Annotated in this window: 58 protein-coding genes and 1 tRNA gene (2 of these 59 running past the window's edge); 26 read left to right on the forward strand and 33 right to left on the reverse strand. The window is 68.6% G+C overall.

Annotated elements, in window-relative coordinates; all coding sequences use genetic code 11:
• The 3 genes in view from DMH03_RS02955 to DMH03_RS02965 are tightly spaced (each overlapping or abutting the next) and all read left to right on the forward strand, a layout consistent with a single transcriptional unit that may run on beyond the window.
• Positions 1-380: the 3' portion of a hypothetical protein gene (locus DMH03_RS02955; RefSeq protein WP_125790450.1), read on the forward strand. 1,588 nt of this gene lie to the left of the window's left edge; the window shows 380 of its 1,968 coding nt (coding positions 1,589-1,968); the start codon falls outside the window, past its left edge; the stop codon is at positions 378-380.
• Entirely contained in the window at positions 377-706 is a 330-nt protein-coding gene (locus tag DMH03_RS02960) for a type VII secretion target (protein WP_125790451.1), read from the forward strand. Before DMH03_RS02955 ends, DMH03_RS02960 begins: the two co-directional genes overlap by 4 nt.
• Positions 703-1,227, forward strand: a complete 525-nt coding sequence (locus DMH03_RS02965; RefSeq protein ID WP_125790452.1) for a YbaB/EbfC family nucleoid-associated protein — start codon at positions 703-705, stop codon at positions 1,225-1,227. Before DMH03_RS02960 ends, DMH03_RS02965 begins: the two co-directional genes overlap by 4 nt.
• Before the next feature lie 767 nt (positions 1,228-1,994).
• Here DMH03_RS02965 and DMH03_RS02970 read toward each other — a convergent pair.
• The 3 genes from DMH03_RS02970 to DMH03_RS02980 form a co-directional block, all read right to left on the reverse strand.
• Complete coding sequence (locus DMH03_RS02970) at positions 1,995-3,170, reverse strand: diguanylate cyclase (RefSeq protein WP_125790453.1); 1,176 nt, start codon at positions 3,168-3,170, stop codon at positions 1,995-1,997.
• A gap of 254 nt (positions 3,171-3,424) precedes the next feature.
• Positions 3,425-4,687 carry an MFS transporter gene (locus DMH03_RS02975; protein WP_125790454.1) on the reverse strand — a complete coding sequence of 421 codons (1,263 nt, stop codon included), beginning with the start codon at positions 4,685-4,687 and terminating at the stop codon, positions 3,425-3,427.
• A gap of 72 nt (positions 4,688-4,759) precedes the next feature.
• Positions 4,760-5,476 carry a hypothetical protein gene (locus tag DMH03_RS02980; protein WP_125790455.1) on the reverse strand — a complete coding sequence of 239 codons (717 nt, stop codon included), beginning with the start codon at positions 5,474-5,476 and terminating at the stop codon, positions 4,760-4,762.
• Between the two features lie 77 nt (positions 5,477-5,553).
• On the opposite strand from DMH03_RS02980, the gene DMH03_RS02985 reads away from it, so the two are divergent.
• On the forward strand, positions 5,554-6,402 hold the full coding sequence (locus tag DMH03_RS02985; protein ID WP_125790456.1) for a LysR family transcriptional regulator: 849 nt from the start codon (positions 5,554-5,556) through the stop codon (positions 6,400-6,402).
• Here DMH03_RS02985 and DMH03_RS02990 read toward each other — a convergent pair.
• Both DMH03_RS02990 and DMH03_RS02995 read right to left on the reverse strand, forming a co-directional pair.
• Positions 6,390-7,022 carry a hypothetical protein gene (locus tag DMH03_RS02990; protein WP_233611255.1) on the reverse strand — a complete coding sequence of 211 codons (633 nt, stop codon included), beginning with the start codon at positions 7,020-7,022 and terminating at the stop codon, positions 6,390-6,392. The two genes, DMH03_RS02985 and DMH03_RS02990, sit on opposite strands and share 13 nt — an antisense overlap.
• Positions 7,023-7,160: 138 nt before the next feature.
• Positions 7,161-7,985, reverse strand: coding sequence for an SDR family oxidoreductase (locus tag DMH03_RS02995; protein ID WP_125780637.1), 825 nt, complete (start codon positions 7,983-7,985; stop codon positions 7,161-7,163).
• Positions 7,986-8,131: 146 nt separating this feature from the next.
• On the opposite strand from DMH03_RS02995, the gene DMH03_RS03000 reads away from it, so the two are divergent.
• Both DMH03_RS03000 and DMH03_RS03005 read left to right on the forward strand, forming a co-directional pair.
• The gene (locus DMH03_RS03000; RefSeq protein WP_125790458.1) at positions 8,132-8,893 is read left to right on the forward strand and encodes a serine protease; all 762 of its coding nucleotides are present in this window, start codon (positions 8,132-8,134) and stop codon (positions 8,891-8,893) included.
• Between the two features lie 7 nt (positions 8,894-8,900).
• Complete coding sequence (locus DMH03_RS03005; protein WP_125790459.1) at positions 8,901-9,119, forward strand: RNA-binding S4 domain-containing protein; 219 nt, start codon at positions 8,901-8,903, stop codon at positions 9,117-9,119.
• A 114-nt stretch (positions 9,120-9,233) separates the two neighbouring features.
• On the opposite strand, the gene DMH03_RS03010 is transcribed toward DMH03_RS03005, so the two are convergent.
• A complete protein-coding gene (locus DMH03_RS03010) occupies positions 9,234-10,178 on the reverse strand; it encodes an Ldh family oxidoreductase (protein WP_233611256.1) in 945 nt (314 codons plus the stop codon).
• A gap of 113 nt (positions 10,179-10,291) precedes the next feature.
• Here DMH03_RS03010 and DMH03_RS03015 point away from each other — a divergent pair, with 113 nt between their 5' ends.
• From DMH03_RS03015 to DMH03_RS03025, 3 genes are all read left to right on the forward strand, one after another.
• Positions 10,292-10,579, forward strand: a complete 288-nt coding sequence (locus DMH03_RS03015; protein WP_125780632.1) for a DUF2277 domain-containing protein — start codon at positions 10,292-10,294, stop codon at positions 10,577-10,579.
• Between the two features lie 28 nt (positions 10,580-10,607).
• Complete coding sequence (locus DMH03_RS03020) at positions 10,608-10,970, forward strand: DUF4190 domain-containing protein (protein WP_125790461.1); 363 nt, start codon at positions 10,608-10,610, stop codon at positions 10,968-10,970.
• Between the two features lie 44 nt (positions 10,971-11,014).
• Positions 11,015-11,103 (forward strand) — tRNA-Ser (locus tag DMH03_RS03025).
• 59 nt (positions 11,104-11,162) lie between these two features.
• Here the strand turns inward: DMH03_RS03025 and DMH03_RS03030 are convergent.
• On the reverse strand, positions 11,163-12,953 hold the full coding sequence (locus DMH03_RS03030) for an RICIN domain-containing protein (protein ID WP_125790462.1): 1,791 nt from the start codon (positions 12,951-12,953) through the stop codon (positions 11,163-11,165).
• A 263-nt stretch (positions 12,954-13,216) separates the two neighbouring features.
• Between DMH03_RS03030 and DMH03_RS03035 the strand changes: the two genes are divergently transcribed.
• The gene (locus DMH03_RS03035; RefSeq protein ID WP_125790463.1) at positions 13,217-13,624 is read left to right on the forward strand and encodes a YciI family protein; all 408 of its coding nucleotides are present in this window, start codon (positions 13,217-13,219) and stop codon (positions 13,622-13,624) included.
• A gap of 8 nt (positions 13,625-13,632) precedes the next feature.
• The gene (locus DMH03_RS03040) at positions 13,633-14,775 is read left to right on the forward strand and encodes an RNA polymerase sigma factor (protein WP_125790464.1); all 1,143 of its coding nucleotides are present in this window, start codon (positions 13,633-13,635) and stop codon (positions 14,773-14,775) included.
• Here DMH03_RS03040 and DMH03_RS03045 read toward each other — a convergent pair.
• On the reverse strand, positions 14,765-15,268 hold the full coding sequence (locus DMH03_RS03045; protein WP_199748659.1) for a MarR family winged helix-turn-helix transcriptional regulator: 504 nt from the start codon (positions 15,266-15,268) through the stop codon (positions 14,765-14,767). The genes DMH03_RS03040 and DMH03_RS03045 overlap by 11 nt on opposite strands.
• Positions 15,269-15,806: 538 nt before the next feature.
• Here DMH03_RS03045 and DMH03_RS03050 point away from each other — a divergent pair.
• Entirely contained in the window at positions 15,807-16,724 is a 918-nt protein-coding gene (locus DMH03_RS03050) for a neutral zinc metallopeptidase (protein ID WP_125790465.1), read from the forward strand.
• 208 nt (positions 16,725-16,932) lie between these two features.
• Here DMH03_RS03050 and DMH03_RS03055 read toward each other — a convergent pair whose 3' ends face one another.
• A complete protein-coding gene (locus tag DMH03_RS03055) occupies positions 16,933-18,480 on the reverse strand; it encodes a M28 family metallopeptidase (protein WP_199748660.1) in 1,548 nt (515 codons plus the stop codon).
• 80 nt (positions 18,481-18,560) lie between these two features.
• Between DMH03_RS03055 and DMH03_RS03060 the strand changes: the two genes are divergently transcribed.
• Positions 18,561-19,538, forward strand: coding sequence for an NAD(P)H-quinone oxidoreductase (locus tag DMH03_RS03060; protein ID WP_125790466.1), 978 nt, complete (start codon positions 18,561-18,563; stop codon positions 19,536-19,538).
• Here DMH03_RS03060 and DMH03_RS03065 read toward each other — a convergent pair.
• A complete protein-coding gene (locus DMH03_RS03065; RefSeq protein WP_034309809.1) occupies positions 19,535-20,734 on the reverse strand; it encodes a cysteine desulfurase-like protein in 1,200 nt (399 codons plus the stop codon). The genes DMH03_RS03060 and DMH03_RS03065 overlap by 4 nt on opposite strands.
• A 134-nt stretch (positions 20,735-20,868) precedes the next feature.
• Between DMH03_RS03065 and DMH03_RS03070 the strand changes: the two genes are divergently transcribed.
• Positions 20,869-21,474: a bacterial proteasome activator family protein gene (locus DMH03_RS03070; RefSeq protein WP_125790467.1), complete on the forward strand. Its 606-nt coding sequence runs from the start codon at positions 20,869-20,871 to the stop codon at positions 21,472-21,474.
• A 69-nt stretch (positions 21,475-21,543) separates the two neighbouring features.
• Here DMH03_RS03070 and DMH03_RS03075 read toward each other — a convergent pair whose 3' ends face one another.
• Genes DMH03_RS03075 through DMH03_RS03090 form a run of 4 tightly spaced genes read right to left on the reverse strand, consistent with a single transcriptional unit; the run spans position 21,544 to position 26,026 of the window.
• A complete protein-coding gene (locus DMH03_RS03075; RefSeq protein ID WP_125790468.1) occupies positions 21,544-22,698 on the reverse strand; it encodes an epoxide hydrolase family protein in 1,155 nt (384 codons plus the stop codon).
• A 39-nt stretch (positions 22,699-22,737) separates the two neighbouring features.
• The gene (locus DMH03_RS03080) at positions 22,738-24,315 is read right to left on the reverse strand and encodes a hypothetical protein (protein ID WP_125790469.1); all 1,578 of its coding nucleotides are present in this window, start codon (positions 24,313-24,315) and stop codon (positions 22,738-22,740) included.
• The gene (locus DMH03_RS03085; protein ID WP_125790470.1) at positions 24,312-25,283 is read right to left on the reverse strand and encodes a spore coat protein; all 972 of its coding nucleotides are present in this window, start codon (positions 25,281-25,283) and stop codon (positions 24,312-24,314) included. Before DMH03_RS03085 ends, DMH03_RS03080 begins: the two co-directional genes overlap by 4 nt.
• A complete protein-coding gene (locus DMH03_RS03090; protein WP_125790471.1) occupies positions 25,280-26,026 on the reverse strand; it encodes a cytidylyltransferase domain-containing protein in 747 nt (248 codons plus the stop codon). Before DMH03_RS03090 ends, DMH03_RS03085 begins: the two co-directional genes overlap by 4 nt.
• Before the next feature lie 49 nt (positions 26,027-26,075).
• Between DMH03_RS03090 and pseB the strand changes: the two genes are divergently transcribed.
• Positions 26,076-27,059 carry a UDP-N-acetylglucosamine 4,6-dehydratase (inverting) gene (pseB, locus tag DMH03_RS03095; RefSeq protein ID WP_125790472.1) on the forward strand — a complete coding sequence of 328 codons (984 nt, stop codon included), beginning with the start codon at positions 26,076-26,078 and terminating at the stop codon, positions 27,057-27,059.
• On the forward strand, positions 27,052-28,191 hold the full coding sequence (locus DMH03_RS03100) for a DegT/DnrJ/EryC1/StrS aminotransferase family protein (protein WP_125790473.1): 1,140 nt from the start codon (positions 27,052-27,054) through the stop codon (positions 28,189-28,191). The genes pseB and DMH03_RS03100 overlap by 8 nt, the downstream gene beginning before the upstream one ends.
• Positions 28,192-28,551: 360 nt before the next feature.
• Here DMH03_RS03100 and pseI read toward each other — a convergent pair whose 3' ends face one another.
• The 4 genes from pseI to DMH03_RS03120 are packed head-to-tail and all read right to left on the reverse strand — an operon-like array spanning position 28,552 to position 31,200.
• Entirely contained in the window at positions 28,552-29,607 is a 1,056-nt protein-coding gene (gene pseI / locus DMH03_RS03105; protein ID WP_125790474.1) for a pseudaminic acid synthase, read from the reverse strand.
• A 30-nt stretch (positions 29,608-29,637) separates the two neighbouring features.
• Entirely contained in the window at positions 29,638-30,090 is a 453-nt protein-coding gene (locus DMH03_RS03110; protein WP_125790475.1) for a GNAT family N-acetyltransferase, read from the reverse strand.
• Between the two features lie 3 nt (positions 30,091-30,093).
• A complete protein-coding gene (locus tag DMH03_RS03115; protein WP_125790476.1) occupies positions 30,094-30,534 on the reverse strand; it encodes a hypothetical protein in 441 nt (146 codons plus the stop codon).
• 36 nt (positions 30,535-30,570) lie between these two features.
• On the reverse strand, positions 30,571-31,200 hold the full coding sequence (locus DMH03_RS03120) for a hypothetical protein (RefSeq protein ID WP_125791516.1): 630 nt from the start codon (positions 31,198-31,200) through the stop codon (positions 30,571-30,573).
• Between the two features lie 144 nt (positions 31,201-31,344).
• Between DMH03_RS03120 and DMH03_RS03125 the strand changes: the two genes are divergently transcribed.
• From DMH03_RS03125 to DMH03_RS03135, 3 genes are read left to right on the forward strand one after another with little or no spacing between them, the layout of a single operon-like run.
• The gene (locus tag DMH03_RS03125) at positions 31,345-32,289 is read left to right on the forward strand and encodes an ABC transporter permease (protein WP_199748661.1); all 945 of its coding nucleotides are present in this window, start codon (positions 31,345-31,347) and stop codon (positions 32,287-32,289) included.
• 3 nt (positions 32,290-32,292) lie between these two features.
• Complete coding sequence (locus DMH03_RS03130; RefSeq protein WP_125790477.1) at positions 32,293-33,123, forward strand: ABC transporter ATP-binding protein; 831 nt, start codon at positions 32,293-32,295, stop codon at positions 33,121-33,123.
• A complete protein-coding gene (locus tag DMH03_RS03135) occupies positions 33,120-34,028 on the forward strand; it encodes a glycosyltransferase (RefSeq protein WP_125790478.1) in 909 nt (302 codons plus the stop codon). Before DMH03_RS03130 ends, DMH03_RS03135 begins: the two co-directional genes overlap by 4 nt.
• A gap of 88 nt (positions 34,029-34,116) precedes the next feature.
• Here DMH03_RS03135 and DMH03_RS03140 read toward each other — a convergent pair whose 3' ends face one another.
• The 4 genes from DMH03_RS03140 to DMH03_RS03155 all read right to left on the reverse strand — a co-directional run bounded on the left by DMH03_RS03140 (position 34,117) and on the right by DMH03_RS03155 (position 37,525).
• Positions 34,117-35,577: a hypothetical protein gene (locus DMH03_RS03140; RefSeq protein ID WP_125790479.1), complete on the reverse strand. Its 1,461-nt coding sequence runs from the start codon at positions 35,575-35,577 to the stop codon at positions 34,117-34,119.
• A gap of 9 nt (positions 35,578-35,586) precedes the next feature.
• Positions 35,587-36,138, reverse strand: a complete 552-nt coding sequence (locus DMH03_RS03145; RefSeq protein ID WP_125790480.1) for a DUF3558 family protein — start codon at positions 36,136-36,138, stop codon at positions 35,587-35,589.
• A gap of 6 nt (positions 36,139-36,144) precedes the next feature.
• Entirely contained in the window at positions 36,145-36,621 is a 477-nt protein-coding gene (locus DMH03_RS03150; protein ID WP_233611257.1) for a hypothetical protein, read from the reverse strand.
• Between the two features lie 139 nt (positions 36,622-36,760).
• Positions 36,761-37,525 carry an ESX secretion-associated protein EspG gene (locus DMH03_RS03155; protein ID WP_199748662.1) on the reverse strand — a complete coding sequence of 255 codons (765 nt, stop codon included), beginning with the start codon at positions 37,523-37,525 and terminating at the stop codon, positions 36,761-36,763.
• Between the two features lie 115 nt (positions 37,526-37,640).
• Between DMH03_RS03155 and DMH03_RS03160 the strand changes: the two genes are divergently transcribed.
• Complete coding sequence (locus DMH03_RS03160; RefSeq protein WP_016330689.1) at positions 37,641-37,883, forward strand: hypothetical protein; 243 nt, start codon at positions 37,641-37,643, stop codon at positions 37,881-37,883.
• Here DMH03_RS03160 and DMH03_RS03165 read toward each other — a convergent pair.
• The 3 genes from DMH03_RS03165 to DMH03_RS03175 form a co-directional block, all read right to left on the reverse strand.
• Positions 37,880-38,902 carry an acyl-CoA dehydrogenase family protein gene (locus DMH03_RS03165; protein WP_125790483.1) on the reverse strand — a complete coding sequence of 341 codons (1,023 nt, stop codon included), beginning with the start codon at positions 38,900-38,902 and terminating at the stop codon, positions 37,880-37,882. The two genes, DMH03_RS03160 and DMH03_RS03165, sit on opposite strands and share 4 nt — an antisense overlap.
• Positions 38,903-39,155: 253 nt before the next feature.
• Positions 39,156-41,081: a glycosyltransferase gene (locus DMH03_RS03170; protein WP_125790484.1), complete on the reverse strand. Its 1,926-nt coding sequence runs from the start codon at positions 41,079-41,081 to the stop codon at positions 39,156-39,158.
• Between the two features lie 6 nt (positions 41,082-41,087).
• Positions 41,088-41,570, reverse strand: coding sequence for a GtrA family protein (locus DMH03_RS03175; protein WP_125780598.1), 483 nt, complete (start codon positions 41,568-41,570; stop codon positions 41,088-41,090).
• A gap of 101 nt (positions 41,571-41,671) precedes the next feature.
• On the opposite strand from DMH03_RS03175, the gene DMH03_RS03180 reads away from it, so the two are divergent.
• Genes DMH03_RS03180 through DMH03_RS03195 form a run of 4 tightly spaced genes read left to right on the forward strand, consistent with a single transcriptional unit; the run spans position 41,672 to position 45,135 of the window.
• Positions 41,672-43,042, forward strand: a complete 1,371-nt coding sequence (locus DMH03_RS03180) for an FAD-binding oxidoreductase (protein WP_125790485.1) — start codon at positions 41,672-41,674, stop codon at positions 43,040-43,042.
• Complete coding sequence (locus tag DMH03_RS03185) at positions 43,039-43,794, forward strand: decaprenylphospho-beta-D-erythro-pentofuranosid-2-ulose 2-reductase (RefSeq protein WP_125790486.1); 756 nt, start codon at positions 43,039-43,041, stop codon at positions 43,792-43,794. The genes DMH03_RS03180 and DMH03_RS03185 overlap by 4 nt, the downstream gene beginning before the upstream one ends.
• Positions 43,795-43,840: 46 nt before the next feature.
• The gene (locus tag DMH03_RS03190; protein ID WP_125790487.1) at positions 43,841-44,548 is read left to right on the forward strand and encodes a hypothetical protein; all 708 of its coding nucleotides are present in this window, start codon (positions 43,841-43,843) and stop codon (positions 44,546-44,548) included.
• A complete protein-coding gene (locus tag DMH03_RS03195; protein ID WP_125790488.1) occupies positions 44,548-45,135 on the forward strand; it encodes a hypothetical protein in 588 nt (195 codons plus the stop codon). The genes DMH03_RS03190 and DMH03_RS03195 overlap by 1 nt, the downstream gene beginning before the upstream one ends.
• Positions 45,136-45,209: 74 nt before the next feature.
• Here DMH03_RS03195 and DMH03_RS03200 read toward each other — a convergent pair whose 3' ends face one another.
• From DMH03_RS03200 to glf, 5 genes are all read right to left on the reverse strand, one after another.
• Entirely contained in the window at positions 45,210-46,715 is a 1,506-nt protein-coding gene (locus tag DMH03_RS03200) for a hypothetical protein (RefSeq protein WP_199748663.1), read from the reverse strand.
• A 38-nt stretch (positions 46,716-46,753) separates the two neighbouring features.
• On the reverse strand, positions 46,754-47,146 hold the full coding sequence (locus DMH03_RS03205; protein WP_125790490.1) for a hypothetical protein: 393 nt from the start codon (positions 47,144-47,146) through the stop codon (positions 46,754-46,756).
• A 97-nt stretch (positions 47,147-47,243) separates the two neighbouring features.
• The gene (locus DMH03_RS03210; RefSeq protein ID WP_125790491.1) at positions 47,244-48,203 is read right to left on the reverse strand and encodes a decaprenyl-phosphate phosphoribosyltransferase; all 960 of its coding nucleotides are present in this window, start codon (positions 48,201-48,203) and stop codon (positions 47,244-47,246) included.
• Positions 48,200-48,715, reverse strand: a complete 516-nt coding sequence (locus tag DMH03_RS03215; protein ID WP_125790492.1) for a phosphatase PAP2 family protein — start codon at positions 48,713-48,715, stop codon at positions 48,200-48,202. The genes DMH03_RS03210 and DMH03_RS03215 overlap by 4 nt, the downstream gene beginning before the upstream one ends.
• Positions 48,708-49,934, reverse strand: a complete 1,227-nt coding sequence (glf, locus tag DMH03_RS03220; protein WP_125790493.1) for a UDP-galactopyranose mutase — start codon at positions 49,932-49,934, stop codon at positions 48,708-48,710. The genes DMH03_RS03215 and glf overlap by 8 nt, the downstream gene beginning before the upstream one ends.
• 81 nt (positions 49,935-50,015) lie before the next feature.
• On the opposite strand from glf, the gene DMH03_RS03225 reads away from it, so the two are divergent.
• On the forward strand, positions 50,016-52,025 hold the full coding sequence (locus DMH03_RS03225; RefSeq protein WP_125790494.1) for a DUF6541 family protein: 2,010 nt from the start codon (positions 50,016-50,018) through the stop codon (positions 52,023-52,025).
• A 286-nt stretch (positions 52,026-52,311) separates the two neighbouring features.
• Here the strand turns inward: DMH03_RS03225 and DMH03_RS03230 are convergent, their stop codons facing one another.
• Complete coding sequence (locus tag DMH03_RS03230) at positions 52,312-53,205, reverse strand: LLM class flavin-dependent oxidoreductase (RefSeq protein WP_125790495.1); 894 nt, start codon at positions 53,203-53,205, stop codon at positions 52,312-52,314.
• An 82-nt stretch (positions 53,206-53,287) separates the two neighbouring features.
• Here DMH03_RS03230 and DMH03_RS03235 point away from each other — a divergent pair, with 82 nt between their 5' ends.
• Positions 53,288-54,088 carry an HAD family hydrolase gene (locus DMH03_RS03235; protein ID WP_199748750.1) on the forward strand — a complete coding sequence of 267 codons (801 nt, stop codon included), beginning with the start codon at positions 53,288-53,290 and terminating at the stop codon, positions 54,086-54,088.
• Positions 54,089-54,301: 213 nt separating this feature from the next.
• On the opposite strand, the gene DMH03_RS03240 is transcribed toward DMH03_RS03235, so the two are convergent.
• Positions 54,302-55,036: a 1-acyl-sn-glycerol-3-phosphate acyltransferase gene (locus DMH03_RS03240; protein ID WP_125790497.1), complete on the reverse strand. Its 735-nt coding sequence runs from the start codon at positions 55,034-55,036 to the stop codon at positions 54,302-54,304.
• Positions 55,037-55,089: 53 nt separating this feature from the next.
• Positions 55,090-55,502, reverse strand: partial view of a hypothetical protein gene (locus DMH03_RS03245; RefSeq protein WP_125790498.1) — the final stretch only. It continues 1,033 nt past the right edge of the window; only the last 413 of its 1,446 coding nucleotides appear in the window; the start codon falls outside the window, past its right edge; its stop codon occupies positions 55,090-55,092.

Here is a 55,502-nt window from a genome sequence, read left to right on the forward strand (position 1 = left end):
GCACCAGCGGTCTCGGCGGCAGCACCAGCGGCTTCGGCGGCGGGACCGGCGCGGGCGGCGCGGGTGCCGGCGGCGGTGGCCTCGGCGGTGCCGGAAAGGCGACGGGTTCGCTCGGTATGGGCGGCGCCGTCGGCGCGGGCGCGATGGACGCCGACGGGGCCGCGGCCCGCGCCGCCGGTTCCGGCGGCAAGCCGGGTACGACCGGCGGTATGCCGATGGGCGGCGGTATGGCGCCCGGTGCCGGCAAGGGACAGGGCCAGGACGACACGGAGCACAAGGCCGCCGAGTACCTCGAATCCGACGACCCGTCCTTCTTCGCCGCCGACGAGATCGTGGCCCCGCCGGTGATCGGCGACTGGAAGAACAAGGACTGGAAGTGACGGCTTCGTTCGAGGTCGACCCGGACGACCTGACCGCGCACGCGAGCCATCTCGAAGGGCTCGTGGACCGGCTGAACACCGCGCACGGCGCGACCGGTTCGGCGATGTCGTCGGACGCGTACGGTCTGCTGTGCGCGTTCCTGCCGCCGATCGTCAACCCGGCGGGCGAACGCGCGGCGGACACGATCAAGGCGGCGGCGGAAGGCATCCAGTCGACCGCGGACAACGTACGCACCGCCGCGAAGTCCTATGTAGACGGTGACAAGACCAACGCGGAACCGTTCAAGGCGGACTTCAAGGCCTTGGACATCGGAGGGAAGCAGTGACCGGCGGAAACGAGCTCGGCGAGCTCATGCTGGACCCCGACGAGGCCCAGCGCAAAATGGAGCGATGGGCGGCGGGGCTGGAAGAAAAGGCCCAGCGCTACGCGGCCGCTCAGGAGCGCACGGAGCAGCTGCGGCTGACCGCGGCCAGCTCCGACGGCGCCGTCAAGATCACCGTCGGGGCGGACGGTGGCGTGACGGACATCGAGTTCGGGAACAAGGCGAGGACGTACCCGCTGGAGGAACTGTCGCGGCAGATCCTCCAGACCATGCACCAGGCGCAGGCCGGTATCGCGGGCCAGGTCGCCGAGGTCATGCAGGAATCGCTCGGCGACGAGGACCAGGAGACCAGGGCGCTGATGATCGGCACCCTGCGCAGCCGCTTCCCCGAGATCGAAGAGGAAGAGCCGCCCGCGCCGCCCGCCCCGCCGGCGCCGTCGGCCGCCGACGCTCCGCCTCCGCCGCAGGCGCCTCGCGACAAACGCCACGAAGCACCGGAAGACGAAGAAAACTCACCCTGGTAGAACGGCTGGGTCCTCGTGAGTGGTGGGGACGGTTCTCTTGAGGGGTAGGGCAAACGTGTCGTGGCGTGGGGCCGGTGTCGCTCCTGTGTTCGCGTTCTCCTGGTAGTGAGGGCCTCTTTGCCTACCTTGACGGTAGTGAAGGAGGCTTTCGCTACCGTCGGATGTGATCCCTGGTGACCGTGGGGCGGCTGTGACCTCGACGGCCGGTCGTGAAGTACATGAAGGACCCCCTTCCTTGCGCTAGGCGCCAGGGTCCCGGCAAAGTCGCATAACTGCTGGTCGGCTCCGCCGCTGGAGCGGGACAAGGCGAACGTGTCGAGGTGGACCCGACAGGAGCGGGCTCCCGCAAGGAGCCTCACCCGGCTCTTGACTGTCCACAAGGGACCCTTTACGAGACAAAGGTGCCCGATTTGGGCGACTTGCACGGTTTCGCGAGAGGGTCGTGAGTGATTTTTGTTGTTCTAACCCTCATTGCCACTCACGACCCCCCGCAGAAACGTGCATACCGGCATCAATCGGACACTCAATCGTCCGGCGGTGTCCCTTATGGACGCTGAAGCCCCGCCAGCGCCCGGAATCAGGCCTGCCAACAGTGCAGGAATAGTCGCCTGACCTGCAAGATCTCGACTTTGCCGGGACCCTGCGCCTAGGTACAGGAAGGGGTCCTCCTTCATGTACTTCGGCAAGGCGTGACTCGCCTCCAAGCACGTGAGTTACGCCCTCAATCACGTGAGTTCCGTCTTCAATCACGCGAGTTCGGCGTTGCGTCAGGCGGCGGCCAGCGAGACGACGCGGTTCCGGCCGCTGTTCTTCGCCTGGTAGAGCGCGGAGTCGGCGACGTGCAGCAGCCGCTCCAGCACGGTCCCGCCCGACGGGTAGACCGCGACGCCGATCGACACCGAAAGACCCCGCACGACCCGCGGCCCCGAAGCGGTCACGACCTCGACCTCGATCGCCATCACCGCCTGCCGGACCCGCTCGGCCACGGGGATCACGTCGGTCTCCGTCGCGCCGGGAAGCAGCACGACGAACTCTTCGCCGCCGAAGCGCCCGACGGAGTCGTAGTCGCGCACGTGCTCGGAGATCGTCTCCGCGACGACCTTGAGCACGACGTCGCCCGCGAGGTGCCCGTAGACGTCGTTGACCTGTTTGAAGTGGTCGAGGTCGAGCATCAGCACCCCGAGTTTGCTCTTCGCCCTTGCCGCCGACGAAAGCTCCCGTTCGCTGAGCACATGCCACGCGTGCGCGTTCAGCACGCCGGTCTTGCCGTCGATGTTCGCCGCGATCTCCAGTTGCCGCACCAGCACACTGCGGTGCAGCACCAGCACGGGCAGCAGGACGAACGGGACGAGCGCGGGCGCGTGCACGATGCCCAGCGCGGTCGAGGTCCCGAGCACCAGGGTGGTGACCTCCAGCAGGTTGTCGTCGCCGGAGCCGAACAGCGAACGCGGCGACCGGCCCCCCGTGTGCAGGTACACCGAAAGCGCCACGACGAACGCGTTGGCCACGGTGAACACGGCCGCCGCCTCGACGATCTTCAGCGAACCGGCGAACCCGACGGGCAGACCGTTCCATCCGGAGACGATGGCGCCGGAAGCCAGGCAGGACAGCACGATCGCCGCCGCGCAGTACACGACGCGGTAGGCGGGGCGGTGGCTCATCCCCCGCCACACCCGGAGCCAAAGGTGCAGGTAGATGAGCAGGCCGAGGGCGAGCGCGAGCCCGGACGGCAGGACGAGCACCCCCGCGAACGTCCACACCGAAGTCATGTTGATGTGCGGCCGGTCACAAAGCGTGCGCCGCAACCGTTCCACCGAACGCGAAAGCTCGGCCTGCAGGAAAGCAAGGCCGAGCAGTGATCCAAATCGGACGAATTCCGTAGTCTCGTAGTTCGATCGGAGCAGGGCGACTACGGCGACTGCCGCCGCAAGTCCTTCCACCACAAGAAAAACCGCCGGCACCCCGCGTGGTCCGGACCATAAGTCCCAGTTTCGGACCCAGGTTCTCAGCCGCGTACCGGCCCCTTCTCCGACGAGTTCCGCATCCCCCATAATCATCGTCACCGGTCCCCCTTCCGTACGCAATTCAATGTATCCGAGGTAGTACTGAGGGTGGCTCGAGTCAATTCCGGAACACACAGATGGAGCAGTGGGAGGGAGGACCATCATGAACGGTCGTGAGGACTGATCCCACCGATTCAGCCGGTTCGGCTCCCGGCCGGGAGCCAGACATCCGGCCCGGTGGCGATGGTGCGTTTCCACGCCATCGCCATCGGGCCGGCCGAGGCGACGGCGACCGTCGCGGCCACCCCGACGGCCACGAACGGACCGGTCAGCTGGGCGAGACCGCCCGCGAGCATGATCCCGATTCCTTGTACGGTCACCAAACTCGTCGAGGTCAGGCCCATCACCTGCGCCCGGACGCCGTCCGGCACCGCACGCGCCATCAGCGCCACGGCCTGCAGGTGGTACGGCGCCGCGAACGCGCCGCTGAGCCCGATCAACGCGAGACAGACCGGCAGTGACGGATGAAAGAAGACAAAGACCAAGGGAACGACGGATGCGATGGCGAGAATGCCGACCATTCGCGTTTTCCGTCGCGCCGGAACCCATTTCGTGAAGATCCACGATCCAATTACCGAACCCACCGGATCCGCCGCGAGAATGAGACCGACCGCGAAACTCCCCGCCCCGAGTCCGACGGCGAGCGGCGCCGCGAGCCCTTCCGGTGCGATGGCGAACCCGGCGAGCATCTTCAGCCCGAAGAGCACGCGGATTCCCTTGCCCTGCCACAGTTCCCTGACGCCTTCACCACTGAAAGCCCGCGCCACACGGCTTTTCACCGAAGATTCCGTGGTGGCGGGCCCCCGGCGACGGACCCCTGTGGACACGAGCAGCGCCGAGACCACAAAGGTCGCCGCGTCGATCACCAGTCCCCAGTGGGGCGTCACGAGCCCGATCACCAGTCCGCCACCACCGAATCCGGCCAGCTGTGCCGTTTGGATGGTGATCGTGCGGACCGCGAGCCCGGCGACGTACCGGTCGCCTTCGAGGACGTCCGGGAGCAACGCGAGCTGTGCCGCCCGAAACGGGCCGCCCGCCATCGTCAGGATCACCAGCAGCCCGGCCAGCACCGGCAACGGCGTCCCCGGGACCGCCATCAGCGCCGCGATCGCCGCGCGCAGCAGGTCGCAGACGATCATCACCGTCCGCCGCGAATACCGGTCCGCCAGTCCGGCGAACAGGGTGCCGCCGATCAGCGTCGGCAGATACGTCAGCCCGTAGGTGAGCCCGGTCAGCCCCGCGGACGCCGTTCTTTCCCACACCAGCACCGACAACGCGACCCTGGCCAGCTGGTCACCGGCCTGCGAAAACGCCTCTGCCGCCCATAACGCACGGAACTCGCCGACCACGAAAGCGGCCTTGAACGGTGCGTTCCGAGCGGAATCCCCCTTCTCCATGAGCCCCTCCCCTTGGCTCACGGTAGTCGATCACTTTCGCTGTGTCAGCGGCCATCCGGCGCACGACCGCCGTCAGCGTCCACTATGGACAGACAGATTCGCGTGCTCCACGGCGGCACGAGCGAAGGCCCCGACGAGCGGATGGGGGCGGGTGCCGTCGCCGGCGAGTTCCGGTTGGAACAGTGTCGCCAGGAAGAACGGGTGCTCCGGCAGTTCCGCGATCCGCGCGTCGCCCTCGCCGTCGAATCCACTGAAGACGAGCCCGTTCGCCGCCAACGTGTCCCGATGCCTGGCGTCGAGGCCGTACGAACAGTGGTACCGCTCAACGGAACGCTCCGCGCCGAGGATGCGCGCGGCCAGCGTTCCCGGCGTGACGTGGATGGCACTCTCGTGCCCGACGAGCGAACACGCCAGCGGCACGATCAACTGCTCGGCCGACTCCGGCGCGTTCTCCGCGTGCCCGATTCCGCCGAGACCGCAGACGTTCCGTGCGAATTCCAGCAACGCGTGCTGGAAACCGGCGCAGGTGCCGAGGAACGGGATGCCGTTCTCGCGGGCGGCGCGCACGGTGTCCACCGCGCCGGCTTCGGACCGATAGGGGCTGCCGGGCACCAGCCAGACGGCGTCGAAACCGGTGACGTCGCCGACGGCGCCGGTCGGGATCCAGTAGGCGTCGAGTTCGAGGCCATCACGTTCGGCGAGACGGTCGAAGAGCATCGGGATCCGGACGTGGGAGCGGACGCCGTCCGAACGGTCACCCACCAGGGCGACGCGGGCTGTCTGTGTCATGCGGCCATCCTGACCCGCGGGCCGAGTTCAGCGCCAACGATGATCCTTGCTGAAGTCATAAGCGATACTGATGCACCATGGAGACCCATCTGCTCCGCACCTTCGTGGCGGTGGCCCGCGGCGGCTCGTTCTCCCGGGCCGCGCGCGACCTCGGCTACACGCAGTCCGCGATCTCCCAGCACATCGCCGCGCTCGAACACGACCTCGGCACCGCGTTGCTGACCCGGCGGCCCGTCGCCCCGACGCGGGCCGGGGAACGTCTCCTCGAACACGCCGGTCCGCTGCTGACCCGGCTCGACGCCGCCCGCGCGGACCTCGCCCGGCTCACCGCGGCACCCACCGGCCGGGTCGTGCTCGGACTGACGCCGCTTTCGCTCACCGCCGAAGTCGCCGCCGCCGCGCACCGCGGCACCGAATTACGCGTGCTGCGCCGCGAAGACGTCCTGTCGGCGGTCGCGACGGGCTCACTCGACCTCGGTCTCGTCGACGGGATGACCGCGCCGAGTGATCCGCTCCCGCTGCCGGACTTCGGCCCGCTCACCACCACCGTCGTCGGCGAACGCCCGCTCGCGGTCGCGGTGCCCGCCGGCCATCCGCTGACCGGGCGGACCGCCGGGCTGGCCGAACTCGCCGACGCGCACTGGATCGACGCGCCGGACACCGCGATTCCCTTGGAACGGTTGAGAAAGTCCGCTTCGACCGACGGATTCCGCGGTCGGCTGCGGTACACCGGGACCGACGTCAACGGCCTGCTTCGCCTGGTCTCGGCCGGTCAAGGGCTGGCGCTGCTCCCGGCCGACGTCATCACCGGCGTGAGCGTGCTTTCCCTGTCGTCGCCGCGCGTGGTCCACCGCACCGAACTCGTGCACGGCGACCCTGGAGAGGGCTCCGCGCTGGCCGTCGCGCTGACGGGTCAGCGGCCGTAGCTCATCATTCCCTGCGCCATCTGCACCGCCAGCGAACTCGCCACGGCGGGATCCATCATGCTCCGGAGATCCTCCGCGGCCTTGTCGCGCGCTCCGAGGTCCGAACGCGGCTGCTCCGGCGGCTTGGTCTCGGCGGGCGGCAGGGCCACGACCCGTTCCTTGACGGGCTTCTTCTTCGTCGCGGGCGCCTGCTGTTTCACGGTGACCGGGACGTAGACCGTCACCGGGGCCGCCTGCGGCGCGGGCTGCGCGACGGGTGGCTGCTGGGTCACCACGGCGGGCAGCGGCGGCTCCGGCAAGGCGGTGTCGTCGACCGGCTCGAGGGTGAACGTGCCGGCGAACCAGCCGATCGCGAGCAGCGCCACCCCCGCTCCGCCTGCCAGCCAGGACCGGGCGCGCCGGTGGATGACGACGGCCTTGGGCCGGAGATCCTTGTCCACGACCGGCTCGCAGACCGGGGGCCGCACCGGCATCGGCTTGGGCTCCGGCTCGTTTTCCGGACTGCGCCGCCGCTTCGGCAGGCTCGCCGCGATGATCCCCGTCCGGTCCAGTAGTTCAACGGTTTCGACAGGCGCGGAGAAGGCGTCGGTCGACGGACGGCGCTGGGCGGCGCGCGGCATGGGGACCTCCGGAAGGGGAATCACGAACTTGAGCATTGTGGTGCATTTCCGACGCCGCCGTAAGTAACGCACCCCGATCGAGTTATGCCGAGCCGTCCGGACCACGCAGGGTTACTCCGTTCAGTGGCTTCCCCTTTCTCAGAGATTCCGCATTCCCCAGCGCCCGAGCAGGGCGAGTGGCCGCTGGTAAAATGAACCGAGCACGCGGGGAATCGCGTCGATGGCATACGCGTCCGGCCCGATCAGGATGCGCGCCGTCCCCCGTTCGATACCACGCACGATGGTCTGCGCGGCCTTCTCCGGCGTGGTCCTCGCGATCTTTTCGAATCCCTCGGCGGCTTTGTCGATGTCCCGCTCGACGCCGCCCCGCGCGTCGCGGGCGATATTCGTCTTGATGCCGCCGGGATGCACGCAGCTGACCTTGACCGGATGACGGGCGATCAGCATTTCCTGGCGCAGCGCCTCGGTGAACCCCCGCACCGCGAATTTCGCCGCGTTGTACGCACTCTGCGTGGGCACGCCGATGAAGCCGAACACACTCGAAAGGTTGACGATGTGCCCGTCACCCGAAGCGATCACCTGCGGCAGAAAGGCTTTCGTACCGTTGACCACGCCGCCGAGATTGATCCCCATCAGCCAGTCGTAGTCGTCCCAGGTCATTTCCTCGACCGTGGCGCCGAGCGCGACCCCGGCGTTGTTCACCACGACGTTGGCGCCCCCGAAATCGACGGCGACCTCCTCGGCGTGCGCGAGGACGGCGTCACGGTCGGCGACGTCGAGCGCGTACGCCTTCGCGGTCGCGCCCGCCGTCTCGCACTCCGCGACGGTGCCCGCCGCACGGACGGCGTCGACGTCGGAAAGCGCCAGCCTGGCACCCCGCCCCGCCAGCTCGATCGCGAGTGCCTTGCCGATTCCCGAGCCCGCGCCCGTGATCACCACGACCTTGTCCGTGAACGACCTCATACCCGCTCCCAACCCGCTCGACTGTTACCGGAGGTAACACATACTACGGCTGTGAGCTTGCTGTGCGTTGATCGATTCGGGCTGTGTTCGTGCCCCGCTTATGGTGATCTGTGACCGGACAGCCGTGGAAGAGCGAAAGGAACGCGATGCGCCGCGCCCTGTTGCTCGTGCTCTGTGTCGTTCTGTCCGGTTGCTCCGCCGCTTCGGATCCTGTCGCGACCGACGCCGGCGACAACGCCGCGACGGTGGCCGCCACCCCCGCCGCGCCGCGGACCAACCCGGCGATCGGCGCGCTCTTCATCGACGGGACGCATTTCTGCACGGCCAGCGTCGTCCACAGTGCCCCCGGCGACCTCCTGCTCACGGCGGCGCATTGCCTTCACGACGGCGAAGGCGGCGAGTACGCGACGGGGATTTCGTTCGCGCCCGGCTACCACGACGGCGTCGCGCCGTACGGCTACTGGGACGTCTCCGATCCGCAGGTCCCCGAAGGTTGGGCCGATTCATCCGATCCGGACCTGGATGTCGGTTTCGCGACCGCGCATCAGGCGGGCACCACGAAGACCCTCGAAAGCGTCACCGGCGCCAACACCCTCGTGACCGGCGGCGGGTTCGCCCACTCGATCACCCTGACCGGGTATCCCGACGAACGGGAGGCGCCGGTCGTCTGCCACGGCACCAGCAGCCAGGCCGACACCTACCAGATGCGCGTCGGCTGCCCCGGCTTCACGACCGGCACCAGCGGCGGCCCGTGGGTGGTCGACCCCGATCCGGCGACCGAACTCGGCACCGTCGTCGGCGTGATCGGCGGCTACCTGTACGGCGGGGACGATCCGGACACGTCCTACAGCAGCTACTTCGACACCGACGTCGCCACCCTGTACCGGAAAATGGACGCACGGGGATGATCTCCCCATGAGCATCCAGGACGTCCCGATCACCGGCGAGCCGATCCGCCTCGGCCAGTTCCTCAAACTGGCCAACCTGGCCGAAGACGGCTCGCACGCGAAAGACCTCCTCGACGCCGAAGAGGTCACGGTCAACGGCGAGGTGGAGGTCCGGCGCGGCCGTCAGCTGACGAACGGCGACGTCGTGGAGGTCGGCGGCGAAGGCGGCCGCGTCGTCCTGTCCTAGCGCCCCGTGATTCTGCGGACGACACACGTGATTGGACGGACGACACACGAGCCGTCCGTCCAGACACGCGTGTCGTCCATCTGATCACGCGTGTCGTCCGCAGAATCACATGAACTAGCGCCCCTGCAGCGGCGCCAGGCGCAACGCCCGCGCGAGGTCTTCGAGCTCGCGGTGCACCGGCTCGTTCAGCGGGACACCCAGCGCCTGGCACTGTTCGAGGTACTGCGCCTCACGCCAGCCCGGATACCGGACCGGGGTGCCGCCCTCCCAGCCGAGCAGGCTGCCGAACAACGCGCTCGCGGCCTTGTAGAACCCGTCGGCGCTGCGCAGCGTCGTCGGCGCGATGGCCATCACCATGAGACCGGTGTCGTGATCGTGGTCGCCGACGCCCGACAGGACCCCGGCGAAGATCTCCACCAGCAGGGCGAAGCCGGCGACGGCGGCGCTGTCGACATCGGCCAGGGTGTCCAGATCCAGCACGAACTCCGGGTACGCGCCCGCGGGGGCGGCCATCCCGAGCGGGTTCGCGGCCTTCCCGAGTTCACCGCCCGCCGCCATGACGAGCCCGATCATGGTGTGCGGCAACGCCCTCGCGGCATGGTGCCCGGCGCGGCCGAACGGCCCGACGCCGCGGACCGACATGAGCCCGACGCCGTACCGGCCCGCCCGGGACACCGCGCGGTCCATCGCGTCGCCGACGGCCCACAGCCCCGGCGCGCGGCGGTAATCGATCAGGGCGGCGGCACCGCGGTCGGCGATCATCAGCGGTTCGGCCCTCGGCCGCACCATGCCGTTGACCAGCATCGGCAGATGCAGCCGGGTCAGTTCGGCGACACCGGACTCCGGCGTTCCGGTGAGATCGCCGTGGCACACCGCCTCGGCGGCCATCCTCGCCCGTGACCACGGCAGATCGTGGGCGGTGAAGATCTCGGTGACCAGGTCGATCAGGGCGTCGATCGGGACGCGCTGCCAGACCTGTTCCGGTATCGGGGAAGGCTCGGCCGGTTCGGGGATCGGCTCGACGGGCGCGCGGCGAAGAGAGCGGGGTCTGAGGGGCACTCCGCCGAGAGTGCCCAAACGCGTTTTTCGGCGTCAACGAACCGGGGCAGCTTCTAACCGACTGTGTGATCGAAGCACCCGGAAACGTCGGTGGGCGGACGTACGATCGGGTCATGTGCCGGAACATCACCACGCTTCGAGGCCTCGAGCCGGCGGCGACGCCGGACGAGATCGAGGCCGCCGCCCGTCAATACGTCCGCAAGGTGTCCGGGGTGCAGAGCCTGTCCGACGCCACCCGTGAGCCGTTCGAGGCCGCCGTCGCCGAGATCACCGAGATCACCAGGCGGCTGCTGACCGAACTGCCCGCCCGCCGTCAGCCGCCGGCGACGGTGCCGCCGTTGCGCCGCCCCGAGGTCCAGGCGCGGATCGCGGCGAAGGCCGAGAAGAGTCAAGCGTCCTGAACCGAGCTCCGGCGGTTACGGTGAGCCGGTGACATATCCGCAGGATCCCTACGGTCAGCAGCAGCCGTACGGTCAGCAACCTCCGTACGGTCAGCCGTACCAGCAGCCGGGTTACGGCTACGGCCCGCCGCAACCGCCGCAGGAACAGGGTCTGGCGATCGCGGCGCTGATCGTGTCGATCGCCAGCCTCGTCGCGTGCAGCGGGCTGCCGTCGATCGCGGGCGTCATCATGGGGCATATCGCGCATTCCAAGGCCAAACGCGGGGAAGCGGGCGGCCAGGGCATGGCGCTGGCCGCCCTGATCATCGGCTACGTCGGCGTCGCGATCATCGTGCTCATCCTGGCGTTCTTCCTCTTCATCGGGATATTGACGGACTGGGACTTCGACTAGATCCGAAGCATCCCGGCAAAGCACCGTCGGATATCCTCGACGGCGGTAGCGTGTCCGAGCGGCCGAAGGAACATGTCTTGAAAACATGCGAGGGCTCTGTCCTCCGTGGGTTCGAATCCCACCGCTACCGCCAGTCTTGAAGACCAAGCTCCCCAGGTCGATGGATAACACGGACCTGGGGAGCTTCGCGTTTCACGCGGGCACGAGAGCCCAGACGGTCTCGTCGCTGCGGCCGCCCACGAAGGGCCGCTGCTCGAGGATCGAAGCCGTGCCGTTGTTGACCTGCCGCACCGCCAATTGGCTCGCCCGGTTCACCAGCCCGTAGCGCATGTCGGCGCTACGCAGCAGCTTCCACTGCTGAGTGGTCGACGAGCCGCAGTGCGTCTGTTCGAGGAGCGCGCCGTCCGCGGTACTGCCTGAGACCGGCCGCAGGCACAGGCCGCTCCGCTCGTTGGAGATCCTCCAGTATCCGCCGCCCGCGTCGGTGAGCTTCCACTTCTGGCCGTTGTCGTTCTGCCTGGCCACGTGGGTGATCTTCGCGCCGGAAGACGACGAGCCGTCGACCACGGCCGCACTGTTGCCGTTGGTCGCGACGGTCAGGTAGTACTTCGTGCTCGCCTTCGGGCCGGGGTCGGCGACCGGGTTCAGGGTCCACTGCTGGTTGGCCGCCCCGGTGTAGGGCTGCTGGACGAGAGACGCCGGATACGCGCCGCCCTCGGTGATCGCGTAACCCGTCAGGTAGTTGAAGATCGCCACCTTGCCGTTGCCGAGCGGCTGGAACGCCCATCGCATGCCGTTCTGGCCGTTGCAGTTGTACTGGAGGATGTGCGTGCCGGGCGCCGTCCCGCTCTGGGCGCTGTCGGCGCACAGCTGGCTGTTGGCGTTCACGAGTTGCAGACCGGTGTTGTAGCCCAGGATCCACTTCTGGCTCTGGGAATCCGTGCGGGCCCGGTGACTGAGTTCGACGAGGCCGCCGGTCGACGAACCCACGACGTCGATGGCGTTGCCGCTGGCGCCGGTGATGACGTACGTCTTCCCTCCCCGTGCGTGGCCGTCGTCGTTGTCCGGGGTGTCCTTCTTGATCAGGAAGGCGCTGTTGGCGACGTTCCAATGGGTGGCGAGCCAGCTGCCGGGCGTGGGATTCGTGCTGAAGTAGTCGTCGTTGCCGCAGTCCAGCAGCCGATCGAAATCGCGCTCCGTGCAGTCGAAGGACTGGGTGTCGCCGTAACACATCAGGTCCCATTCCTGGGAGCAGTGCCCGCCGCCCTGGTAGTGCGGGGCACCGGGGAGGACGGCGCCGAGCATGTGGCCGAGTTCGTGGGCCGCGGCGTTGACACCCCAGCAGGGGACGGCGATCTCCGTGTAGTGCCTGCCGTTGTTGAAGGCGTTGGCGGGGCCGGGCTGGTCGTCGCTGTCGCCCCACGTGCCGGCACAGGTGTGGGGGTTGTCGGAGAACAGCATGTAGTCGCGGTCGGCGAGGTGGAAGCCGGCGTTGATGGCGGCGTCGCGGATCGCACCCGAGGTGTACGTGCCGTTGGGCACCACGAGGTTGCCGACGGCGACCTGGCAACCCGCGCCCGCCGTCGTCACGTACCGGAGATGTCTGCTCGCGCCCGTCGCCGCGGCGCTGTCGTTGAACGAGTCGTCGATCCCGGACGCGTAGGCGCGCAGGGAGGGCACGACGTTCGCGTACCGGTCGGGCTGACCGGCTTCACGGACGTAGACCAGCTCGACGCGTTTGCCGGAGACCCCGTCACCCTCGCAGACCACCGGATTGGCGGCGATCTGCGCCTGGGCGACGGAAGCGGCGAGCGGGGCCACCGGGGTCGCGCCGGGCGGCAGCGGCCGGCTGTGGTCCTTGACGGCGGGGGGTGCCGCCGGGATGTCGGAGGCCACGGCCCCCGCGGTCTCACCCACGAACAAGCCGCAGATGAGACCGGCGGTCACCAGAAGGCCGGCGGATCGCCGTTTTGCCTTGGACAAGGGGTTCTTCCTTTCGCGAAGGGAAATCTTCCGCGATAAAGAACGTTAGAGATCAGATGTATGACCCACCAGACGCCATTGCGGGCCGGTTTCTCGCGATTGATCCGTCCTGAGATCGGATGACATCGAGTGTCACCGATATGTTCCCGGCCATCGGGCAGCATTACTGTTCCCGACGATGTCGAGAACCCGTACCCGGCTCCGTCCCTGGCGATGAAAGCGGCCGAACCCGGCCGCGCCACCCTCATCGAGGAGAACAAGTCATGGCGAAGTACCTGCTGCTCAAGCACTACCGCGGCGCTCCGGCGGCGGTCAACAACGTGCCGATGGACCACTGGGCGCCGGACGAGATCACCGCGCACATCGAGTACATGCGGGACTTCGCGCTCCGGCTCCAGGAGACCGGCGAGTTCGTCGACGAGCTGGCCCTCGCCCCCGAAGGCACCTTCGTCCGGTACGACGGCGAGGGCAAGCCGCCGGTCACCGACGGCCCCTTCGCCGAGACCAAGGACCTCATCGCCGGCTTCATGGTGATCGACGTCGACAGCTACGAGCGGGCGCTCGAACTGGCGGGCGAGCTGTCGGCCGCTCCGGGCGCGGGCGGGAAGCCGATCCACGAGTGGCTCGAACTGCGTCCGCTGTGGGGCGAGCCCCTCGTCATCACGGAGTGAACACCGAGATGGACGAGGCTCTCCTTCGCGGCCTCACACCGAACGTCCTCGGAATCCTCGTCCGCCGCGGAGCCGATTTCGCGGCGGCCGAGGACGCCGTGCAGGAAGCGCTGATCGAGGCCGTCCGCGTCTGGCCAGGTGACCGGCCGAAGGATCCGAAGGGCTGGCTCGTCACCGTCGCCTGGCGCAAATTCCTCGACATGGCCCGATCGGATGCCGCCCGTCGCCGTCGCGAGGACGTCGTCGAAGAGGAACCGGAACCCGGGCCCGCCCCCGCGGTGGACGACACGCTGCAGCTCTACTTCCTGTGCGCCCACCCGTCGCTGACGCCGTCGTCGGCGGTCGCGCTCACCCTGCGCGCCGTCGGCGGGCTGACCACCCGGCAGATCGCGCAGGCGTACCTGGTGCCCGAAGCGACCATGGCGCAGCGCATCAGCCGGGCCAAACGCACCGTCTCCGCGGTGCGTTTCGACCAGGCGGGTGACGTCGCCACCGTGCTCCGCGTGCTCTACCTGGTGTTCAACGAGGGCTACTCCGGCGACGTCGACCTCGCCGCCGAAGCCATCCGGCTCACCCGGCGGCTCTCGGCCTCGATCGACCATCCCGAGGTGCGGGGGCTGCTCGCCCTCATGCTGCTCCACCACGCCCGGCGCGCCGCCAGGACGACTCCCGGCGGCGACCTGGTGCCGCTGGCCGAACAGGACCGCGGCGAATGGGACACGCGCCTGATCGCGGAGGGCGTCGAAATCCTGCAAGCGGCGCTGGCGCGCGACAGGCTGGGCGAGTTCCAGGCGCAGGCCGCCATCGCGGCGCTCCACGCCGACGCGCCTGCCGCCGAGGAGACCGACTGGGTGCAGATCGTCGAGTGGTACGACGAACTCGCGCGGCTGACCGGCAGCCCGGTCGTCCGGCTCAACCGCGCGGTGGCCGTCGGCGAGGCGGACGGACCGCGCGCGGGCCTTGCCGCGCTGGCGAAACTGGACGACTCGCTGCCGCGGTACACGGCGGTGGCGGCGTACCTCCACGAGCGCGACGGCGACCTGACGACGGCGGCGCGGCTGTACAGCGAGGCCGCCGAAAAGGCGGCCAACCTGGCCGAGCACGCCCACCTGACGCGTCAGGCCGCGCGGCTCAACGCCCTCAAGAAGTGACCGGTGGCAGCCGCGGGAGACCGTCGATCTCCGACAGGTGCTCCAGCACACGGCCGAAAGCCTGCCCCAGCACCTGTTGCTCTTCGGGGCTCAGCAGGTCGATCAAATGCTCCCGGACGCCCTCGACGTGCGTCGGCGCGGCACCCGCCAGCAGTTCCGCGCCGCGTCCGGTCATCTCCGCGACCACGCCGCGTTTGTCCGCCGGGTCACGGGTGCGGCGGATCAGCCCGTCGGCCTCCAGCCGGACCATCTGGTGCGAAAGCCTGCTCTTGGTCGAGCCGAGCATGCTCGCCAGCTCCGTCATCCGCATCCGGTTGTCGGACTGGAGCGAAAGGCAGACCAGGACCTCGTAGTCGGCGAGCGTGACGTCGTGCCGCTCGGAGAGTTCGCGATGCAGACGCTGCCGCAGCCGCATGGTGGCGACGATGTACGAGCGCCAAGCGACCATCTCCGACTCGGACAGCCAGCGCACTTCCTTCTGCTCCACCGCCATCCACGCAGCGTAGAGCGTTGATCGCGCAAGGCGCATACCCGCCGGTCACTTTTCGGCCGGTGAAAAACCCGGCGGGACATTCGCCCGAAGGAGGGTTACGAAAAGGTTGAGACTCGGCGCGAAAAGGCGCATTCTTCTTGTCAGCGGATGGTCGGGCAAGTATCGGGCGATCTCCACGGACGATCGCCGGGCTCGCTCCCAGCCGGGAAGGGTCAAGGTGGTGGTATGGCGGGTGATTCTCGCGGTTGACCGCCTGCTGTGTCCCGCGACCGGAACGGAATGGACCGGGTCGGTCGCGACTGCGAACAGCGACGAACGCGGGCATCTCAGATGCGCACGACAATTCTCGCGCATTCGGCGTCACTCCGGCCTGTTTCGGGTTCGCGGCCTCTTCGACCGCCTCGGCAGTGCCCGGCGCCGGCCCGATGATCGCGGCCGACCGGCGACAAGTACAAGACAACCTCGGTAGTCCTGGGTGCGGCCGCGCTGCGTGGCCGCACCCAGGCATATCCGGCCTCTTCCGGCTACGCTTTCCCCCGTGCGATTCGACGAAGGCGCGGGCCTGGACACCTCCGAGGTCGAGGACCTGCGCGGCGGTGGTGGCGGTGGCGGTATCGGCGGCCGGGTGGCACTCGGCGGCGGCGGGCTCAGCGTGGTCGGCCTCGTCATCTACTTCCTGATGTCCCAATTCGGCGGCGTGAGCCTGAACCCGTCTTCGAGTGGGCTCGGTGGTCTGGGCTCCGGACAGCAGATGGACAACACGTCGCTGTCGCAGGAATGCAAGACCGGCGCGGACGCGAACCGCAACCACGACTGCGCGATCGTCGCCACCATCAACTCGATCCAGGACTACTGGGGCCAGGAGTTCCAGCGGTCCGGCTCCACGTATCGCAAGGCCGTCACCAACTTCTTCAACGGGGGCGTGAACACGGCCTGCGGCAGCGCGACTTCGGACGTCGGGCCCTTCTACTGCCCCGGCGACTCAGAGGTCTACATCGATCTCGCGTTCTTCAACGAACTCCGCACCCGGTTCGGCGCGCAGGGCGGGCCGTTCGCGGAGGCGTACGTGCTGGCCCACGAATACGGCCACCACGTGCAGAACCTCACCGGAGTGTCCAAAAAGGGCACCGGCAGCGGGCCGACCTCGGGCTCGGTGCGGCTCGAACTCCAGGCCGACTGCTACGCCGGCGTCTGGGCGAACCACGCCACGACCACGCCGACCGAGTCGGGGCGGCCACTGCTCACCGAGCTCACCCAGGAGGACATCAACTCCGCCCTGGACACCGCTTCGCGGATCGGCGACGACTACATCCAGTCCAAACTCGGCAGCGGCCGGGTCGACGAGTCGCAGTTCAGCCACGGCACTTCGGCGCAGCGGAAGAAGTGGTTCACCACCGGCTTCCAGACCGGCCAGCCGGCGCGGTGCGACACCTTCGCGACCAACAGCCTGGGCTGAGTTCCCCTCGTCCGGCGCTGCTGGCTCGCCCGGTGCGCCCAATGTGGCATTGGGGACGCTGAGCGCCACCAATGCCACATTGGGCGCACCGGTCTCCAGCTGTCCGAGTCTCCTGAGTAGCGCACCTACCCCTCCCCAGACGCTAGGAAAGGACCGTTCCTTGCAAATTTTGCAAGGAACGGTCCTTTCATTGCGCTTGAAAGAGCTACTACGCGGCGACGTGGCCGTGGTGGTCGTCAGCGTGGACGGAAGCAGTCATGCTCCGCTGCTGGGACCGCTCCGCGGCGCGAAGGGCCTTCGCCTTCGTGGCCGAGGCACCCGAGACACCGTTGATGTTCGCGGTGCTGGTCGCGTACACGCCCAGCGCCCAGGCGACGGCGTCCGAGTTGCGCTCGAGCGCGACACGGTCGACGTTGCCGAGGTTGTCGCAAGCCTGGTGGTAGCACTTGTCGTAAGGAACGTTGGCGCTACCGCCCCACTTCGCGGCCTGTGCGGCGGTCTTCACGCCTTCGGCGCCGGTGAACAGGCCACCGGCCGGGATGCCGACCGCGATGAACTGGCCGTAGTCGGAACGACCGGTGAAGTCCGTGCCTTCGACCGGGACACCCTTGCCCAGCTGCAGGTAGTCCACGAGCGTCTGCTCGAGCTGCGCGGAACCATACGGGCCCGCACCCGCGCCGACACCGTCGGAGTTGTCACCGTCGTAGGCGAAGTACGCCGCGTTCGGCGAGCCGATCATGTCGTAGTTGTAGTACAGCGCGATGTTGAGCTGCTCTTCGAAGCTCAGCGAGTTGACGTAGTGGGTCGAGCCGACGAGACCGAACTCCTCGGCGCTCCACCAGCCGAAGCGGACGGCGTTGTTGGCCTTGGGCTGGCTGCCCAGCTGCAGCGCGGTCTCCAGCAGCGCGGCGGAACCGGTGCCGTTGTCGTTGATGCCGGGGCCTTCGGTGACGCTGTCGAGGTGGGCGCCGAGCATCACGACGTTGTCCTTGCGACCGGTCTTGGTCTCGGCGAGGACGTTGTAGCTGGTCCGCTCCTCCTGGAAGGCGCGCAGGTCGAGGGTGACCGAGGAGCCTGCCTTGGTGGCGAGCGCCTGGCCGTCGGCCTGGGTGATGCCGCCGGTCGGGATCTTGCCCGCGGCCGGGTCGCCGAGGGTGCCGTTGACCGGGCCCGGGACGTTGTTGTAGACGATCGCGCCGACAGCGCCGGCCGCGGCGGCGGTCGCCTGCTTCTGCGCGAAGGAGCAGCCACCGCGCTGGATCAGGGCGATCTTGCCGGCGACTCCGCCGGCGTAGTCGGTGGCCTCACAGCCGCTCGTGTCGTCGACCGGGACCACGGCGAGCGGGGCGGTGATTCCGCCCGCGGGCGTCGACGGGCTGTAGGACATGATGATGATCGGGACGTCGGCGCCCGCGACCGTCAGCTGCTCCGCGAGGGTCTCCGCGTAGGTGAACGGGAACTCCTGCCGCGTGACCGAGTACCCGGCCTGCTCCAGCTTGGTGGCGATGTATTCCGCGGACTTCTTGTGCCCTTCGGTGCTGGCGGCGCGGCGGCCGCCGTTCGCGTCCGAGATCCGCTGCATGGCGATCAGATGCCGGTTGACGTTGTTCACGTCGACCTTCTTGACGAGCTGTTTGGCCAGGGCGGGGCCCTCGAGCCCGGTCGCGGCGGTCGCAGCGGGAACCACTCCGACCGTGAGCGCGGCGGTGGCCATCACCACGATCGAGGGAACAATGCTTCTTCGCGAATATGACATGAGCGTCACCTTTATGTGGTTTGCGCCACAGGTCAACCGACGTTCGGCGGACTTTACAACACCGGGATAGGGTCGCTTGTATGTACGCGATCACCATCCGTGAGCCTGGCGATCCCGATGTTCTCGAATGGACAGAGGTCCCGGATCCGACCGCGGATTCGGGCGAAGTCGTCATCGAGGTCGCCGCGAGCGCCGTCAACCGCGCTGACCTGCTGCAACGCCAGGGCAACTACCCGCCCCCGCCGGGGGCGAGCGAAATTCTCGGGCTCGAATGTTCGGGCACGATCGCCGAAATCGGCGAAGGCGTCGAGGGATGGCGAATCGGCGACGAAGTTTGTGCTTTGCTCGCCGGTGGCGGCTATGGGGAAAAGGTCGCCGTCCCGGCGGGACAACTGCTTCCGCTTCCCGCCGAAGTCGAATTGCTCGCGGCCGCCGGACTGCCCGAAGTCGCGTGCACGGTCTGGGCGAATGTGGTGATGCACGCCAAGCTGTCCGAAGGCGAGGTCCTGCTCGTCCACGGCGGGGCGGGCGGCATCGGCACGCACGCGATCCAGGTCGCCAAGGCGCTCGGCGCGACGGTCGCGGTGACGGCTGGTTCGGAAGACCGGCTGGAGAGCTGCCGCCAGCTCGGCGCCGACATCGCGATCAACTACAAGGAACAGGATTTCGTCGAAGTCCTGCGCGCCGAGACCGGCGGCGCCAACGTCATCCTCGACAACATGGGCGCCAAGTACCTCGACCGCAACGTCGACGCGCTCACGACGGACGGGCGCCTCGTGATCATCGGCATGCAGGGCGGGGTCAAGGGCGAGCTCAACATCGGCAAGCTGCTCGGCAAACGCGTGAGTGTCTACGCCGCGGGACTGCGGTCGCGGCCGCTGGAGCAGAAGGCGGCGATCGTCGCCGACGTCCGCGAACGGCTGTGGCCGCTGGTGGAGCAGGGTTCGGTGCAGCCGATCGTCGGCCAGGTCGTCCCGATGGCCGAGGCCGCGTCCGCGCACCGCGCTTTGGAGGAAGGCACGGTTTTCGGCAAGGTTCTGCTCGCCGCGAAGTCTTAGCGGATCTCTTCCAGCACCCGGACGAGCTGGTTGACCTCGAAGACGTTCGAGTAGTGCGCGAGGCCGATGCGGACGGCGCCGCCGACTTCGGCGGCGCCGAGCGAACCGAAGACGCCGCTCGTGCCGTCGTCGGCGAAGGCGCAGAGCCCCTGGGACGCCAGGTATTCGGCGACCTCGGGCGCCTTCTTGCCCGCGACGGCGAACGCGAGCGCGGGGATCCGGCGCATGGCGTCGCCGATGACCATGACATGCCGCAGCGACCGCAGTTCGGTGGACAGCTGCGCCAGAAGTCCCGCGTGGTACGACTTCGCCGAGCCCAGCGACGTCACCAGCTTTTCGCGCCGCGAGCCCATCGCCGCGTCGTCCAATCCGGCCAGATAGTCGATCGACGCGATCAAGCCGGCCAGCAACGGATACGCGTGCGGCCCGAGCTCCATCCTCGCCGGACCGCGGGCGGCCGGGTCGAGCGAGACCGACGGCAGGCGTTCGAGCAGTTCGGGGTCGCGGAAGACCAGCGCCCCCACCGAGGGCCCGCCCCAGGCCTGCGCCGAAACGACCATCACGTCGGCGCCGAGCGCGTTGAGGTCCAGCGGTACGAACGGCGCCGCGTACGTCGCGTCGACGACGACCAGTGCGCCGACGCGTTTGGCGAACTCGATCACCGTCGGGACGTCGGGGCGCGTGCCGACCGAACCGGACGCCAGCGTGACCGCGACGGCCTTGGTGCGCGCGGACACGAGGTTCTCGTACTGCCACGCGGGCAGCTCGCAGGTCTCGATGTCGATCTCGCCCCAGCGCACGACCGCGCCGACCCGTTTCGCCGCGCGGCGCCACGGCGCGAGGTTGGCCTCTTCGTCGAGCCGGGACACGACGACCTCGTCGCCGATCGTCCAGCGATCGGCCATCGCGTCGACGAGACGGCGGATGAGGTCGGGCGCGTTGGGCCCGAGCACGACTCCGGCCGGGTCGGCGCCGACCAGGTCGGCGACCGCCCGGCGAGCGGCCGTGACAATGCTTTCCGCGCGCTGGGAGGCCGGAAACGCTCCGCCCGGTCCGGACACCGGAGCGCGCATGGCCGTGGATACGGCCGAAGCGACCTGTTCAGGTACGAGCATTCCGGCGGCGCCGTCGAAGTGAATCCAGCCGTCACCCAGCGCGGGAAACAACCCACGGATACGAGCGACGTCGAACGCCATGGGGACACCGTACGGACGTGCCGTTTGGCGCTTTACCCGGGGTTGGCTGCCCGAACACGGGGTGCGACGATTCCCGCTACGCTCGGAGACGGCGCCGAAAACCACACTGCGCTTTGCGCCCGACGTAGGCCAGGATGGAGCACATGACCGACCCAGTTTCCCGCGAATCGAACACCCCCGGTGACGGCGGCGGAGACTCCTCACCCCACGTGGTGGTCGTCGGACCCGACGGCACTCCGGTCGGCACCGCGCGCCTCGGCGCCCCCGGCTCCGGCGAGGAGGCGGGCCAGGAGGAGTCGCTCGGCGACCTCGTCGAAGAACCCGCCAAGGTGATGCGCATCGGCACGATGATCAAACAGCTGCTCGAGGAGGTCCGCGCCGCACCGCTGGACGACGCGAGCCGCACACGCGTGCGCGAGATCCACCAGACCTCGATCCGCGAGCTGGAACAGGCGCTGGCGCCGGAGCTGCAGGACGAGCTGGAGCGGCTGGTGCGCCCGTTCACCGAGGACTCGACGCCGTCCGATGCCGAGCTGCGGATCGCGCAAGCCCAGCTGGTCGGCTGGCTGGAAGGGCTGTTCAGCGGCATCCAGACCGCGTTGTTCGCGCAGCAGATGGCCGCGCGGGTGCAGCTGGAGCAGATGCGGCGTGGGCTCCCTGCGGGTCCCTCCGCGGGCAGCGCCCTTGGCGGTCACGGAGCCGCAGGCGGCGACGCTCACGGGCCCGGCCAGTACCTCTGACGCGCTATGAACGGTCCGTTACTTGCAAAATTTGCAAGTAACGGACCGTTCATAGCATCCGGCAGGCGGTCAGCGCAGCGGCCGGAAGAACGTCCGCAGGTCTCCGATGAGCAGGTCCGGCACCTCCAGCCCGGGGAAGTGACCCCCGCGGTCCGGAGTGGACCAGTGCACGATGTTGTCGGTGCGCTCGGCGAGGTGCCGGATCGGGAGGCCGGTGTCCTTCGGGAACACTGCCACCCCGGTGGGCACTGTGGACTTCGGCGGTTCCTCGCCCCAAGCCGGTCCCAGCGCGGCGTAGATCCGCGAAGACGAGTTCGCGGTCCCGGTGAGCCAGTAGAGCATCACGCTGGTGAGCAGGTCGTCGCGGTCGATGGCGTCTTCCGGGAAATCACGGGAGTCCGAATAGGACTTGAACTTCTCCACCAGCCACCCGAGCTGTCCGGCGGGTGAGTCGGTGAGCCCGTAGGCAAGCGTTTGCGGTTTGGTCGCCTGGATCATCGCGTACCCCAGCTCGCCGGTCTGGAAGTCCCGCCCGCGCGCCAGCGCCGCCTCGCCCCGCGCTAGTTCGTCGCCGGTGAGGCCCACGAGATCATCCTCGGATTCGGGCACCGCGTGCGGCAGCATCGTCAGATGTGCGCCGATCACCCGCTCCGGGCACCGGACGCCCACGTCGCGAGACACGATCGCGCCCCAGTCGCCGCCGTGCAGCCCGAAGCGCTCGTACCCGAGTCGCGACATCAGCACCTGCCAGGCATCGGCGATCCGGCCGGTGCCCCAGTTCGCGTCGGTCGTCGGCCCCGAGAAGCCGAATCCCGGCAGCGACGGCACGACGACGTGGAACGCGTCCCCGGGATCGCCGCCGTACGCGCGCGGGTCCGAGAGGGGGCCGGCGACGTCGAGGAATTCCACAATGGACCCCGGCCAGCCGTGCGTGAGCATCAGCGGGATCGCGTCCGGCTCCGGTGACCGCGCGTGCAGGAAGTGGACGTTCGCGCCGTCGATGTTCGTCAGGAAACCGGGGAAACCGTTGAGGCGTTCCTCGTGGGCACGCCAGTCGTAGCGCAGGCGCCAGTACTCGGCGAGCTCCCGCAGGTACCCGAGCGGCGTCCCGAGCCCCCAGCCGACGCCGTCGAGCTCGTCCGGCCAGCGCGTGTTCGCCAGGCGGGCGGCGAGGTCGTCGAGGTCACGCTGGGGGACATCGATCCTGAACGGCGAGAGGGTCATGCGGACGACGGTAGGAGCGATCGAGGACAGCCACGGTCCTCAGCCGCCCGGCAGTTGGGCACGCAGGCGATCGAGCCAGCGATCGATGGTGTCCTCGTACCGGCCGGGGTCGTTCCGGCGCTGCGCCTCGTCGACGGACGCGGCCACCGCCGCCCGGATCGACGCCGCGTGTTCGGGCAGCGCCAGGACCTCCTGGTAGTAGCCGTCGCGCATCTGGACGTCCGCCACCAGCTGGTAGTCCCTTGCCACTTCCGGGACGACGAGACCGTACGCCCAGCCGGGCGTCTGTCCCGGGCCGCGGGCGGTGACCACGATGACCGTGGGGCGCACGGCCTTGACGACGTCGTTCGGCGAGGCACCGTGGGCGATGGCCTCGTCGTTCAGTCCGATGTAGTCGATCGACTTCCAGCCGCTGTAGTACGGGATCGCCCCCGCGTCGGAAACCGCGAGACTGCGTGCCGCCTCGGGCACCTCGGCGTTCGCGAGGCCCTTCCCGATGGCGACGTGGGCGCGTTGCAGATCCGGGCCGTAGTTGGCGATCACCGGCAGATCCGCCGATTCCGCGCCGGTCACGGCGACCCAGCCGACCGCGACCGCGCCGGTCACGGCGGCGATCCACCGGCGGCCGAGCTGTGCCATGGCCAGCCCCGCGCCGAGACACAGCACCGGGAACGCGTGGAAGGCGAACCGGTGCAGGTAGTCCATGGTCGGTCCGGACACCGCGTACGTCATCCCGGTCAGGAGGACGACCGAGCACAGCACCAGGCCCGCGCCCCGGCTCGCCTTCCGGAACAGCAGGAAAGCGGTCAGCACGAGTAGCGGGGCGACCAGCCAGGCGGTCGTCTCCAGCCACACCGAACCGGAGTCGAGGTTGCCGAACTTGACGTAGAAGGTGTTCGGGAACGGGTGCCCGAAGTAGCTCCACCGCCAGCCGAAGTACGCGCCGCCGACGACGGCCACCCCGGCCACCAGCGCCCAGGTCCGGCCGCTCTTACGCCCGAGCCACACCCAGATGAGGAAGGCCGGGACGGTCGCGAGGACACCCTCCGGCCGGATCATCCCGGCGAGCAGCAGCAAGAGCGGCGGTTCCCACACCCGCACCGGGCGGCCTTGGACCAGGTTCACGCCGACGATCGCGGCCCGCAGCACGACAGCGGCGAACGCGATGGTCTCCAGGCCCGCGGTGACATGGAAGTAGGACGGCACGAAGAGCACCAGCGCGCCGCCCGCCACGAGCGCGCCGAGCAGGCCCGCGCCGCGGTGCCCCGCCCGGACCAGCATCACGAGGATGCCGATTCCCAGTACGAGCGACGTCACCTTCGCGACGGTCTCCAGCGGCACTCCGATGAGCGCGAAGGGCACGTGCCAGAGCATCCAGAGGAAGTTGGTGAAGCCTTCGATCGGGTCTTCGCCGACGTTCCACACCGGACCGTGGCCGTCGGCCATGTTCGCCGAGTACCGGAAGGTGATGAAGGCGTCGTCGATGGTGAGGAACCACGCCGCCCAGCAGCCGACGAGGAAAAGCGCTCCGAATCCGAGCAGGACGACGAGGAGGCCTCGGCGTCGTTTCGGTTCCGGGACGGCGTCGGCCTCGGTTCGCTCCGCCGTGGTCGTCATCCCGTCACCCTCGTCTTCTCCAGCCGGTCCAGCACCCGGTCCACCCCTCGCCCGTCCACAAGAGCCATCGAAGTCCCGGAGAGACCGTTACGCGCCGACGGGTCCGACATCAGTCCTCTGAGTGTCTCGGTGGCCTGGCCGTCGAGCGCGTCCGCGCCGCCCAGCCCGGCCGCCAGCCCGAGCCCGAGCGCCGCCCGGTAGCCCGCGTCCTGGTTCGGGACCAGGCGGACGACCGCGGTGGGCACGCCGAGACAGCACAGTTCGAGGAGGGTCACCCCGGCCGCGCTGATCGCCAGATCCGTTTCCACCAGCAGGCCGAGCAGCCCGGGCCCGGGCGGCGCGACCCGGAACTCCTGACCGGGCAGCGGTTCGGGCACGGCCGGTTCACCGCGCACGAGCACGTCTGCTTCGAAAGGCAGCCGAGTGTCGCGAAGGGCGCGTAAGAGCGCGCTGACCGTTTCGGCCCATTCCGCGCCGCCGCCGAGCACCACGGTGACTCGCGGCCGTTCGCCACCGGATCGTCGCTCGGAACGCTTTTCCCTCGCCTGCACGACGGCTTCACGCAGCGGCGCGTAGGCCACGCCCCTGAGCAACTCCCCCGATCCGTCGCCCGGCCTCGGCCCAGGCTCGAAGGCACAGTCGACGACGAGATCCGCCGCGCGCCTGCCGAAGACGTCATCCTCGATGGACACCAGCAGCGCGCCTGCGGCGTTGACCTCTTCGCGCACTTCGCCGAGACCGTAGTGATCGACGACCACCGCGTCGAAACCCTCGAAGGGCACGGACGGCACCACCGGAACCGACAGCTCACCGAACCGCGCGGCCAGCCATTCGGCGTTGTCCACCCGGCCCGAGAAAACGACCTCCCAGCCCCTCGCGACGGCGCGTTCGGCATAGGCGACCATGCGCGAGACGTGGCCGGCGCCGATCGACGGCGAGGCGTCGGCCCGGAGCAGCAGCCGGGTCATCGGGCGACCTTCTTCTGCTCGACGTGCGCGTTGAGCTCCACCAGCTCCGGCCGTGCGCGGAGGATGGAGACCACCTCGCGCCAGTCGCCGGCACGGTCGCCCAGTTCGGCCACGATCCCTTCGATGACAGCCCAGTCCTCGGGGGTGTCCAAGGTCACGCGCAGGTCGTCGGCGGGCGGGCTCACGACGATCCCGGCGCAGGAATACCGCTCCGGCTTCGCGTAGATGCCCGAAGTCACATGCTCGCGATCGGCACCGCGAGCGGTTTCGACCTGTTCGACGAGCACCCCGGTGCGCACGAGTTCGGCGTCGAAACCACGCGGCAGGGTGCGCACCAGCACGGTGCTCAGATAGTCCAGCGACGGCTGCGCGCGCCACTGCGCCACGAGCTGCCCGATCAGCCCCGGGTCCAGCAGTGGGCAGTCTGCGGTGAGCCGCACCACGGCGTCGGCCGGGTACGACTCGACAGCGACCGCGAAGCGCGCGAGGACGTCGTCAAGCGGCCCCCTGGCGACCAGAGCGCCGTGCCGGGCGGCCTCCTCGGCCACCGCGTCGTCGTCGGCCTCCGTCGACGTCGCGACCACGACGTTGTCGATCCCCGGCGAAGCCGCCGCCGCGCGGATGACCCAGCCGAGCACGCTCCGGCCCGCCAGCGGACGGAGGACTTTGCCAGGTAGCCGGGTGGACGACGCGCGTGCCTGGATGACGGCGTTGACCACGTGGGCCCCGGGGTCTGCATCCATGGGTGACATGATGTCGTGCGGCAGTAGCACCGAAACGCGGAGGTCAACGATGTCCGAGCTGGATGGCTCCAGCATCCTGCTCACCGGCGGGACCGGTTCGTTCGGCAAGGCGTTCATCACCTACGCCCTGGCCGAGCTGAACCCGCGACGGCTGGTCGTGCTCTCCCGCGATGAGCTCAAGCAGTACGAAGCCCGGCAGCAGTTCGACAACGACCCGAGGCTGCGCTGGTTCATCGGCGACATCCGGGACCGCCGCCGCCTCGAGCGCGCGATGCACGGCGTCGACTACGTGGTGCACGCCGCGGCGCTCAAGCAGGTCGACACGGGTGAGTACAACCCGTTCGAATTCGTGCAGACCAACGTCGTCGGCTCGCAGCACGTCATCGAGGCCGCGATCGACACGGGCGTCAAGAAGGTCGTCGCGCTGTCGACGGACAAGGCGTCCAGCCCGATCAACCTCTACGGCGCCACGAAGCTGTGCGCCGACCGGATGTTCATCAGCGCGAACCACTACGCCGCGACACATCCGACCAGGTTCTCCGTGGTCCGCTACGGCAACGTGATGGGCTCGCGCGGCAGCGTGATCCCGTTCTTCCGCGCGCTCGCGGCCAAGGGCGAATCGCTGCCGATCACGCACAAGGAGATGACCCGCTTCTGGATCACGCTCCCGCAGGCCGTGCAGTTCGTGATCGATTCCTTCGACCAGATGAACGGCGGCGAGCTGTACGTGCCGCGCATCCCGAGCATGCGGCTGGTCGATCTCGCGCAGGCGATCGCGCCCGGTTCGCCGATGCACGAGGTCGGCATCCGGCCCGGCGAGAAGCTGCACGAAGAGATGATCGCCCCCGACGACGCCCGACGGACCGTGCGGCTGAGCGACCGGTACGTCGTGCAGCCGCATATCGCGGGCTGGGGCTACGAGCCGCCGACGGGCGGTGAGGCCGTGCCGGACAACTTCGCCTACCGCTCGGACACCAACGACCTGTGGCTCGACGCGGACGAGCTGCGCGACCTGGTCGAGCAGTATGGGTGACTTCCTTCCCTACGGCCGTCAATCCGTTTCGGACGAGGACATCGCCGCCGTCACCGAGGTGCTGCGCGGCGACTGGCTGACCACCGGCCCCGCCGTCACCCGCTTCGAAGAGGACCTCGCCGAGCACACCGGCGGGATGCCCGCGGTGGCCGTCACCTCGGGCACGGCCGCGCTGCACGTCGCGTACGCGGCGGCCGGGATCGGCCCCGGTGACGAGGTCGTCACGTCGCCGATGACGTTCGTCGCCACCGCCGTGACCGCGGTGCTGCTGGGTGGCAAGGTCGTGTTCGCCGACGTCGAGGCGGACACCGGCAACCTCGACCCGGCGGCGGCTTCGGCGGCCGTCACCTCGCGGACCAAGGTCGTCGCGGCCGTGGACTACGCCGGCCACCCGGCGGAACTGGACGAACTCGGCCGCATCGCCCGCGACAACGGCGCGCTGCTGCTGGAGGACGCCGCGCATTCCGTCGGCGGAAGCTGGCAGGGAAGGCCGGTCGGTTCACTCGCCGACCTCACCACGTTCTCCTTCTTCCCCACCAAGAACCTCACCACGGCCGAGGGCGGCGCGGTCATCGCCGCCTCGGACGAGCTGCTGGCGCGGGCCCGCGGTTTCCGCAATCACGGGCTGGTGCGGGACAAGGCGGCGCAGCGCTATCCGGACGAAGGCGCGTGGCATCAGGAGGTGCACGAGTTCGGCCTCAACTACCGGCTGCCGGATGTGTTGTGCGCCTTGGGAAGCAGCCAGCTGCGCAGGCTCGCCGAATTCAAGAAGCGCCGCGCGGAGATCCACGCGCGCTACACCGCCGCACTGTCCTCTTTGGACGGAGTGCTGACGCCCGCGGTGCGCGAAGGCGCGGACCCGGTGTGGCACCTGTACCCGCTGCGAGTCCTCGAAGGACGCCGCCGCGCGATGTTCGATCACTTGCGCGACAAGGGAATCGGCGTGCAGGTCAACTACATCCCGGTGTACTGGCACCCGGTGTTCGAGGATCTCGGATACCGGCGCGGGATGTGCCCGAACGCGGAGCTGTACTACAGCCAGGAGCTTTCGCTGCCGCTGTTCCCGGCGCTGACCGACGCCGACGTGGACCGCGTCATCGACGAGGTCCACGCCTTCTTTCGTGAGCGGTAATGACGGCTAGGGCCAACCGTGTCTTGCAGGTGCATGGATGGCGCTTTCACGTGACTACTCGGACGACACGCGTGATTGGAGGGACGACACGCGTGATCAGGCGGACGACTCGCGGCGGAACCTTGGCCGCGGTCGTGTCGTCCGTCCAATCACGCGTGTCGTCCGCCGGATCACGCGTGTCGTCCGATCAGTCACGCGTGAGCGCCAGCGCCGGACCTCGTGAGCGCGGGTGGGCGGCTCCTTCAGCGCTTCCGATGGCCCGGCGCCGAACTCGTATGTCGTGAAGGGCACCTGTGAGACCTTCATCGTCTCAAAGGGACCCTTCACACGGCATCGTTGTGTCTGGTGGGGTCGCCGCCCCTAGATCAGGCCCCAGGTGAGTGCGGTGCCCTTCGGGACGTCGGAGGCGAAGGTGCGGCCGAGTACGTTCACGATCTCGGCGGGCGCCAGCCCACCGGCGGGCCGGATCGAGCGCACGTTCTCCCGCGTCACGGTGTCCCCGGCGCGCACGTCCTCGACGACGTAAAGGGAACGCCGCAACCGCAGACCTTCCTTCTCGCTCTCGCGCGGCCCGATCACCGCCGCGCCCAGCGCTTCCCAGGCGCGGTGGGATTCGGTGACCAGCGCGGCCAGTTCGGCGGGCTCCAGGGAGAACTCCGAGTCGACGCCGCCGTCGCTCCTGGCCAGCGTCACGTGCTTTTCGATGGCGACGGCGCCGAGCGCGACGGCCGCCAGCGGGGCGCCGATGCCGGGCGTGTGGTCCGACAGGCCGACGAGTGTCCCGGTCACGCCTGCCAGGACCGGCAGGCCACGCAGGTTGCTCTCGCTGGGCGACGCCGGGTAGCTGGCGGTGCAGCCGAGCACGATCAGCTGGTCGTTGCCCGCCGCACGCGCGGTCCGGACCGCCGCGTCGATCTCGGCGACGCTGGCCATGCCGGTCGAGATGATCAGCGGTTTGCCGGTTTTCGCGCACAGTTCGATCAGCGGCAGGTCGACGATCTCCGACGACGCGATCTTGTACGCGGGCGCGTCCAGCGACTCCAGCAGGTCGACGGCGGTGGGGTCGAAGGGGCTGGAGAAGATTTCGAGGCCATGGGCGCGGGCGCGCTCGAACAGCGGCTCGTGCCACTCCCACGGCGTGTGGGCGCGCTCGTAGAGCTTGTAGAGGTTCTCGCCGCCCCACAGCGAATGCGAGTCGCTGACGCGGAAAGCGGGGGCGTCGACGTCGATGGTGATCGTGTCCGGCCGGTAGGTCTGGAGTTTGACCGCCTGCGCGCCGGTTTCGGCGATCGCGTCGACGATTTCGAGCGCCCGCTCCAGCTCACCGTTGTGGTTACCGGACATTTCGGCGATGACGAACGGCGGATGCCCGGCCCCGATGCGGTGCGCGCCGATCCGGACTTCCTGTGCTGACATGGACGAAACGCCTCCCTGACGACGGTCTGGTCAGGACACAGTCTTACGCAGCTTCCGGAAACCGTCGACGGCAGGCGCGCTCTCGGCGTACCCCGCGCGGTCGAAGAGCGCGGCCGACGCCGCGTTGTCCCGGTGCACCGCGGCCACGACGACCCGCACGGGGTGACTCGCGGTCACGGCTCGTTCGCCTTCCGCCAGCACCGCGCCCGACAGACCGCGGCCGCGGCTTTCCGGCGCGAGGGTGATGCTGACCTCCCAGACACCCTCGTCCTCGCGGTCGAACCGGACGGTGCCGACCGGGATGCCGTCGAATTCGACGACGTACAGCTCCCTGTCCGGTGCCGCCAGCACCCCGCGCAGCCAGGCGGAATGCTCTTCGAGCGTGATCACGCCGGTCGAACGGGACGCCTGCCGGGTCCGAGGGTCGTTCCGCCAGGCGAGCAGCAGCCCCGCGTCGGCTTCCGTGGCCTTTCGGGCCGGCACGGGTTACTGAGCCTGCTCGATGGTGTCGCGCTGACGGTCTTCGATCCGGCGCAGCCGGTCCTCGTACCGGGCGATCCCGGCGAGCCGGACCCGGATCTGGGCGTGCTGGCGCTGGATCTCCTGGATCAGGCTGCGCGCCTCGGCCAGTTCGGGCTTGTCGGCGTGCGCCGGCAGCGACAGCGACTCGCGCAGATCCTCCAGCTGGGCCTCCTGGGCCGCGACGCTCGGGATGAGGCGGTCGAGCTCGGCGCGGGTCCAGCGCAGGTCGCCGCGCGCGTGCTCGACGCCGCGCACGGCGCCGTCGAGCCGGCGCCGGTGGTCCGCGGTGGCGTGTTCGAGCTCGTTGACGCGCCCGTTGAGGTCGCGGAGCCGCTCGTCGATCCGGAAGTCGATGAGCCGGGCGATCCGGCCGATCACGCCGCTGCGGAGTTTCTGCACTGCCATGGGGTGGTTCCTTCTCGGAGTGGGCTGGCTGGGAGTTCAGCGCAGGAGTTCGGTGTCGCCGGTCTTCGTCCAGGAGTCCAGCAGCCTGCCCTCGGCGGCGATCTGGTGTTCGGGGCCGACGATGCAGGAGTCGCCCGCGGCGTGCTCCCAGTGTGTCTGGTCGGGGTCGTCGATGAACGAGAACCCGGACAGGACCAGATTGGCGTGCGGGAACGACGTCCGCGCGATCCAGGCGGCCAGGGTCCCGGTGGTCGACCACAGGCCCTGTTCCCGGCTAGGCAGGCCGAGCGCGTCCGAAAGCGGCAGGACGACCTCGCGGTTCGGCACCGGCACGTAACCGAGGTCCGCGGGCCACCAGCCCGGGATGTCTTCGGGCTCCCAGTGCATCCGGCCCGGCTCGACCAGCAGGTAGAGCCGCTTGCGGTAGTCACGGAAGACGTGCTTGGTGGCGCGGACGGCGCGGTTGAACACGACGACGTGCACCCGGCTGCCGACGGCCTCGGGGCCACCCGGCTCGTCCACGACGAAGCCGTTGACGCGGATCACGAGGTCACAGGCGTCGATGGCCTTCGCCCGCCGGGGGTCCGGCGGCAGCGGCTGATTCCCGACCACGGCCACCGAACGAGGCTCCGGCCGGTCGGCGTACGCGGCGAGCAGATTGACCATCAGGCTCGCCTCGCCGAGTGCAGCAGTCATGAGGGCAGAAAGTACCAGCACACGCACCGCGTTCGGGCCGGAAGCCGACGGTAGCTTTCCGTGGTCGGGCGGGGCGGCCCAGGCTGCACCGGCTCCATCGGTACCCTCGTTCCCGTGCATGCCACCAGCACGGTTCACGCCGCCGACGGTGCTGCGCCGACCTCGGTTCCGCCGATTTCGGACAGCAAGACCTTTTCGCGCGCGTTCGCCGACATCAAGACCGGTTTCGCCGCCAAAGAGCTGTGGGGACACCTCGGCTGGCAGGACATCAAGCAGCGCTATCGCCGCTCGGTGATCGGCCCGTTCTGGATCACCATCAGCCAGGGCATCATCGCGCTGGGCCTCGGACTCCTGTACTCACAGTTGTTCAACCTGCCGACGGCGACGTTCCTGCCCTACATCAGCACCGGTTTCATCATCTGGGGCTTCATCAGCGGCTGCCTTTCCGAGGGCATGGAGACCTTCATCTCCAACGAGGGGCTGATCAAACAGCTGCCGGCACCGCTTTCGGTGTACGTGCTGCGCACGGTCTGGCGCCAGACGCTGATGCTGGCGCACAACCTGATCGTCTACGTGATCGTGGTCGCGATCTTCTTCACCAGCCTGGACCAGCCGTACGCGATGAGCGGCGAATGCGTCGGGCAGGTCCTGTGCCACCCCGGGCTCGGCTGGTACTCGTTCAGCGCGATCCCCGGCATCCTGATGCTCGCGCTGAACGCCGGCTGGGTGACCCTGCTGCTGGGCATCATCTCGACCCGCTACCGCGACATCCCGCAGGTGATCAACTCGCTGATCCAGCTGCTCTTCTACATGACGCCGATCGTCTGGCCGATCGACCAGCTGATGGCGGGCGGCGCCCGTGACGGCATTTCGGCGGCCCTGCCGTTCGTCTACGCCAATCCGCTCTTCCACTTCATCCAGATCGTGCGTGCCCCGATGATCGGGCAGGCCGTCAGCATCAACAGCTGGTACGTGGTGCTCGGCATCACCGTCGTCGGCTGGGGCCTCGCGCTGGTCGCGATGCGCAATTACCGTTCCCGCGTCTCTTATTGGGTGTGACAGATGGTCAGCATTGATGTGCACAACGCCTACGTCGACTTCCCCATTTTCGACGCGAAGACCCGCTCCATGAAGAAAAGGGTGCTGGGCAAGGTCGGCGGCAAGATCGGCACCGCGACCAAGGTGCCGATCATCGAAGCCCTCCACGACGTGACGCTCTCGCTGAAACAAGGCGACCGCGTCGGCCTGGTCGGCCACAACGGCGCCGGGAAGTCGACCCTGCTGCGGCTGCTGTCCGGGATCTACGAGCCCACCCGCGGCTCGGCGAGGATCTCGGGCAAGATCGCGCCGGTCTTCGACCTCGGCATCGGCATGGACCCGGAGATCTCCGGGCTGGAGAACATCATCGTCCGCGGCCTGTTCCTCGGGATGACCGCGAAGCAGATGGAAGCTCGCATCGACGACATCGCGGAGTTCACCGAACTCGGCGACTACCTCCAAATGCCGCTGCGGACCTACTCGACCGGTATGCGGGTGCGCCTGGCGCTGGGTGTGGTCACCTCGATCGACCCGGAGATCCTGATCCTCGACGAGGGCATCGGCGCGGTCGACGCGGCGTTCCTCAACAAGGCGAAGGACCGGCTCAAGGATCTCGTGAAGCGGTCGGGCATCCTGGTGTTCGCCAGCCACTCGGACGAGTTCCTCTTCGAGCTCTGCGACTCCGCCATCTGGATGGACGAGGGGCACGTCAAGCAGCGCGGCTCGCTGCGCGAGGTGCTCACCGGCTACAAGGGGCGCGACCCGTTCGAGAACATGAGCAAGGAGACACTGGAGCGGTTCGGCGTCGAGGCCGACCCGGAGCCCGTGTCGCTGACGAACGGTGGCCAAGGATGACCAGCGAGACCCGGCAGTTGCCCGAAGGCGCCGTCGTCGGCGTCGTCGTCACGCGCCATCGGCGGGAACTGCTCGCGGACTCGCTCAAGGTGATCGCCGCGCAGACGCGGCCGATCGACCACCTCGTCGTGGTCGACAACGGGCCGGACAAGTCGGCGCGGGACATCGTCGAGAACTACCCGCTGCCCTTCACGTACCTGCCTTCGCACCGCAATCTCGGTGGCGCGGGCGGGTTCGCGCTCGGCATGCTGCACGCGCTTTCCCTCGGCGCGGACTGGATCTGGCTCGCCGACGACGACGGCCGCCCCGCCGACGAGAACGTCCTCGCGATCCTGCTGGACGAGGCCGAAAAGCGGGATCTGGCCGAGATCTCCCCCGTGGTGACCAACATCGACGCGCCGGACAAGCTCGCTTTCCCGTTGCGGCGAGGGCTGACCTGGAAGCGTTCGTCGGCGGAACTGGGCACCGACTTCCTGCCCGGTATCGCCTCGCTGATGAACGGCGCGTTGTTCCGCGCGTCCACTTTGGACGTCGTCGGCGTGCCCGATCTGCGGCTGTTCTTCCGCGGCGACGAGGTCGAACTGCACCGGCGCCTGGTGCGCTCGGGGCTGCCGTTCGGCACCTCGCTCAAGACCGCGTACCTGCACCCGGACGGCTCGGACGAGTTCAAGCCGATGCTGGGCGGCCGGTTCCACGCGCAGGACCCGGAGAACGAGGTCAAGCGCTACTACACCTATCGCAACCGCGGGTACCTGCTGTCGCAGCCGGGAATGCGCAAGATCGGCGCGCTCGAAGTGCTGCGGTTCGGGCTGTACTTCATCGGGGTCAAACGGGACCCGCAGGCGTTCCTGCAGTGGCTCAAACTGGTGCGCCAGGGCCGCCAGGAGAAGTTCTACCGCTACTGAGCCGGTCCCCTACTTGAGATGAAAGGCCCCTTCATTGCAAATTTTGCAATGAAGGGGCCTTTCATCTCACTTCCGGTGAGGCGCCGCTCTATTCGCCGATGACCGGCGGTGCGGTGCGCATGTCGGTCCCGAAGACCTCGTCCGGGTCGCCCTCGACGAGGTACGTCGGACGCTGGTGCTCGGTGTCCTCGTCCCCGTCGGCCTGCTGACCGCGGCCACCCATGCCGCCGCCCATCCCCGGCCCGCCACGACCGGCGGCGCCACCGCCGAGGCCGCCCATACCGCGGCCTGCCGCCGCTTCGGCGGCGCCGACACCACCAGGCCGGGCCGCGCCGGACGCGGAACCCGAACCGGGCGTGGACCCCGCGCCGCTACCGGGACCGAACCCGCTTCCGCCGCCACCGCGGCCGGTTCGGCTGTTGTGGTCCGAGTCGCCCATGCCACCGCCCATCATGGGCGGCGCCATCGGCATGGGGCTGATCGGCATCGCGGTGTTGTTGTTGGGGCCGGGCGAGGTGATCGGCGGCGGCCCGCCCTGGAGGCCGGACGGCGTCGTGCTCGACGGGATGCTGCCCGAACCCGTGCTACTGCCGGGTCCCGGGATGGACGAGCCTCCGCCCCCGCCGCCTCCACCACCGCCGCCGTTACCCCCGCCACCACTGCCGGGCGGGATGTAGGTGTTGCCGGGGTTGTTCGAGCCGGGATTGTTGGAACCGGGCGGCACCTGATAGGGCAGCGGCCTCGGCGGGGGCTCTTCGATCCCGCCGCCGCCACCCGCACCGAACTTCGGCGGCTCGGCGAACACCGGCTGCTTCGACGCGGCCTCGTACAAGGACTTGTCGTAGTTGTTCATGGCGGAGGCCGCCTGAGTGTGGGCCTCCTGGCTGTCCTTCTGCTTCTGGATGGACTTGTCGATGTTGTCGCCCAGGTTGAACGGGTTCGACGTCATCCACCCTCCGACCTCTTCCTTCCAGTTGAAGGGGATCGGTTTGGGCATCGTGTTCTTCACGGTGGAAGCCGCGGTGCCCTGGTCGTAGATCGTCTCCGAGGCGAGCTTCGCGTTCTGGGAGTTCGTCTCCGACCACTTGCTGAGGCTCTTGAAATAGCCCTGCGCGTTGCCCGCCGCGTCGCCGTCCCAAGTGCCCTTCGACGCGGTGACGGCCTCGTCCATCGTCCTCGAGAACGTGTCGAAGGCCTTGTGGATCTCGTGGTACGCGGTCGAAACTTCGGAGACCTGCTCGACGTTCAGGTTGCTGTTGACGAACTGTTCGAGCTTCTGGTGGTCGTAGCCGAGGTAGTCGCCGTTCGGCGGCTCGAGCCCCTCGACGTACTTGACGTCCTTGTTCTTGGTCAGTTCGTCGACGGTCTTGTTGCCGACGTCTTCGGAATTCTGCTGGGCTTTGCCCTGGGCGATCAACCGCTGGAAGATCGCGAACGGACCGTCGCCGACCTCCCCGCTCGCCTTGTCCTGGTAGTACTGGTCCCGAGCTTGGGGCGAGAGACCTGCGACGTACTCGTCCTCGGTCACATGATTTCTGTTCGTGGTCATCCTGTCCCCCTAGCCCTTCGGAAGCTTCGGTTCGACGATGTCGGCGATCTTCTCCGCCATCCCGCACGACTTCTCCGGATCCGAGGCGACGACCACGACGTCGGCCCGGGCCGAGGCGCCGATTTCGAGGGCCATCAGGCAGCCAGAGGGAGGTTTCGGGACGAGCACCGCTTTGCGGCCATTGACATTGCCGGTGGTCTTGCCGTTCCCGCCGTCGACGACACTGTCGACACCCTGCTTGTCACGGATGTCGACGCCGAGCGTGACGGCGTCCGCCGCCGTCTCGGCCTCCTTGGTGAAGTCGCAGCCACGGGCACCGCCGGCATCCTTGGGAACCGGCGCCTTGAAAGTGCCGTACGACGCGAGATCGGCCACGCCGAGGAGCGAACACGGATCGATCGACGCGGGGTCGGCACCCCCGGTGGTCGCCGTCGGAGCGGTGGACTCGCCGCCTTGCGCGGGCGACGACGGCGCCGCGGAGGGGATGCCCGGCTTTTCGGTGGAACAGGCCACGAGCACGAACGCGGCCGCGGTCAGCGGTACGAGGAGCAGTTTCTTCATTCCGCCTCAGCTCTTGAGCCGATCGAGCGCCTCGACCGTGTCTTGTTCCTTCTTCTTGTACTGCCCTGAGGCACGCAACAGCGCTTCTTCGGTGTCCGCCACGACCTGCTTGAACTTGCCGAGCACCGCACTCGCCGAATTGGCCGACTGGGCGGCGCCCTTGTGGTCGTGGGCCGCGACGGCCCTGCCGTACGGGTGGTCGCCGAGTTGGGGCTCTTCGGAGAGCCGGATCGTCTGCCGCTCCAGTCTGGTGAGCTCGGTCCCCATGTCGCGCACCGCCTGGAGGAGCGGCTTGACACCTTCCTCGGTGATCTTGAAGCCGCCGCTCTTGGCGGCCGAGACCAGCTTCTGGGTCTCCGCGCTGACCTGGGCGATGGCGGCCTGGTTCAGGCCACCCATCGCGACGTAGTTGGCCGCCGCGCCCATGGCGGAGCCGATCGAGAAGTCCGGTGCCGCCTGTCCGCCGTCCGCTTCGAAAGCCATCGCCCGCCCCACTGCATCGTCTGCTCGCCCGTATCGCCCGGCAGTCTACTAGCCGAGCACCCAGCGCAACGGTGATTCACCGATCACCGAAGATCTCCGGAACTGTGACGAAACGGGCGTCCGCCCGGTTCCCCACGGTTCAGAACTGGCCTTCGAGCTGGGCGTACAGCTGCTGCGCGATCCTCGCGTTGTCGGCGGGAGCGTAAGTCAGCCAGCTTTGCCCGTCGGCCGCCTGGCGCGAGGTCATCATGAACCGGCCGGCTTCGGTGTCGAACCACGCCAGCGGCGGGAACAGCCTGCCGCCGCGGATGAACACGCTGAACTGGCCCACTCGCTTCATCGGCTTCTCGAAGATCCGCTCCACCTGCCGCTGCTGCGGATTCGACCCGTGGGACCGGGGACCGCTGACCTGGGCGAAGGGGTCGTACGCGTCGTCGTTTCGAGCACGCTTTGGCGCGCTGGCGGGCTTCGCGATGGTGACCGACTGGCCGGGGCCCGCCGGGGTGAGCGGCAGCAGGTCGACGATCGACGCGACGATCGCGGTCGGCCTGGTCTCCTCGAATACGAGCAGGTTCTCGTCCTGGCGCACGACGACCGCGAACTGCCCGTTCGTCGTCGCCCGCGCGAACAGCTGCTTGTCGTTGTCCATCTGCGCGACCGTCCAGACGGCCAGCTGCGGGTTGACGAACGTGGCGAGCGCGAGTTCGACGTCGGCGTCGAGCCTGCCGCCGCGCATCAGACCGCGGCCTTCGAGATCGCGGAAGACGGCTTCGCGCACCATCGCGCGCTGATCGGTCGTCGTTCCCATATGCGGGACTTCGAACGGGGCGGGCGCCGTCCCCAGCCTGCCGTATTCGAGCAGGATGTCCACCGCCGCCAGCGACAACGAGAACGAATGCGGCATCGCCATTTCCCCCCGCGGGTGTCTTGTCCGTCGGGGATGAACGTAGTCCACTCACCCGATACGCCCGCAGCGAACCCGCTTGCCCGGTTGTGATCAAGGCTGGTGCGATGGATTCATGGCAGACCAGAAACCCGCGCTCGTCCTCCATCTCGCCACCGGCGGAGAGCCGCTGCTCTTCGCGCTCACGACGGAAGAAACCGAACGGCTGACCAAGGATCTCTCGCATTTCGTCCGCACCGGTTCGGTGCAGACGATCCAGACGAGAGACGACTCCGAGGTGGCGATCAACTTCTCCCACGTCGCCGCCGCCTACATCGACGACCTGAACCGCAAGACCCGTGTGTTCGGTCTCCACTAGTTCCGGGAGAAAAGCTCCAGCAGACCGGTTTTGATCTCCGGACGGCTGGCGGCGACCAGCAGGAAGGTGGCTTCCCGGACGAGCCGCTGGGGGTGTCGTCCGGCGAGTACCGACGTGCTGCCGTTGGCCGCGACCAGCGCGCCCGCGGCCCGGAACGCGAGCTCCGCGCCCGCCGCCCTGGCCGCGGGCAGCGACGGCGGATCGGCGAGCGCCGCGTCGAGCCGCCCGCGGACGGCGTCGATCTCGGCCCGGATCCCGGCGGCGACGTCGGCCTTGCCGAGGTCCTCGATGAGCCTCGCGGGGCGGGCGGCCAAGCCGAGGGGCGCGCAGCCGTTGAGCCGGGACGCGAAGGTGTTGCCCGCGACGAAGTCCGCGTGCGGGGTCTTCCCGTAGACACGTTCGTCGGCGAGGAAGTAGCGGGTGAAGCCGAGGTGCACGGTGGCTGTGCCCTGCGCCGCGACGAGGTCGAGCGGCCGGACCTCCAGCCGCTCCCCCGCGACCGGGTCGATTATCGCGCTGAGGACGGTGTCGCCGTCCCGGGCGCAGAGCTGGAGCAGGTCGATGACGCCCCAACCGCTGACGAACGGGGCCTCGCCGTCGAGCAGGTAGCCGCCCTCGACGCGTTCCGCGCGCAGCCTGGGCGGGGTCGGGATCACCGCGGCGAACGCGGCTCCCGCCTTGAGTTCTCCGCTGATCAGCGCCGGGAGGTAGCGCTCGCGCAGTTCGGCGCTGTCGGGGCTGTCGGCTTGGCTCAGTGCCGCGACGAGGCCGTGGTGCTGGATCCAGGTGAACATCGTGCTGAGGCAGCCGCCCGCCATGACTTCGAGGACCTGGACGATCGTCGGGAGGTCGGCGCCCGGACCGCCTGCTTCCTTCGGCGCCGCGAGGCCGTAGAAGCCTTCAGCGGCGAGGGCGTCGAAGTGGCTTGAAGGGACTTCGCCCTTGGTATCGACTTCGGTGGCTGCCGGGAAGAGGAGATCATCGGCGAGAGCGTGGGCGCGGGCGACCAGATCCGTCATGCCGGTAAGGCTACCCTTACTTGAGCCTTCGTGGGTCTAGCGCCGCTAGGAAAGCTAGCGATACTAAAGGTCCCTTGCTCCCTTTTTCGGGGCCTCGAGTGCTCCCAATGTGGCATTGGGGACGCTCAATGACCCCAATGCCACCTTGGGGGCACTGGAGCGGAACCAGGGCCCGGGATGCAAGGAAAGGCTCTTTCATTGCAAAATTTGCAATGAAAGAGCCTTTCCTAGCACGCCTGTGTGCGAAGCGGGCCTACAGCTCGTAGAGCCGCTTCCAGTTCTCCCGCGAGGTCAGCTCGGGCATGGAGCGCTTGTACTGCTCCTGCACCGCCCCGCCTTCCTTGCGGAGCCGCTGGATCACCTTCGCGCCCCGGCGCGCCAGGTCGAACATCTTCGCGCGGTCGTACGAGCGGACTCGCACGCCTTCCTGCGAAGCGTCGGTGACGACGGCGGTGTCGAAGGTCGCGACGTGCCACCAGTGGGCTTCGTCGATCGGGATCGCGCCGAGCGAGTGGCGGCTGCGGCCGAGCACCCGGTCGAGGATCCGCTTGATCAGCACCAGGCGCTGCATGCTGGGCCGCGGCGCGCTGTTGATGATGCCGATGTCGTTCGACGCGATGCCCGGGACGTCGGTGGCCTTGTGCCGTTTGGTCTCGGGGTACTCGTCGCGGATCCGGCGGATCTCCTTCATCGCGGCGACGCCGCCGTCACGCAGGACCTCCGGCCCCTCGAGGAAGTCCTCGACGGCCTTGATCAGCGTGGCGGACAGGCCGTACTGCATGCCGAGCAGGTACCGGACCAGCTGCGCGATGAGCACGCGCGAGAGCAGGTTCAGGTTGAACGGCGAGTGCAGCGCGGCGGTGATGATCGAGTTCCGCAGGTTGAAGTAGCGGTGCCACTCGTCCCAGTCCTTCCAGTGGAAGTCGGCGTGCCAGACGCCGGCGCCGGGAAGGGTGACGGTGGGGAAGCCGTGCGCGCGGGCGCGGTAGCTGTACTCCGCGTCGTCCCACTGGAAGAAGAACGGCAGCGGGTAGCCCGTGGCCTTGACGACCTCGTACGGGATCAGGCACGACCACCAGCCGTTGTACCCGGCGTCGAGGCGGCGTTCCTGACGGTTCGGCTTGAGGGTCTCCTCGTCGACGCCGAGCAGGTCGGCGGTCGAGAGCGAGTGCTGCACCGGCTGGCCGGGCTCCAGCGTGTTCAGCCGGGCGTATTCGGCGCCGACGTGCAGCTGGTTCGGGTGCAGCAGGTTCAGCATCTGCCCGCCGACGATGACCGGGTTGACCGTGCGGTTGGAGAACGCGGTCATCCGGATCACCAGATCCGGCTCCAGCAGCACGTCGTCGTCCATGAACAGGACGTTCGCGTGCTCGGTCTCGGTGTGCCCGGCGACCTCGTAGAGGCCGCGGGTGAACCCGCCGGCGCCGCCGAGGTTCGGCTGCTTGATGTAGTGCAGTTTGTCGCCGAGGTCCTTGGTGACCTGCTCGAAGCCGTCACGCGACTCGACGAGGTCGGTGCCCTGGTCGGCGACGTAGATCGCGTCGAGCGTCTCCAGCGAGGAGACGTCGGCGGCGAGCGCCTGCAGGTTCGACAGGCAGTCGTCGGCGCGGTTCATCGTGCAGATGGTCACCGCGGTCGGGCGGATCTTCTCCGGCGCTTCGACCGTCCAGCGGACGTTCTCGACGCGCAGCGACTGGCCGCCCTCGGTCTCGAGGTCGAGCCAGAGCGCGCCGCCGTCGTAGAACTTGTCGAGCTTCGCGGTGAGCGTCACCTTCAGCTGCTTCGCGCCCGTGACGATCTGAGCGGCGACCACGCGCGCGTCGCCCTCGATGTCGGAGGCACCGACGGACAGCTGGCCGTCACCGGTGACGACGGCCTCGACCTGGACCTCGGTCACGTCGGTCCAGCGCTGCCAGTAGCTCGCGGGGAAGCGCCCGAAATAGGTGTTGCCGGACACCTTCGACGCGGGCTCGATGGCGATGCCCGCGCGGTCGCGCACGGCGGTGCCCCATTCGAGCTCGGCGTAGAGGTCCTTGCTGACGATGGGGGCCGGGCCGGCGTAGAGCCCGCGCTGCGCGGTGAGACGGCCCTGCGGGGTGCGTTCCGCGAAGCGGGTGTCGTCGATAGTGCTCACCATGGCGCTCGGGGCCTCTCCGGTGACGGCGGCTTTACCGGGCATGAATCCTCAGTTCTCCTCTGTGCTTGACACGACTGGGCGGGGCTCACGGAAGACGACCCACTTGAGCATGACGAAATTGATCACGGTCGCGGTTGCCTGCGATACGACCCAACCGAGAGTGGCCTTCCAGGCCGACTCGGGCAGGACGTGCAGCATCGTGCGGTTGACGCCGACGGCGACGAGGAACGTCACGGCGTACAGGAGTACGAAGCTACCGATCTGACGTGCGCCCTCCTGGCGTCCACCGGCGAAGGTGAACTTGCGGTTCAGGAAGAAGGCGGTCGTGGTGCCCACGATGAAGCTGAGCGCGCGGGCGATGTCGACCCATGGCGTCGCGTCCATGCCGAGGGCACGGAGCCCCTGGTAAACACCGAAATCGACCAGGGCGCAGAAGCCGCCGATGAGGCCGAAGCGGATGAGCTGCCCGAGCAGCCCAGGGGAGGACGGCGCTGCTGCCGTCACGCCGGCTTTCGGGTCGGTCGCCACCACTGCTCTACCTCATAAACTGCTGGGGCTGATGCGCAAAGTGTAGAAGCGAGCACTTCAGGGTCACGTTCCGGGCATTGTTCGGCGTGGTTACCCTGGTCGGCGTGACCCAAGCACCCAAGACACAGCGGCAGACGCTCATGGGCTGGGCAAGGACGTCGCCGAGTATCGCGGACGTCCTGAGCACCCCCGACGTGGAGACCATCGCCCGCGCGGTGACGCAGGCCGGGGAACGCGGGGTCATCGCGCGCGGTCTCGGCCGGTCCTACGGCGACCCGGCGCAGAACGCGGGCGGCCTGGTCATCGACATGACCGCGCTGGACCGCATCCACTCGATCGACCCGGATTCGGGCATCGTCGACCTCGACGCGGGCGTCAGCCTCGACAAGCTGATGCGCGAGGGCCTGCCGTACGGCCTGTGGGTGCCGGTGCTGCCGGGGACGCGCCAGGTGACCATCGGCGGCGCGATCGCGAACGACATCCACGGCAAGAACCACCACTCGGCGGGCAGCTTCGGCAACCACGTCGTTTCGCTGGACCTCGTCACCGCCGACGGCCAGGTGCGCACGCTGACCCCGGAGGGCCCGGACTCCGAGCTGTTCTGGGCGACCGTCGCGGGCATCGGCCTGACGGGCGTCATCGTCCGCGCCAAGATCCGGATGACGAAGACGGAGACGGCCTACTTCAAGGCCGACATCCAGCGCACGGCGAACCTCGACGAGACCCTGGCGCTGGTCACCGACGGCTCCGAGGACAACTACACGTACTCCTCGGGCTGGTTCGACTCGATCTCCCGGGGCGCGAAGCTCGGCCGCGCCGCCTTCCAGCGCGGCTCGCTCGCGAAGCTGGACGAACTGCCGCCCAAGCTGCGGGCGGATCCGCTCAAGTTCAACCCGGGCACCCTGGCGACCCTGCCGGACGTGTTCCCGAACGGACTGGCGAACAAGCTGTCGTTCTCCGCGATCGGCGAGCTGTACTACCGCAAGACCGCGAAGAACGCGCGCGACCAGATCCAGAGCCTGACCGCGTTCTACCACCCGTTGGATCTCTTCGGCGAGTGGAACCGCGCGTACGGCTCCAAGGGTTTCCTGCAGTACCAGTTCAGCACGCCGCTGAACGCGCACGAGCCGCTGCGCCGGATCATCCAGAAGGTCGCGGACTCCGGGCACGTGTCGTTCCTCAACGTGTTCAAGCAGATGGGCGAGGGCAACCCGGCGCCGCTGTCGTTCCCGCACCCCGGCTGGATGGTCTGCCTCGACTTCCCGATCAAGGACGGGCTGAGCCGGTTCTGCCAGGAACTCGACGAGGACGTGCTCGCGATCGGCGGCCGTCTGTACACGGCGAAGGACTCGCGCACCTCGGCGGAGAACTTCGCGAAGATGTACCCGCGGCTCGAGGAATGGCGCAAGGTCCGCGCTTCCGTTGACCCCGAAGGCGTTTTCGCCTCTGACATGTCCCGAAGGTTGGAACTGTGATCGACGCTGTGGGCAACCCCCAGTCCCTGCTGCTGCTCGGCGGCACCTCCGACATCGCGCTCGCGATCGCGGAGAAGTACCTGGCCGAGAAGCCCCTCCGGGTCGTGCTGGCCGGACGTCAGTCGCCGCGGCTCGACGCGGCCGCGCAGCGCCTGAAGGACAAAGGCGCTGAAGTGTCCACTGTGGACTTCGACGCCAAGGCCATGGACACCCACCCCGCAGTACTGGACAAGGCGTTCGAGGGTGGCGACATCGACGTCACCGTCGTGGCGTTCGGCCTGCTCGGCGACCAGGAAGAGCTGTGGCAGGACCACGCGAAGGCCGTCGAGGCGGCGACCGTGAACTACACGGCCGCGGTTTCCGTGGGTGTCGCGCTGGCGGACAAGCTCAAGAAGCAGGGGCACGGCAAGGTCATCGCGCTGTCCTCGGTCGCCGGTGAGCGGGTCCGCCGGTCGAACTTCGTCTACGGCTCCACGAAGGCCGGTTTCGACGGCTTCTACCTGGGCCTCGGCGAGGCCCTGTCCGAGTTCGGCGTGCAGATCACCGTCGTCCGCCCCGGGCACGTGAAGACCAAGATGACCGAGGGTCTCAAGGACGCCCCGCTGGCGCAGACCGCCGAGCAGGTCGCCGAGATCGCCGTCAACGCCTCGCGCGCCGGCAAGGACCTGGTGTGGGCTCCCGCGCCGTTCCGCCTGGTCATGTCGGCCCTGCGGCACGTGCCCCGGCCGATCTTCCGGAAACTGCCGATCTAGGGGACGAGCGCCGCGCGGCGACCGACAGAGGGTTCACGATCGAAGAATGAATCTCGCCTCCCCGCTCGGGGCCGCGTCACAAGCCCTGCCTTCGCTGCGCCAGGGCGAACGGTTGTTGTGGGCCGCGTACGGCCAGACGGTGAACTACGACGTACGCGGCCTCGATCCGTGGGGTGTGCCGAAGAAGAGCGCGCTGGGCAAATTCGGCTCGGGCGCCGCGAACTTCGCCGGCGACGTGGTCAGCGCGGCGCTGGGCGGGGCAGACGAAACGGGGTCGTCCGCCCCACCGTCGCCGCAGGTCGTGGTGCTCGGCGAGCAGGGTGGTCTGGCGCATACGGCGCTGCGAGAGCTGCCCACGAGCGGCTCGCCTTCGCGGCTGTGGGCGCTGACCGGCGCGCGGCTGCTGATGCTGGAGAAGGTCGTTCCGCCGGAAAAGCCCGCAGAGAAGTCGTTTCTCGGGAAGGCGATCGGCTTCGGCAAGGGCGTGGTCAAGACCGGCAAGGAGATCGCCACGATCATCACCACGAAGTCCTACGGCGACAACGCCGCGGGCGTCCCGATCGCGCGGCGCGAGATGGTGCTGTGCGCCGAGATCCCGCGTGACCGGATCGCCGGCTTCACGGTGGCCGAGCACGGCAAGAAGCGGGTCCCTTGCCTTCGTACGTCCTTTGTGGACGGATCGGGTCTGGACTTCCTGTTCTACAGCGACGATCCCCGGCACTTCGCCTGGCTCTCTTCGTTGACGGTGAGCTGATGGACACCAAGGCGGCGAAGTCCGTCGACGAGGTCGTCGAACGGGAACTGCACCAGTTCTGGCTCGCGCCCGGCGAGCGCCTGATCATCGGCTGCCCGCCCGCACACGGCTACGTGGGAATGCTGCTGGACGGCAAGCTCACGCTGCCGTATTCACCGTCGCGGGAAACCCCCGCGGTGACCGGGAACCCGCGGTGGCCGCTGCCCGCGTCCGACGTCCTCGAAGCCGACTGGACCGACGACCCGACGATCGCCTACTGGGTCGTCGCCCAGAGCGCGGAGCAGACCGCCGCACGGCTAGCGGACCACCTCGCCGGTGGCCACGGTGAGGCACGGCTGACGCTGTCCGACCGGCGGCTGGCCGTCGTGTACCCGGCGCGGATGCTGGAGGGCGAGGATCCCGCGCAGCCGTTCCGGACCTTCGACGAGCTGCCGTCGGGGGCGGTGCGGTCGGTGTCCGCGCAGTTCGTGGGGCGGAGTTTCCCGCCGCGGCCGGTGCTCCGGTTCGCTTTCGCCGACGGCTCCGTGGTCTTCCAGCGCGACCTGCTGGCCGTCACCAAGGCCGACCGCGCCCACTCCCGCCGCTGACTTCCCGCATTTCGTCCTCTGAATGCGGTAGTTGGCGACACGAACTACCGCATTCAGAGGACGAAATGCGGGAGTCATCGAGCGGGGAGCAGGTAGAGCTGCTGCGTGCCCATCCAGGGCGAGCTGATCGTCCAGGTCGCCAGCGCGTTCGGTGGCGGCGTCTTCCGGGTGGTGGCCAGCACCAGATCCGGGGTCGCGGGCGGAACGCTGTGGTCGAAGAACCGGAAGTTCGCTGCCAGCAGGGCCTTCCCGAGATCGCTGCTGCGGTTCTTCGTCTCGACGATGGCCGGGTCGACCGAGCCGCGGTCGGAGAACTGGTCGACGATGTCGCAATCGCAGGCGTAGGCGAGCGCGCCGACCTCGCCCGCGCTTTCCACCTTGCGTCCCTTGGTCAGTTCGCCCAGTTGCGCGCCGATCCGGCGGTACTCGTCGGACGCGGCGTGGTTGCTGGTGATGGGCGCGAACCGGCGCGGCAGCTCAGGAGCCGCGTACGCGAAGGCGCTCACGAGCAGGAACGCACCGGCGAGAATCCCCGCACCGAGCCGCGCGCGACCGGGTACGGCGCAGGCAGCGGCGGCGAGGAAGACCGTCGCGCCGGTGATGCTCGGCGCGTAATACCAGTGGTACGGCGGGACGTTCAGCCAGCAGTAGGCCAGATAGTGCGCCGCGCCCGCGATCGCGAGGGTCGCGAACGGCAGCAGCTGCTTCGCCCGCTCCGAACCACGCCGGAAATGGAACGTCCACAGTAGACCGGCGAGCCCGCCGATCACGAGTGGCAGAAAGGAAAGCGTCGCGGCGACCGGGAAGTTGCGCCAGTACAGCAGCGGGCCGTTGGTGAAGCTGAAATGGCCCCATGATCGCTGCATGATCTTGATGACCAGGGTGTCCGGCACCGCCGAACCCAGCACCAGCCAGCTGAACAGGAACCACGGCAGCATCACCGCGAGCGCGGCGAACGTCATCCGCCAGATGCCCACCCAGAACTCGCGGCGCGCGAGGAACAGGACGAAGGCGATCAGCAGCAGATCGATCCGGATCAGCGCGATCAGGCCGATCACCGCGCCCGCGGCGGCGGGATGGCGTTCGTGCAGGAACACCATCAGCCAGACGACCGCGGTCGCCCCGAGGGCGACTTCGAGACCGACCGACGACAGCAGGAGCGGGTTCACCAGCAGCAGGCCCAGCGCCAGCGGGGCGAACCAGCCCGAGAGACCGGTCGCGGCGCCGATGCGGCGCAGACCGAGGACGAGCGCCACCTGACTGGCGACGAAGACGATCCCGGCGGCGAAGACGGCGTCCCGGACGATGAAGGTGACGAGCGCCAGCACGAGGACGTTCAGCGGCGACGTCGCGGTGTTGGCGGTGCCCTCTTCGATCAGGCCCCAGTGGCCGTGGAAGGCGAGGTTCTTCGCATACGACAGCGTGATGTACGTGTCGTCGATCAAATGTCCGCTGACCAGCACGAACACCAGTGCGGAAGCCGCCGCCGCCCCGGCAGGGAGCACCCAGGGGCGGGTAAGGACGGCGGCTCCCGGCAGCGCACCGGGAGCCTGTGGCAGATCAGCGGAGGCGCTTCGCATCACGAACACCGTACACGGTGTCGTGATGATTCCGTTATCTACCCACCGTGGTTCTGGTCACGCCAGCCGCGGTCACCGGGACCATCACGGAAGTCGCGGTGCGCGCCGGGCCCGTCGTGACCGCGATGTTCACGGGAGAACCCGGGCCGGTCGCCGCCACGGGAGGCCACGCCGACGGCGGTGCCGATGATCCCGCCGCCGAGGATGAAGCCGAGGAGGCCGACCGCCACGAGCTGCGTCGCGCGGTGCCCGGCGAAGCGGCGGAAACCGCCCTTCGCGGGCGGAGCCGGCTGTGCGGGCACCCAGCCGGGCGGCGGTCCGGCGGGGGCGGCGGCCGGAGTCTCCGCGGGTTTCTTCGGGCTCTCGTCACCGACGGCGGGCTGCTCGACCGTCTTGTCTTCGTCTTCGGACGGCCGCTGCGGGTCGCTCATCTTTCGCTCCTCAGTCGATGGGGGCGGGCGCAGTGCCCGCCCCCATCACCGAGGATGCGTGCGCATCCTGTGGATGCGCTGTGTCCGAGCTGTCGAATCAGAGATAGAACGACAGGAACAGCGTGACGACCCAGCTCGCGCCGAGCACCTGGAGCACGCGGTCCTTGAGCGCGATCTCCTCCGGCTCGCCCGCGTTGCCGCCGTCGACGTCGACGGCGTAGCGCAGCACGGCCACCACGAACGGGACCATCGAGACGACCGCCCAGACCGAGTCGTGCTCGACCTGGCGGATCTCGAACGCCCACAGGCAGTACGACATGATCAGGATCGCCGCGGACGTCGCCCAGACGAACCGCAGGTAGCTCGCCGAGTACTTCTTGAGGGAAGACCGGATCTTCGCCCCGGTGCGCTCGAAGAGCATGATCTCGGCGTAGCGCTTGCCCGCCACCATGAACAGCGAGCCGAACGCGGTGACCAGCAGGAACCACTGCGAAAGCGCGATCCCCGCGGCCACGCCACCGGCGATCGACCGCATCAGGAAGCCCGAGCCGACGATGGCCAGGTCGACCACCGGCTGGTGCTTGAGGCCGAAGCAGTAGCCGAGCTGGACGGCCTCGTAGACCGCCAGCACGACCGCGAGCTGCCAGCTGGCGAGGAACGAGATGCCGAGGCCCGCGGCGAAGAAGAAGCCGGCCGCGACGAAGGCCACCGGCACCGGCACGATCCCGGCCGCGATGGGCCGGTTCCGCTTGGTCGGGTGGGCCTTGTCCGCCTCGACGTCGATCGCGTCGTTGATGAGGTAGACCGAGGAGGCCACCAGCGAGAACGCCGCGAAGGCGATCAGCGCGGCGATCAGCAGGCCGGTCCGGTCCGTCGACTTCGAAAAGGCGAAGAACGGTGCGGCGAACACCAGCACGTTCTTCACCCACTGGCGCGGGCGTGCCGTCTTGATGATGCCGCCGACGAGACCGCCGGCGACCTTCTTCGGTTCGGCGGCCTCGGCCACGGGTTCTACGTCGTCAGGCTTGGAATCGGCCTTCTCGGTCGTTTCACTCATCGTCGCTTCAGCTTCCTACGTATCAAGCCGCCGACTACGCCCCCTAGGGCCGCTCCGGCCAGAACGTCGGTCGGGTAATGGACGCCGAGCACGAGCCGGGAGGCCAGCATCGGCGGTACCAGGGCCGGGACCAGGTTACGCCCGGTCAATCCGGAGTAGAGCACCGCCGCCGCCGTAGTGGAGGTCGCGTGCGAGGACGGGAAGCTCAGCTTGCTCGGCGTGGAGACCAGGACCTCGACGCTCGGGTGGTCCGGTCGCGGCCGCCTGACCACGCGTTTCACCGCGATGGACGCGGCGTGGGCGCCGACGACGACGGCCGCCGCGACCAGCCAGTCCTTGCGGCGCTTCTTGTCGACCGCGGCCCCGACGAGCCCCAGCGCGAACCATCCCGCGCTGTGCTCGCCGAAGTGCGAAAGACCCCGTGCCGCCTTCACCGTGATGTCGCTCTTCAGGACACCCTGAGCCTTGGCCAGGACGGCGACCTCACCCGTGGGTGCGCCCTTCTCAAGCATCGAGGGACCCGTCGAGAGGCGCGCCATCGGTCAGGTGCGGCGCGATCTTGTTGTCGAACGCGGTCAGCGCCGAACCGATCGCCATGTGCATGTCGAGGTACTTGTAGGTGCCCAGCCGCCCGCCGAACAGGACGTTGCGTTCCTTGGCCTCGGTCTTCGCCAGCTCGCGGTAGTGCTCGAGCTTCTCGCGGTTGTCCGGGGTGTTGATCGGGTAGTACGGCTCGTCGGCCTCGCCGGCGAAGCGGGAGTACTCACGGAACACGACGGTCTTGTCGTTCGGGTAGTGCTTGCGCTCGGGGTGGAAGTGCCGGAACTCGATGATCCGGGTGTAGGGCACTTCTTCGTCGTTGTAGTTGACGACCGAGGTGCCCTGGAAGTCACCGGTCTCGACGACCTCGGATTCGAAGTCCACGGTGCGCCAGGTGAAGCGGCCCGCGGAGTAGTCGAAGTAGCGGTCCAGCGGCCCGGTGTACACCGTCGGCGTGCCGGCGGGGATGTGCTCGCGGACGTCGAAGTAGTCGACGTTCAGCCGCACCTCGATGTTCTCGTGCTCGGCCATCTTCTCGAGCCACGCGGTGTAGCCGTCGACCGGCAGGCCCTCGTAGGTGTCGTTGAAGTACCGGTTGTCGAAGGTGTAGCGGACCGGGAGCCGGGTGATGATGTCGGCGCCGAGGTTCTTCGGGTCGTTCTCCCACTGCTTGGCCGTGTAGCCGCGGATGAACGCCTCGTACAGCGGGCGGCCGACCAGTGAGATCGCCTTCTCTTCGAGGTTCTGCGCGTTCGCGGTCTCGAACTCGGACGCCTGCTTGGCGATCAGCTCGCGGGCCTCGTCGGGCGTGTGCGACTTGCCGAAGAACTGGTTGATCAGGCCAAGGTTCATCGGGAAGGAGTAGACCTGGTCCTTGACCTTGGCGAAGACCCGGTGCTGGTAGTTCGTGAACTCGGTGAAGCGGTTGACGTACTCCCACACCCGCTTGTTCGAGGTGTGGAACAGGTGCGCACCGTAACGGTGCACCTCGATCCCGGTCTCGGGCTCGGCTTCGGAGTAGGCGTTGCCACCGAGGTGGTGGCGCCGCTCCAGCACGAGGACCTTCTTGCCGAGCTCGGCCGCGGCCCGTTCGGCAACGGTCAACCCGAAGAAACCGGACCCGACCACGATGAGGTCGTAGCCGGTGAAATCGGCTTCAGTAATCTTGTCGGGGTTCGTGTGCGCGCTCACGGGCGTCGAGGGTACGCACGTCGCCAGCGCGCCCTGCAGCGAGCACCGGTTTTCACCTTCGACAGATACATTTAGGAAGCAGTGCCTACTCCGGACACCTTCTGGTCGTACTTCGGTGCGACCCTGACCTACCTGGCCGTTCTGGCGATCCCCGGCGGGCTCGTCGGCCGGGCCGCGGGCCTGCGCGGCTGGGCCCTGGCAGGCCTGGCCCCGCTGCTGTCCTACACGGTAACCGGACTGGCCGGTCCGTGGCTGGCACTCGCCGGTGTGTCGTACAACCCGCTGACCGTGGCGGGCGTCACGGCCGTGCTCGCCGGACTGGGCTTCGGCCTGCGGAAGCTCGGCCAGAGCCGCGGCTGGATCAAGCCAGGCGCGGAGGAGCCGCCGACGAAGTGGCACCCCCGCGCGCACTACGCCGTCGCGGCCTGTGTGGCGCTCGCCGTCGGGATCTCGATCCTCGTGGTGCTCTCCGCCCGCGGCGGCACGACGGCGGTGTTCCAGCGCTGGGACACCGTGTTCCACGCGAACGGCATCCGCTACATCGCCGAGACCGGCGACGGCTCGCTGACCGGCATGGGCACCGTCAACTGGTACCCGGACGGCTCGTTCTACCCGAACGCGTATCACCTGGTCGGCTCGCTCGTGTACTCGATTTCGGGTACGACGATCCCGGTCACGCTGAACGCCATCACCATGCCCGTCGCCGGGATCTTCGCGCTGTCGATGGTCGCGCTGATCCGCCAGCTCGGCGGGCGCGCGGTGTTCGCGGGCTGCACCGCGCTGGTGGCCGCCGCGGCCACCACCGGCGCGTACGAATCGGTGTCCAGCGGGCTGCTGCCGTTCGCGCTGGGGATCGTGCTGACGCCGCTGGCCGTGGTCGCGCTGGCCCGCTTCCTCGCGCGGCCAGGCCTCGACACCGGCTACGTGCTCGCGCTGACCGCCGGCGGCCTGCTCGCGGCGCACTCGTCGGCGCTGTTCGGCGCGCTGCTGTTCGCCTTCCCGCTGGTGGTGCAGCGCTGGTACCGCGCGCTGCGGCACAAACGGCTCGACGGCGTGCCGGAAGGCCGCGGCGGCTGGCACGTCATCGGCGGCGACGTCGTCAAGATGGTGCCGGTGATGGCGGGGAGCGCGCTGCTCGCGGCCCCGCACATCCTCGGCGCCCTGAAATTCACTTCGGGTTCATACCCTTATTACGCGTGGGGCTCCGACCTGCCGGTGGTGAAGTCGCTGGGCCTGCTGGTGACCTTCCGGCAGGTGCTGAGCGCGCCACAGGTGTGGCTGACGGTGCTGCTGGTCATCGGCGTCCTCGGCCTGTTCCGGCTCGGGCGGATGCGCTGGATCGGGCTCGCCGCGCTGGGCTTCTCGGGGCTGTTCGTGCTGGTCGCCTCGTTCGGCGCCGAACCGTGGGTGATCTCGCTGTCGCGGCCGTGGTGGAACGACCGCTACCGCCTGATGGCGCTCGCCGCGATCCCGCTCTGCCTGCTCGCCGGGCACGGGATGGCGGAACTGCAGCGCTGGTTCGCGAAATGGGCGAGCGGCCGGTCCTGGGTCAAGAGCAGGCCCGCCCTGCCCGCCCGGCTCGGGCTGGCGACCGCCGTGTTCATCGTCGCCGCGTCGGCCGTGCTGACCAAGGGCTTCTACACCGAGTCGAACGCGCACGCGGTGTCGTTCCTGTACTACAACGGGCCGGAGGGCGAGGTCACGCCGCCGGTCAGCGCCGACGAACTGGCCGCGATGAACGAGCTCACCAAGATGAACATCGGACCGGACGAGAAGGTGCTCAACGAGCGCTTCGACGGGACGGCCTGGCTGTACGCGATCACCGGCATCCACCCGGTCGCCGGGCACTACGACCCGGGCGTGCCGCCGCCGGACGCGAAGTACCTGGCGCTGCACTTCCGCGACTACGACACCGACCCCGAGGTGCGGGCGGCGGTCCGGCGGCTGAACATCAAGCACGTGCTGATCGGGAGCACGCCGATCAAGATCGGCGAGCCGCCGGCGACGGGGCTGCGTGACCTGGACGGGCTGAACTTCCTGCGCAAGGACTTCGGCAACGCGGGCGCGTCGATCTACACCCTGACCCGCTGAGGTCTGTTCGCTCCGGCGCCCTGCCCTCGAGTGTCATGAAAGGGTCGTTCAGGACATTTTTCGTCCTGAACGACCCTTTCATGACATCTGGGCCGCCAAAAAGATAAAGGCTCGCGTGGTCGCGGACTGCCCCTGCCGCGACCACGCGAGCCTCAGTCCCCCATTCACCCCCGGGGTGACCCATGAGGGGCAACCGTCGGCGGTCGCACCCACTCGCTGTACTTGTCTGTCAGACGACCATGGGGCGGAAGTGGTTTACCCGGCCCGCCAACGTCACCCGATCGGCCTAAGAGCCTCCTCCCTGGAGTACCGGGAGTACGTCGCTGACGACCGCTTCGAGCGTCGACTCGTGGCCGACGTAGTAGTCGCCGGACCGCGGCCAGTGCGTGACGATGTCGGTGAACCCGAGTTCCCCGGCCCGGCCGGCCGCGTCGCTGAACGCCTCCACACTGGACAGGGAGAACACCGGCGCCGCGTCGAGGCTCAGGAACCGCTGCACGCTCGCCTTGTCCCTGCCCACGGCCTCGAGCCGCTCGTCGAAGGTCTTCACGAGTTCCGCGACGCCCTTCCACCACTCGTCCTGGGTGTCCGCCTTGATGCCGGTGGTGGCCCAGCCCGCGCCGAACCGCGCGGCGAGCGTCATCGTGCGCGGGCCGTTCGCGGCCACCAGGAACGGCAGCCGCGGCCGCTGCACGCAGCCGGGGAGGTTCCGCGCGCCTTTGGCCCGGTAGTACTCGCCCTCGAAGTCGAAGCCGTCGGTCATCAGCAAGCCGTCGAGCGCTTCGACGAACTCGGTGAAGCGGTCGGTGCGCTCCTTGACCGACAGCTCGGGGCCGTCGAGGACGGTCGCGTCGTAATTGGTGTTCGGGACGCCGGCGCCCACGCCGAGGATGAAGCGGCCGTCGGAGATGTCGTCCAGGGTGGTCAGCTCACGGGTGAACGGCACGGGGTGCCGCGCGACCGGCGAAGCCACGAAGGTGCCCAGTCTGATCCGCGACGTCACCATCGCGGCCGCCGTCAACGTTGGCATCGCACTGAACCACGGGCCGTCGACGAGGTTCCGCCAGCCGAGGTGGTCGTACGTCCAAGCGTGGTCGAAGCCGTATTCCTCGGCGGCCCGCCATTTCGGCTCGGCCGCCCACCAACGATCTTCCGGAAGGATCACGATGCCTACGCGCACACCCGGGAAGGTACTGGTCCAGACCGACACTTCGCCCGATGGGCGGATCATCGGGGACAATGCGCCGGTGGACAAACCCCTCTTGATCGCCTCCGACGTCGACGGCACCCTGCTCGGTCCGCTGGAGACCCTGTCCGAACGCACGATCGACATCGTCCGGCGGGTCACCGAGGACGGAGTGCCGTTCGTGCTGGTCAGCGGCCGCCCGCCGCGGTGGATCGCCCCGATCGCGAACCCGCTGGACCTGACCGGGTACGCGGTATGCGCGAACGGCGCGGTGCTGTACGAGATCGGGACGGACCGGATCGTCGCGGTCCACGGCCTCCTCGAACCCCAGCTGCTGCACGACACCGTCAGTGCTCTTGATCACGCTCTTCCCGGCTGCCGGTACGCCGCGGAACGGGTCGGCGAATCAGCGCAGGATCCGGGCACGCGCAGTTTCGTGATCGAACCGGACTACCACAATCCGTGGGGGAACCACGAGGGCGCGGAGGCGCCGAGGGCCGAGGTGCTCGGGCATCCGGCGATCAAACTCCTGATCAGCAGGCGCGGTATGAGCTCCGATGAGATGGCGCGGGCGGCGCGCGAGGTGCTCGACGGCTCGGTCGACATCACCTACTCGACCGACAGCGGGCTCATCGAGGTCGCCGCGCACGGCATCACGAAGGCGACCGGGCTGGCCGAGGTCGCCCAGCGGCTGGGCGTCCCGGCCGAACGGGTGATCGCGTTCGGTGACATGCCCAACGACGTCGAGATGCTCGGCTGGGCCGGGCACGGCGTCGCGATGGCCAACGGGCACCGCTACGTGCTGGACGTCGCCGACGAGGTGACCGCGCCGAACTCGGAGGACGGCGTCGCGCAGGTGCTCGAGCGCTGGTTCTAGGCCGCGACGTCCGTCTGATCACGCGTGTCGTCCATCTGGACACACGTGTCGTCCGGCCGATCACGCGGACCCGCCACTGAGGAGTGCGGCAAAGATGACGCGACGTCGGCGGAGGCGGGCTCGCGTGACGGGACGGACGACACGCGTGACGGGATGGACGGCACGCGTGACTGGACGGACGGCACGCGTGATCAAGCGGACGGCACAGGCGGTCTAGCGGCCTTCGCGGTCGAGCTTCGCGGCCTCTTCCGGGGTCGGCGCGGTGCCGCCGAGGTGTGCGGGCAGCCACCAGCGCTCGTCGTCGGAGTCCGGCTTGGCCGGGTAGCCGGCCTGGGCGCGGTCCACGAGGGCGGACATCCGCACGCGAAGGTCTTTCGAAAGGACTTCGGCGTCCTCGTCGGCCTTCGGGTGCATGGGCTCGCCGACGAGGATCGAGATCGGCACGTGGCGCTTCGTGAGGTCCTTCGGGCGACCCTTGGTCCACAGCCGCTGCGTGCCCCACAGCGCCATCGGCACGACGGGGACACCGGCCTCGGCGGCCATGCGGACGGCGCCGGACTTGATGTCCTTCACGGTGAACGACCGGCTGATCGTGGCTTCGGGGAACACGCCGACGACCTCTCCGGCCTTCAGGCGCTCGACGGCTTCCCGGTACGACGCGAGACCGGCGCCGCGATCGACGGAGATGTGGTGCATCCCGCGCATGAGCGGTCCGGCGATCCGGTTGGAGAAGATCTCCTTTTTCGCCATGAACCTGACCAGGCGCTTCGCCGGCTGCGCGCCGAGCCCGCAGAAGATGAAATCGAGGTAGCTCACGTGGTTGCAGGCGATGACCGCCCCGCCCGTCGACGGGATGTGCTCGGTCCCCTCCACCCGGATGCGGTTGTCCAGCACCCGGAACATCAGCTTCGCCGCCATGATGACGGGCGGGTAAACGAGCTCAGCCATTGGTCCAGGTTACGCTACCGTAGGGTAACCAACCTACGGTCGCGTAGGTCACATCACTCAGAGCGGTCTCGCCGCGCGAAGGTCACCAGCGCCAGGGCGACGCCGAGCACCGTGCAGAACAACGCGATCACCTGGTGCTTGACGTTCTCCAAGCCGTCGCCCAGCGCGGCCAGCGCGAACTGCCCGACGGCGACCGCGAGCAGGAATCCCAGCGTGACGCCCAGCGCCTCGCGCCGCGTCTTCCAGCCGCGCCACGCGATCAGCGCCCATATCGGTAGCAAGGCGAAGAAACCCAGTGGCGACAGCAGTTTCGTCACGGTCGAAACGACCGGGACGCGATATTCCTGCGTTTCCGGGGCGAAGCCCGCCGACCGGTCGAAGCTGCCGAGGTAGGGCGGCCGCGCGGTGAGCAGGTCGCCCGCCGCGCGATTCAGGATTTCCGTGGTGCGCAAGGGATGTGTCGCGA

The sequence above is a fragment of the Amycolatopsis sp. WAC 01376 genome (assembly GCF_003947415.1).
Lineage (GTDB): Bacteria > Actinomycetota > Actinomycetes > Mycobacteriales > Pseudonocardiaceae > Amycolatopsis.

Coding starts and splice junctions, on each gene's coding strand:
- DMH03_RS02975 (WP_125790454.1), bottom strand. CDS start 4,687: ATGGAGAAGGGGGATTCCGCTCGGAACGCACCGTTCAAGGCCGCTTTC.
- DMH03_RS02980 (WP_125790455.1), bottom strand. CDS start 5,476: ATGACACAGACAGCCCGCGTCGCCCTGGTGGGTGACCGTTCGGACGGC.
- DMH03_RS02985 (WP_125790456.1), top strand. CDS start 5,554: ATGGAGACCCATCTGCTCCGCACCTTCGTGGCGGTGGCCCGCGGCGGC.
- DMH03_RS02990 (WP_233611255.1), bottom strand. CDS start 7,022: ATGCCGCGCGCCGCCCAGCGCCGTCCGTCGACCGACGCCTTCTCCGCG.
- DMH03_RS02995 (WP_125780637.1), bottom strand. CDS start 7,985: ATGAGGTCGTTCACGGACAAGGTCGTGGTGATCACGGGCGCGGGCTCG.
- DMH03_RS03000 (WP_125790458.1), top strand. CDS start 8,132: ATGCGCCGCGCCCTGTTGCTCGTGCTCTGTGTCGTTCTGTCCGGTTGC.
- DMH03_RS03005 (WP_125790459.1), top strand. CDS start 8,901: ATGAGCATCCAGGACGTCCCGATCACCGGCGAGCCGATCCGCCTCGGC.
- DMH03_RS03015 (WP_125780632.1), top strand. CDS start 10,292: ATGTGCCGGAACATCACCACGCTTCGAGGCCTCGAGCCGGCGGCGACG.
- DMH03_RS03035 (WP_125790463.1), top strand. CDS start 13,217: ATGGCGAAGTACCTGCTGCTCAAGCACTACCGCGGCGCTCCGGCGGCG.
- DMH03_RS03040 (WP_125790464.1), top strand. CDS start 13,633: ATGGACGAGGCTCTCCTTCGCGGCCTCACACCGAACGTCCTCGGAATC.
- DMH03_RS03045 (WP_199748659.1), bottom strand. CDS start 15,268: ATGGCGGTGGAGCAGAAGGAAGTGCGCTGGCTGTCCGAGTCGGAGATG.
- DMH03_RS03055 (WP_199748660.1), bottom strand. CDS start 18,480: ATGTCATATTCGCGAAGAAGCATTGTTCCCTCGATCGTGGTGATGGCC.
- DMH03_RS03060 (WP_125790466.1), top strand. CDS start 18,561: ATGTACGCGATCACCATCCGTGAGCCTGGCGATCCCGATGTTCTCGAA.
- DMH03_RS03065 (WP_034309809.1), bottom strand. CDS start 20,734: ATGGCGTTCGACGTCGCTCGTATCCGTGGGTTGTTTCCCGCGCTGGGT.
- DMH03_RS03070 (WP_125790467.1), top strand. CDS start 20,869: ATGGAGCACATGACCGACCCAGTTTCCCGCGAATCGAACACCCCCGGT.
- DMH03_RS03075 (WP_125790468.1), bottom strand. CDS start 22,698: ATGACCCTCTCGCCGTTCAGGATCGATGTCCCCCAGCGTGACCTCGAC.
- DMH03_RS03080 (WP_125790469.1), bottom strand. CDS start 24,315: ATGACGACCACGGCGGAGCGAACCGAGGCCGACGCCGTCCCGGAACCG.
- DMH03_RS03085 (WP_125790470.1), bottom strand. CDS start 25,283: ATGACCCGGCTGCTGCTCCGGGCCGACGCCTCGCCGTCGATCGGCGCC.
- DMH03_RS03090 (WP_125790471.1), bottom strand. CDS start 26,026: ATGGATGCAGACCCCGGGGCCCACGTGGTCAACGCCGTCATCCAGGCA.
- pseB (WP_125790472.1), top strand. CDS start 26,076: ATGTCCGAGCTGGATGGCTCCAGCATCCTGCTCACCGGCGGGACCGGT.
- DMH03_RS03100 (WP_125790473.1), top strand. CDS start 27,052: ATGGGTGACTTCCTTCCCTACGGCCGTCAATCCGTTTCGGACGAGGAC.
- pseI (WP_125790474.1), bottom strand. CDS start 29,607: ATGTCAGCACAGGAAGTCCGGATCGGCGCGCACCGCATCGGGGCCGGG.
- DMH03_RS03115 (WP_125790476.1), bottom strand. CDS start 30,534: ATGGCAGTGCAGAAACTCCGCAGCGGCGTGATCGGCCGGATCGCCCGG.
- DMH03_RS03120 (WP_125791516.1), bottom strand. CDS start 31,200: ATGGTCAATCTGCTCGCCGCGTACGCCGACCGGCCGGAGCCTCGTTCG.
- DMH03_RS03130 (WP_125790477.1), top strand. CDS start 32,293: ATGGTCAGCATTGATGTGCACAACGCCTACGTCGACTTCCCCATTTTC.
- DMH03_RS03135 (WP_125790478.1), top strand. CDS start 33,120: ATGACCAGCGAGACCCGGCAGTTGCCCGAAGGCGCCGTCGTCGGCGTC.
- DMH03_RS03140 (WP_125790479.1), bottom strand. CDS start 35,577: ATGACCACGAACAGAAATCATGTGACCGAGGACGAGTACGTCGCAGGT.
- DMH03_RS03145 (WP_125790480.1), bottom strand. CDS start 36,138: ATGAAGAAACTGCTCCTCGTACCGCTGACCGCGGCCGCGTTCGTGCTC.
- DMH03_RS03150 (WP_233611257.1), bottom strand. CDS start 36,621: ATGGCTTTCGAAGCGGACGGCGGACAGGCGGCACCGGACTTCTCGATC.
- DMH03_RS03155 (WP_199748662.1), bottom strand. CDS start 37,525: ATGCCGCATTCGTTCTCGTTGTCGCTGGCGGCGGTGGACATCCTGCTC.
- DMH03_RS03160 (WP_016330689.1), top strand. CDS start 37,641: ATGGCAGACCAGAAACCCGCGCTCGTCCTCCATCTCGCCACCGGCGGA.
- DMH03_RS03165 (WP_125790483.1), bottom strand. CDS start 38,902: ATGACGGATCTGGTCGCCCGCGCCCACGCTCTCGCCGATGATCTCCTC.
- DMH03_RS03170 (WP_125790484.1), bottom strand. CDS start 41,081: ATGCCCGGTAAAGCCGCCGTCACCGGAGAGGCCCCGAGCGCCATGGTG.
- DMH03_RS03190 (WP_125790487.1), top strand. CDS start 43,841: ATGAATCTCGCCTCCCCGCTCGGGGCCGCGTCACAAGCCCTGCCTTCG.
- DMH03_RS03195 (WP_125790488.1), top strand. CDS start 44,548: ATGGACACCAAGGCGGCGAAGTCCGTCGACGAGGTCGTCGAACGGGAA.
- DMH03_RS03200 (WP_199748663.1), bottom strand. CDS start 46,715: ATGCGAAGCGCCTCCGCTGATCTGCCACAGGCTCCCGGTGCGCTGCCG.
- DMH03_RS03205 (WP_125790490.1), bottom strand. CDS start 47,146: ATGAGCGACCCGCAGCGGCCGTCCGAAGACGAAGACAAGACGGTCGAG.
- DMH03_RS03210 (WP_125790491.1), bottom strand. CDS start 48,203: ATGAGTGAAACGACCGAGAAGGCCGATTCCAAGCCTGACGACGTAGAA.
- DMH03_RS03215 (WP_125790492.1), bottom strand. CDS start 48,715: ATGCTTGAGAAGGGCGCACCCACGGGTGAGGTCGCCGTCCTGGCCAAG.
- DMH03_RS03240 (WP_125790497.1), bottom strand. CDS start 55,036: ATGGCTGAGCTCGTTTACCCGCCCGTCATCATGGCGGCGAAGCTGATG.